Annotated in this window: 55 protein-coding genes and 3 pseudogenes (1 of these 58 running past the window's edge); 29 read left to right on the top strand and 29 right to left on the bottom strand. The window is 61.5% G+C overall.

Annotation, left to right across the window (positions count from 1 at the left end; genetic code table 11):
* Positions 1-700: 700 nt before the first annotated feature.
* Positions 701-934 carry an ATP-dependent DNA ligase gene (locus tag AC0J5Z_RS21845; protein WP_475036490.1) on the bottom strand — a complete coding sequence of 78 codons (234 nt, stop codon included), beginning with the start codon at positions 932-934 and terminating at the stop codon, positions 701-703.
* 310 nt (positions 935-1,244) lie between these two features.
* On the opposite strand from AC0J5Z_RS21845, the gene AC0J5Z_RS21840 reads away from it, so the two are divergent.
* The 7 genes from AC0J5Z_RS21840 (at position 1,245) to AC0J5Z_RS21810 (ending at position 8,575) form a co-directional block, all read left to right on the top strand.
* Positions 1,245-2,246, top strand: coding sequence for an SIS domain-containing protein (locus AC0J5Z_RS21840; protein ID WP_475036489.1), 1,002 nt, complete (start codon positions 1,245-1,247; stop codon positions 2,244-2,246).
* A gap of 81 nt (positions 2,247-2,327) precedes the next feature.
* Positions 2,328-3,206, top strand: a complete 879-nt coding sequence (locus AC0J5Z_RS21835; RefSeq protein ID WP_475036488.1) for a PfkB family carbohydrate kinase — start codon at positions 2,328-2,330, stop codon at positions 3,204-3,206.
* A 60-nt stretch (positions 3,207-3,266) separates the two neighbouring features.
* Positions 3,267-4,373, top strand: a complete 1,107-nt coding sequence (locus AC0J5Z_RS21830; protein WP_475036487.1) for a LacI family DNA-binding transcriptional regulator — start codon at positions 3,267-3,269, stop codon at positions 4,371-4,373.
* Positions 4,374-4,588: 215 nt separating this feature from the next.
* Positions 4,589-5,911: an ABC transporter substrate-binding protein gene (locus AC0J5Z_RS21825; RefSeq protein ID WP_475036486.1), complete on the top strand. Its 1,323-nt coding sequence runs from the start codon at positions 4,589-4,591 to the stop codon at positions 5,909-5,911.
* Between the two features lie 11 nt (positions 5,912-5,922).
* A complete protein-coding gene (locus AC0J5Z_RS21820; RefSeq protein WP_475036485.1) occupies positions 5,923-6,894 on the top strand; it encodes a carbohydrate ABC transporter permease in 972 nt (323 codons plus the stop codon).
* A complete protein-coding gene (locus tag AC0J5Z_RS21815) occupies positions 6,888-7,724 on the top strand; it encodes a carbohydrate ABC transporter permease (protein ID WP_475036484.1) in 837 nt (278 codons plus the stop codon). The genes AC0J5Z_RS21820 and AC0J5Z_RS21815 overlap by 7 nt, the downstream gene beginning before the upstream one ends.
* A 2-nt stretch (positions 7,725-7,726) precedes the next feature.
* Positions 7,727-8,575 carry a sugar phosphate isomerase/epimerase family protein gene (locus AC0J5Z_RS21810; RefSeq protein WP_475036483.1) on the top strand — a complete coding sequence of 283 codons (849 nt, stop codon included), beginning with the start codon at positions 7,727-7,729 and terminating at the stop codon, positions 8,573-8,575.
* Between the two features lie 100 nt (positions 8,576-8,675).
* On the opposite strand, the gene AC0J5Z_RS21805 is transcribed toward AC0J5Z_RS21810, so the two are convergent.
* Genes AC0J5Z_RS21805 through AC0J5Z_RS21795 form a run of 3 tightly spaced genes read right to left on the bottom strand, consistent with a single transcriptional unit; the run spans position 8,676 to position 11,904 of the window.
* Positions 8,676-10,043 (bottom strand): ABC transporter substrate-binding protein, encoded by a 1,368-nt coding sequence (locus AC0J5Z_RS21805; RefSeq protein WP_475036482.1) that lies wholly within the window; start codon positions 10,041-10,043, stop codon positions 8,676-8,678.
* Positions 10,044-10,102: 59 nt separating this feature from the next.
* Positions 10,103-10,984, bottom strand: a complete 882-nt coding sequence (locus AC0J5Z_RS21800) for a carbohydrate ABC transporter permease (protein ID WP_475036481.1) — start codon at positions 10,982-10,984, stop codon at positions 10,103-10,105.
* Complete coding sequence (locus tag AC0J5Z_RS21795) at positions 10,981-11,904, bottom strand: carbohydrate ABC transporter permease (RefSeq protein ID WP_475036480.1); 924 nt, start codon at positions 11,902-11,904, stop codon at positions 10,981-10,983. The genes AC0J5Z_RS21800 and AC0J5Z_RS21795 overlap by 4 nt, the downstream gene beginning before the upstream one ends.
* 545 nt (positions 11,905-12,449) lie before the next feature.
* On the opposite strand from AC0J5Z_RS21795, the gene AC0J5Z_RS21790 reads away from it, so the two are divergent.
* Positions 12,450-13,199: an MgtC/SapB family protein gene (locus AC0J5Z_RS21790; protein ID WP_475036479.1), complete on the top strand. Its 750-nt coding sequence runs from the start codon at positions 12,450-12,452 to the stop codon at positions 13,197-13,199.
* Positions 13,200-13,208: 9 nt separating this feature from the next.
* Positions 13,209-14,036, top strand: a complete 828-nt coding sequence (locus AC0J5Z_RS21785) for a glycerophosphodiester phosphodiesterase (protein ID WP_475036478.1) — start codon at positions 13,209-13,211, stop codon at positions 14,034-14,036.
* A 26-nt stretch (positions 14,037-14,062) separates the two neighbouring features.
* Here AC0J5Z_RS21785 and AC0J5Z_RS21780 read toward each other — a convergent pair whose 3' ends face one another.
* Both AC0J5Z_RS21780 and AC0J5Z_RS21775 read right to left on the bottom strand, forming a co-directional pair.
* Entirely contained in the window at positions 14,063-14,788 is a 726-nt protein-coding gene (locus AC0J5Z_RS21780) for a PKD domain-containing protein (RefSeq protein ID WP_475036477.1), read from the bottom strand.
* Between the two features lie 223 nt (positions 14,789-15,011).
* Positions 15,012-15,623, bottom strand: a complete 612-nt coding sequence (locus tag AC0J5Z_RS21775; RefSeq protein WP_475039832.1) for a DUF6318 family protein — start codon at positions 15,621-15,623, stop codon at positions 15,012-15,014.
* Positions 15,624-15,869: 246 nt separating this feature from the next.
* Between AC0J5Z_RS21775 and AC0J5Z_RS21770 the strand changes: the two genes are divergently transcribed.
* The 7 genes from AC0J5Z_RS21770 (at position 15,870) to AC0J5Z_RS21740 (ending at position 19,542) form a co-directional block, all read left to right on the top strand.
* Positions 15,870-16,388, top strand: a complete 519-nt coding sequence (locus tag AC0J5Z_RS21770; protein ID WP_475036476.1) for a hypothetical protein — start codon at positions 15,870-15,872, stop codon at positions 16,386-16,388.
* 89 nt (positions 16,389-16,477) lie between these two features.
* The gene (locus AC0J5Z_RS21765) at positions 16,478-16,924 is read left to right on the top strand and encodes an Asp23/Gls24 family envelope stress response protein (protein WP_475036475.1); all 447 of its coding nucleotides are present in this window, start codon (positions 16,478-16,480) and stop codon (positions 16,922-16,924) included.
* Complete coding sequence (locus tag AC0J5Z_RS21760) at positions 16,921-17,112, top strand: DUF2273 domain-containing protein (RefSeq protein WP_475036474.1); 192 nt, start codon at positions 16,921-16,923, stop codon at positions 17,110-17,112. The genes AC0J5Z_RS21765 and AC0J5Z_RS21760 overlap by 4 nt, the downstream gene beginning before the upstream one ends.
* Positions 17,109-17,489 (top strand): hypothetical protein, encoded by a 381-nt coding sequence (locus AC0J5Z_RS21755; protein ID WP_475036473.1) that lies wholly within the window; start codon positions 17,109-17,111, stop codon positions 17,487-17,489. Before AC0J5Z_RS21760 ends, AC0J5Z_RS21755 begins: the two co-directional genes overlap by 4 nt.
* Positions 17,486-18,133, top strand: coding sequence for a hypothetical protein (locus tag AC0J5Z_RS21750; RefSeq protein WP_475036472.1), 648 nt, complete (start codon positions 17,486-17,488; stop codon positions 18,131-18,133). The genes AC0J5Z_RS21755 and AC0J5Z_RS21750 overlap by 4 nt, the downstream gene beginning before the upstream one ends.
* Positions 18,130-18,741 carry a hypothetical protein gene (locus AC0J5Z_RS21745; RefSeq protein WP_475036471.1) on the top strand — a complete coding sequence of 204 codons (612 nt, stop codon included), beginning with the start codon at positions 18,130-18,132 and terminating at the stop codon, positions 18,739-18,741. Before AC0J5Z_RS21750 ends, AC0J5Z_RS21745 begins: the two co-directional genes overlap by 4 nt.
* Positions 18,742-18,885: 144 nt before the next feature.
* Positions 18,886-19,542 (top strand): DNA alkylation repair protein, encoded by a 657-nt coding sequence (locus AC0J5Z_RS21740; protein WP_475039830.1) that lies wholly within the window; start codon positions 18,886-18,888, stop codon positions 19,540-19,542.
* A gap of 5 nt (positions 19,543-19,547) precedes the next feature.
* On the opposite strand, the gene AC0J5Z_RS21735 is transcribed toward AC0J5Z_RS21740, so the two are convergent.
* The gene (locus AC0J5Z_RS21735) at positions 19,548-19,949 is read right to left on the bottom strand and encodes a helix-turn-helix domain-containing protein (RefSeq protein ID WP_475036470.1); all 402 of its coding nucleotides are present in this window, start codon (positions 19,947-19,949) and stop codon (positions 19,548-19,550) included.
* Positions 19,950-20,199: 250 nt separating this feature from the next.
* Between AC0J5Z_RS21735 and AC0J5Z_RS21730 the strand changes: the two genes are divergently transcribed.
* The 4 genes from AC0J5Z_RS21730 (at position 20,200) to AC0J5Z_RS21715 (ending at position 24,739) form a co-directional block, all read left to right on the top strand.
* A complete protein-coding gene (locus AC0J5Z_RS21730) occupies positions 20,200-21,546 on the top strand; it encodes an ABC transporter substrate-binding protein (protein ID WP_178993582.1) in 1,347 nt (448 codons plus the stop codon).
* Between the two features lie 96 nt (positions 21,547-21,642).
* Entirely contained in the window at positions 21,643-22,608 is a 966-nt protein-coding gene (locus tag AC0J5Z_RS21725; RefSeq protein ID WP_475036469.1) for a carbohydrate ABC transporter permease, read from the top strand.
* Entirely contained in the window at positions 22,605-23,570 is a 966-nt protein-coding gene (locus tag AC0J5Z_RS21720) for a carbohydrate ABC transporter permease (protein WP_475036468.1), read from the top strand. Before AC0J5Z_RS21725 ends, AC0J5Z_RS21720 begins: the two co-directional genes overlap by 4 nt.
* Positions 23,571-23,683: 113 nt before the next feature.
* The gene (locus tag AC0J5Z_RS21715; protein ID WP_475036467.1) at positions 23,684-24,739 is read left to right on the top strand and encodes a LacI family DNA-binding transcriptional regulator; all 1,056 of its coding nucleotides are present in this window, start codon (positions 23,684-23,686) and stop codon (positions 24,737-24,739) included.
* A gap of 12 nt (positions 24,740-24,751) precedes the next feature.
* Here AC0J5Z_RS21715 and AC0J5Z_RS21710 read toward each other — a convergent pair whose 3' ends face one another.
* Genes AC0J5Z_RS21710 through AC0J5Z_RS21690 form a run of 5 tightly spaced genes read right to left on the bottom strand, consistent with a single transcriptional unit; the run spans position 24,752 to position 28,949 of the window.
* Positions 24,752-25,639, bottom strand: a complete 888-nt coding sequence (locus AC0J5Z_RS21710; protein WP_475036466.1) for a DUF8083 family protein — start codon at positions 25,637-25,639, stop codon at positions 24,752-24,754.
* A gap of 32 nt (positions 25,640-25,671) precedes the next feature.
* A complete protein-coding gene (locus AC0J5Z_RS21705; RefSeq protein WP_475036465.1) occupies positions 25,672-26,478 on the bottom strand; it encodes an exodeoxyribonuclease III in 807 nt (268 codons plus the stop codon).
* Between the two features lie 49 nt (positions 26,479-26,527).
* A complete protein-coding gene (locus AC0J5Z_RS21700; protein WP_475036464.1) occupies positions 26,528-27,115 on the bottom strand; it encodes an HdeD family acid-resistance protein in 588 nt (195 codons plus the stop codon).
* A gap of 26 nt (positions 27,116-27,141) precedes the next feature.
* Positions 27,142-27,768: a response regulator gene (locus tag AC0J5Z_RS21695; RefSeq protein WP_475036463.1), complete on the bottom strand. Its 627-nt coding sequence runs from the start codon at positions 27,766-27,768 to the stop codon at positions 27,142-27,144.
* Positions 27,765-28,949 (bottom strand): sensor histidine kinase, encoded by a 1,185-nt coding sequence (locus tag AC0J5Z_RS21690; RefSeq protein WP_475036462.1) that lies wholly within the window; start codon positions 28,947-28,949, stop codon positions 27,765-27,767. The genes AC0J5Z_RS21695 and AC0J5Z_RS21690 overlap by 4 nt, the downstream gene beginning before the upstream one ends.
* Before the next feature lie 197 nt (positions 28,950-29,146).
* On the opposite strand from AC0J5Z_RS21690, the gene AC0J5Z_RS21685 reads away from it, so the two are divergent.
* A complete protein-coding gene (locus tag AC0J5Z_RS21685) occupies positions 29,147-29,722 on the top strand; it encodes a GlcG/HbpS family heme-binding protein (RefSeq protein WP_475036461.1) in 576 nt (191 codons plus the stop codon).
* 18 nt (positions 29,723-29,740) lie between these two features.
* Entirely contained in the window at positions 29,741-30,469 is a 729-nt protein-coding gene (locus AC0J5Z_RS21680; protein WP_475039828.1) for an ankyrin repeat domain-containing protein, read from the top strand.
* A gap of 66 nt (positions 30,470-30,535) precedes the next feature.
* Here the strand turns inward: AC0J5Z_RS21680 and AC0J5Z_RS21675 are convergent, their stop codons facing one another.
* From AC0J5Z_RS21675 to AC0J5Z_RS21665, 3 genes are read right to left on the bottom strand one after another with little or no spacing between them, the layout of a single operon-like run.
* On the bottom strand, positions 30,536-31,750 hold the full coding sequence (locus AC0J5Z_RS21675; protein ID WP_475036460.1) for an acetyl-CoA acetyltransferase: 1,215 nt from the start codon (positions 31,748-31,750) through the stop codon (positions 30,536-30,538).
* The gene (locus AC0J5Z_RS21670) at positions 31,747-32,433 is read right to left on the bottom strand and encodes a CoA transferase subunit B (protein WP_475036459.1); all 687 of its coding nucleotides are present in this window, start codon (positions 32,431-32,433) and stop codon (positions 31,747-31,749) included. Before AC0J5Z_RS21670 ends, AC0J5Z_RS21675 begins: the two co-directional genes overlap by 4 nt.
* 20 nt (positions 32,434-32,453) lie before the next feature.
* Positions 32,454-33,185, bottom strand: coding sequence for a CoA transferase subunit A (locus AC0J5Z_RS21665; RefSeq protein WP_475036458.1), 732 nt, complete (start codon positions 33,183-33,185; stop codon positions 32,454-32,456).
* Between the two features lie 180 nt (positions 33,186-33,365).
* Here AC0J5Z_RS21665 and AC0J5Z_RS21660 point away from each other — a divergent pair, with 180 nt between their 5' ends.
* A complete protein-coding gene (locus AC0J5Z_RS21660) occupies positions 33,366-34,127 on the top strand; it encodes an IclR family transcriptional regulator (RefSeq protein ID WP_475036457.1) in 762 nt (253 codons plus the stop codon).
* A gap of 57 nt (positions 34,128-34,184) precedes the next feature.
* On the opposite strand, the gene AC0J5Z_RS21655 is transcribed toward AC0J5Z_RS21660, so the two are convergent.
* A complete protein-coding gene (locus tag AC0J5Z_RS21655) occupies positions 34,185-34,766 on the bottom strand; it encodes an N-acetyltransferase family protein (RefSeq protein ID WP_475036456.1) in 582 nt (193 codons plus the stop codon).
* A gap of 202 nt (positions 34,767-34,968) precedes the next feature.
* On the opposite strand from AC0J5Z_RS21655, the gene AC0J5Z_RS21650 reads away from it, so the two are divergent.
* Positions 34,969-35,649 (top strand): fasciclin domain-containing protein, encoded by a 681-nt coding sequence (locus AC0J5Z_RS21650; RefSeq protein ID WP_475036455.1) that lies wholly within the window; start codon positions 34,969-34,971, stop codon positions 35,647-35,649.
* A gap of 94 nt (positions 35,650-35,743) precedes the next feature.
* Here the strand turns inward: AC0J5Z_RS21650 and AC0J5Z_RS21645 are convergent, their stop codons facing one another.
* The 11 genes and pseudogenes from AC0J5Z_RS21645 to purU all read right to left on the bottom strand — a co-directional run bounded on the left by AC0J5Z_RS21645 (position 35,744) and on the right by purU (position 49,791).
* Positions 35,744-35,938: a hypothetical protein gene (locus AC0J5Z_RS21645; protein WP_475036454.1), complete on the bottom strand. Its 195-nt coding sequence runs from the start codon at positions 35,936-35,938 to the stop codon at positions 35,744-35,746.
* A gap of 43 nt (positions 35,939-35,981) precedes the next feature.
* Complete coding sequence (locus AC0J5Z_RS21640) at positions 35,982-38,003, bottom strand: BCCT family transporter (protein ID WP_475036453.1); 2,022 nt, start codon at positions 38,001-38,003, stop codon at positions 35,982-35,984.
* 383 nt (positions 38,004-38,386) lie between these two features.
* The gene (locus AC0J5Z_RS21635) at positions 38,387-39,193 is read right to left on the bottom strand and encodes an IclR family transcriptional regulator (RefSeq protein ID WP_475039823.1); all 807 of its coding nucleotides are present in this window, start codon (positions 39,191-39,193) and stop codon (positions 38,387-38,389) included.
* 127 nt (positions 39,194-39,320) lie between these two features.
* Positions 39,321-39,724, bottom strand: a pseudogene (locus tag AC0J5Z_RS21630) (formate dehydrogenase accessory sulfurtransferase FdhD); the annotation flags it as partial.
* Positions 39,712-40,992 (bottom strand): annotated as a pseudogene (locus tag AC0J5Z_RS21625) (molybdopterin molybdotransferase MoeA). The pseudogenes AC0J5Z_RS21625 and AC0J5Z_RS21630, both read right to left, overlap by 13 nt.
* Before the next feature lie 124 nt (positions 40,993-41,116).
* Positions 41,117-42,334, bottom strand: coding sequence for a formaldehyde dehydrogenase, glutathione-independent (fdhA, locus tag AC0J5Z_RS21620; protein WP_026005570.1), 1,218 nt, complete (start codon positions 42,332-42,334; stop codon positions 41,117-41,119).
* A gap of 148 nt (positions 42,335-42,482) precedes the next feature.
* On the bottom strand, positions 42,483-44,801 hold the full coding sequence (locus AC0J5Z_RS21615; protein WP_475036452.1) for an FdhF/YdeP family oxidoreductase: 2,319 nt from the start codon (positions 44,799-44,801) through the stop codon (positions 42,483-42,485).
* A 10-nt stretch (positions 44,802-44,811) separates the two neighbouring features.
* Positions 44,812-45,696 (bottom strand): bifunctional 5,10-methylenetetrahydrofolate dehydrogenase/5,10-methenyltetrahydrofolate cyclohydrolase, encoded by an 885-nt coding sequence (locus AC0J5Z_RS21610; protein WP_475036451.1) that lies wholly within the window; start codon positions 45,694-45,696, stop codon positions 44,812-44,814.
* A complete protein-coding gene (locus AC0J5Z_RS21605) occupies positions 45,693-46,319 on the bottom strand; it encodes a cyclodeaminase/cyclohydrolase family protein (protein ID WP_475036450.1) in 627 nt (208 codons plus the stop codon). Before AC0J5Z_RS21605 ends, AC0J5Z_RS21610 begins: the two co-directional genes overlap by 4 nt.
* A gap of 7 nt (positions 46,320-46,326) precedes the next feature.
* Positions 46,327-48,819 (bottom strand): GcvT family protein, encoded by a 2,493-nt coding sequence (locus AC0J5Z_RS21600; protein WP_475036449.1) that lies wholly within the window; start codon positions 48,817-48,819, stop codon positions 46,327-46,329.
* 57 nt (positions 48,820-48,876) lie between these two features.
* On the bottom strand, positions 48,877-49,791 hold the full coding sequence (gene purU / locus AC0J5Z_RS21595) for a formyltetrahydrofolate deformylase (RefSeq protein WP_475036448.1): 915 nt from the start codon (positions 49,789-49,791) through the stop codon (positions 48,877-48,879).
* Positions 49,792-49,910: 119 nt separating this feature from the next.
* Here purU and AC0J5Z_RS21590 point away from each other — a divergent pair, with 119 nt between their 5' ends.
* The 3 genes and pseudogenes from AC0J5Z_RS21590 (at position 49,911) to AC0J5Z_RS21580 (ending at position 51,361) form a co-directional block, all read left to right on the top strand.
* Positions 49,911-50,591, top strand: coding sequence for a GntR family transcriptional regulator (locus AC0J5Z_RS21590; RefSeq protein ID WP_475036447.1), 681 nt, complete (start codon positions 49,911-49,913; stop codon positions 50,589-50,591).
* Between the two features lie 67 nt (positions 50,592-50,658).
* Positions 50,659-51,132, top strand: a pseudogene (locus AC0J5Z_RS21585) (beta/alpha barrel domain-containing protein); the annotation flags it as partial.
* A 4-nt stretch (positions 51,133-51,136) separates the two neighbouring features.
* Positions 51,137-51,361 carry a hypothetical protein gene (locus AC0J5Z_RS21580; protein WP_475036446.1) on the top strand — a complete coding sequence of 75 codons (225 nt, stop codon included), beginning with the start codon at positions 51,137-51,139 and terminating at the stop codon, positions 51,359-51,361.
* Between the two features lie 135 nt (positions 51,362-51,496).
* Here AC0J5Z_RS21580 and AC0J5Z_RS21575 read toward each other — a convergent pair whose 3' ends face one another.
* Positions 51,497-52,429 (bottom strand): LysR family transcriptional regulator, encoded by a 933-nt coding sequence (locus AC0J5Z_RS21575; RefSeq protein WP_475036445.1) that lies wholly within the window; start codon positions 52,427-52,429, stop codon positions 51,497-51,499.
* A gap of 162 nt (positions 52,430-52,591) precedes the next feature.
* Here AC0J5Z_RS21575 and AC0J5Z_RS21570 point away from each other — a divergent pair, with 162 nt between their 5' ends.
* Positions 52,592-53,893, top strand: coding sequence for an aromatic ring-hydroxylating oxygenase subunit alpha (locus tag AC0J5Z_RS21570; RefSeq protein WP_475036444.1), 1,302 nt, complete (start codon positions 52,592-52,594; stop codon positions 53,891-53,893).
* On the top strand, positions 53,890-55,299 hold the full coding sequence (locus AC0J5Z_RS21565; protein ID WP_475036443.1) for a ferredoxin reductase: 1,410 nt from the start codon (positions 53,890-53,892) through the stop codon (positions 55,297-55,299). The genes AC0J5Z_RS21570 and AC0J5Z_RS21565 overlap by 4 nt, the downstream gene beginning before the upstream one ends.
* 5 nt (positions 55,300-55,304) lie before the next feature.
* On the opposite strand, the gene AC0J5Z_RS21560 is transcribed toward AC0J5Z_RS21565, so the two are convergent.
* Positions 55,305-55,320, bottom strand: the 3' end of a protein-coding gene (locus tag AC0J5Z_RS21560) for a helix-turn-helix transcriptional regulator (protein WP_475036442.1). The gene runs 1,259 nt beyond the window's last position; only the last 16 of its 1,275 coding nucleotides appear in the window; its start codon lies beyond the right edge, outside the window; the stop codon is at positions 55,305-55,307.

Below are 55,320 nucleotides of genomic sequence, written 5' to 3'. Positions count from 1 at the left end.
CAGTGCTCAACAGTCCTGCCCGGATACCCCAATTTGAGTTGAGCTAACACTCGGCAAAACTCCGGGGGCGCCGCAGGCTGTTGCGTTAAGTGCAACATTGAGGCGCCGCACCATCTGTGCTTTACACGGTATGGATTCCGTATCACTGCCGACGACAGAAATCCCGAGATCTAGGGCTTATTGAGAGGTGACGAGACCTTATCCGGATTCAACTCCGGACGGACCCGCACGTAGCCGACGCCATGTCTGAAAAAATTTGCCGGTCCACGCGACGGCGGCCGATATTTCAACCACGATGGGCTCCACCAGCGTCAGGTGAACCGGGCCTCTGTCTTTGCTAAATCTGTTCAGCGACGTTTCGTTGATCTCTTCCGGCCACGGTGCCCGGGCCGTGCCGGGCGGAGCTGGCTGCCCAGCTCACGCCCTACCCGCGTCGAAAGGACCGTGGAGCGGCCCACGATCCGCAGCTGCCCCTCGACCGGCAAGCCGGCGATGATCACCTGTGGCTGCGATATTGGTCCTATCACGGCCGCGCAGACCGCATCCAAAGTGGTTTTTGTCTTCAACTTCAACCAGGAGCGCAGCCCTGCCGGATAGGGCTCCGAACCGCTCTTAAAGAGCAGCCCTTCCACCCCGGAGGCGGGCAGATCCTTCAATCAGGTCTTGGCCAGTTCCATGTCGGTGGTGGTGGGGGAGAGGTTCAACGGAGCGGCCCAGCCCCGGGCCAGTTCCTCGAGCAGCTGCCGCGGCCCGTGAACGGGACCCCCCGAATGTCCTGCCGGGCAACAGCCAGCACGTCAAAGGCCACGAAGGATGCCGGCAGATCGTGGATCAGCGCCGACAGAGTCGCTCTGGAGCTGACCATGCGCCGCTGCAACGCCTCGAGGTCCAACCGGTCCCCGTTCCATACGACTGCCTCACCGTCGAGGACCACGCCGGGCGGGACCTGGGCCCGTACAGCTGCGCACAGCTGACGCCGCAGATTGTCCGCACCCGCCTGATAAGCGACCGCAACAATGCCCCGAGCTGATGAACCAGCCCAGAAGGGATCCCGCGGGCAGGATGACCTCGCTGGGGCGCCTTAACGCTTCAGTGCGCCAAGGCCACTTTCTTTCTCCCGAACAAACCACCCCAGCCCAACCTATTGACGCCCCCGATTCCCCATGACACCATGATGATCACATGTTGATACCGGTATCAACATGTTCCAACAGTCTCAGGTCGTCTTATTGAAAGGACCATCCGTGCTTGGCTTCAAAGAAGAGGAATTCCTCACGCAGACCCGCAGCGCACTGGCGTTGCAGGGGCAGATCGAATCGGTGGTTGACTCCATCCAGCAGCGGGAGCTGACCAACCTGTTCCTCATTGGCGCTGGCGGAACCTATGCCGCGATGCTGCCCTACGAGCACTTCATCAGGTCCCGCTCCACCCTGCCTGTCCGTGCGTCCATCGGCAAGGAGCTCATGCTCACGGACGACCCCACGTTCGGCCCCGGCTCCGTGGCCGTCTTTGCCTCCGTTTCGGGCACCACGGAAGACGTTATCGAGGCCATCGAGTTTGCCAAGGCCAAGGGTGCCTACACCGTTGGGTTTACAGGATTCGGGGATAGCCCCTTCGCCAAGGCCCTCGATGTCGCACTGGTGACCGAGCCTAAAACCTGGCCCTTTGATATCCCGATGATTCTCTTGAGCACCCGCCTCCTTGACGCGAGGGGCGAATTTGAAGGGTACGAGGAACTGGCTGCTGAAATGCAGACCGTTCCCGAGAGCTTGGTCGGCGTCGCCCGTCAAGCAGAATCCGTGGCGGAAGCGTTCGCCGAGAAGAACAAGGACGCTGACTACCATTTCCTTGTCGGCACCGGCAACCTGTGGGGCCTCACCTACCTCTATTCCATGTGCATCCTGGAAGAGATGCAGTGGCTCCGCACAACCCGCGTGCACGGTGCAGAGTTCTTCCACGGCTCACTGGAACTCATCGAAGAAGACACCAGCCTCATGCTGCTCCTGGGCGAGGACGAGACCCGCCCGCTGATGGACCGTGTGGCCAAGTTCGCCGAGAACTACAACAAGAACACCACCTTGCTGGACAGCAAGGACTACGAACTCCCGGGGGTTAGCCCACGATTCCGTGCCCTTCTTGCCCCGCTGATTCTGGACACGGTTCTTGACCGTTTCAGCAAGCACCTCGAACGCGTCCGCAACCACTCCCTGGACCTGCGCCGTTACTACCGGGTGGTCGAATACTGACCAACACGTCGCCCGCAAAGGCATAAGGCCGCGCTGCGGGCCCGGCTCTGCCCGGGCCCGCAGATTCGAGACAGGAAGAGCATGAAAGTAATCGGGTTCGGGGACAACATCGTGGACCGTTTTCTCGACCGCAAAGTGATGTACCCGGGGGGAAACTGCGTCAACGTCGCGGTCTTTGCCCGCCGGCTGGGCGTTGAGTCTGCCTACCTCGGCGTCTTTGGCTCGGATCCGCTGGGCGCTTTTGTCCGCGATGCCATTGATGCGGAGGGTGTTGACACCAGTCAGTGCATCATCCGCGATGGCCTCAACGGGGTCACTGAAATCAAGGTGGTGGACGGCGACCGGATCTTCCTGGGCTGGAACGAAGGAGGCGTCACCACGAGCGATCCCTTCGTGCTGCAGGATGAACACCTGAAGTACCTGGCCTCAGCCAATCTGGTGCATTCGAGCGTCTACTCTGCGTCCGAGCCCCAGTTGCCTGCCGTTCGAAGCACAGGGACGCTGCTTAGTTTTGATTACTCGTCCGAGCCGGAGCGTCGAGCAGACTCCTATCTGATGCAGACGGCGCCTTACGTGGACCTGGCGCTTTTGTCGTGCGGAAACATGACCGTTGCCGCCGTCGAAAATGACCTCAGGCGAGTCCATGCGGCGGGCGTTTCGCTTGTGGTGGGGACGCGCGGTCAGTCAGGCGCAATCATGTACGACGGCGAACGCTTCCTCACGCAGGCAGCGGCACCTACGGACCCGCTGCGGTTCGCGGACACGATGGGTTGCGGCGATGCCTTCCTGGCGGGACTCGTGGTCAGTCTGCTTGGCTCAGGCTGGAGCCGGACGTACCGGCCGCCGTCGGACGCTTTGCAGAAAGCCCTGGCCCGAGGGGCCGAGTCGGCCGCGGCCCAGTGTTATGTGGAGGGCGCCTTTGGTTACGGCAGGGCAGTCGAGGTAGCTACTAGGATCTGATGCAGAGACAAATCAACGGACGGAACCGCAAACACGGATTCCACAACTGAAGGGGGCCGGATGGCGACGGATCATCAGAACCACCCGGCTGCCCCCACCATCACCGAAGTAGCAGCAGCTGCCGGAGTGGGGAGGGCCACGGTTGCCCGAACCCTGGGGAACTATGGATCGGTCAGTGAAGCCACACGGGCCAAGGTGATGCGGGCCGCCGAGAAATTGGGATACCAACCGAACACTCTGGCTCGAAGCATGACCACAGGGGTCACCAAAACCCTTGGAATTGTGCTGGCGGACGTGGCCAACCCGTTCTTCTCGGGGGTGCTCAAGGGCATCTCGGAAACCGCGAAAACGGCCGGCTACGATGCCATCATCCTGAGCACGGACGAGAAGCTTGAGCTGGAGCGCGATGCCATCGCTGTCTTGCTGGCAAAGCAAGTGGATGGCCTCGTTGTGGCCTCCGCGGCCGGCCGGAGCGACGACGTCTCGCATCTGTCCAACGCCATTGATCGCGGAACTCCTGTAGTGCTTATCGACCGATTGGTGGACAAGCTGGAGACGGATTCGGTGGTCATCGACAACAGGGAAGCTGCGCGATCGGCCGTAGCCTCGCTCATTCACAATGGTCATCGGCGCATAGCGTTCGCGTGGGGGCCGGTGACCCTGAGCCCGGCGACGGACTTGAAACAAATGCACAGCATCCTGGATGAGGCCCTCTGGAGTGATGGTGAACGGCTGAGGGGTTACCTCGATGCGCTCGAAGAGGCGGGGATCCCTTTTGACACTGCCCTCATCACCCACGTTCTCAAGAATGAGGGCCAGGCGACGCGGGCTGTTAGTGGAATGCTGGCTCTTGCGGATCCGCCAACTGCCATCTTCACCACCGAGACTGAGGCCACGGTTGGGGCGCTCCATTCCTTGCGGGCCAAAAACCTGCGTCTGCTGAAGGATGTCTCCCTGATCGGGTTCGACGACAGTCCCTGGGCTGCCGTCATGGAACCGCCGCTGACGATGATCCAGCAACCCATGCGCCAGATGGGGGCCGTCGCTTCCCAGCAGCTCATTGCGAGGATCGACGGCGATACGTCTGCCCCGAAGAAGCATGTCCTGCCCTCCCTACTCGTCGCCCGCTCGTCGGACGGCCCTGTGCGCGCTGCCCGCGGCGAATAGAAATTCCCTCGTGTAATTTCCTCTAGCTCTCTTCCCCGCTGCCTCAAATCATGATTCACTGTGGTACCGGTATCACATGTTCCACCTCCCCAAATCCCATCTCAGGAGTTACCCCTTCAGCCCGTCTCCGTGAAGCACATCCCAACGGCGGGCATGTCTTCCCACTCCCATAGAGGAGCCCCGGCTGATCGGCCCTTCGACCGAAAGAAGAAATGATGCGTAAAAGCACCCAATCACTGATGGCATTGCTGGCCGGCGCCGCTTTGGCGCTTACCGGCTGTTCCGACGGCGGTAGCCAGCCGGCTGCTGTCCTGGATCCCAACGCTGAGCCACAGTACACAGGAACCCTCAGCATCCTCACGAAGTTTGGCGGAGACCCACTGGAACCGTACTTTGAGGATCTGGCTGCAGAGTACAAGAAGCTGCACCCGGAAGTGTCCTTCGATCTCATCCAGGAGACGGACCAGAGCATCAAAGACAAGACCAAGACGCTGACTGCGTCCCAGGCCATGCCTGACATCTACTTCACCTGGGCTGGCAGCTGGGCCAACAACTTCATTGATGGAGGATTAGCGGCAGATCTGACCCCGGTTATTGCCCCCGGCACCGAGTGGGGAAACAAGTTCGGCGAATCCGCACTGAAGGCATTTGCCAAAGACGGCAAGTACTTCGCAGTGCCGCTCTACAACAACGGCAAGTTCATGGGTTACAACCAGCGGATCTTCAACGAACTCGGCCTCACACCGCCGTCCACCTTCGACGAACTCATCTCATCGTGCTCCGTGCTCAAGGGGGCCGGCTACGAGCCGATCTCGTTCGGAAACAAGGACGGTTGGCCGGGACTCCACTACCTGCAGCAACTTTTCGCCTACGAGGTGCCGGCCGAGACGTTGCAAGCCGACTTCAGCCCGGAAACGGCCAAGCTCGAGGACAAGGGCTACCTCAAGGCCATGGAACAGTTCACCACTTTGGTCAATGAGTGCACCGGTAGCGGCAAGGACTCCAACGGAGTTCTCTACACTACGGCGCAGCAGGCCTTGGCCGAGGGGAAGTCAGGGATGTACTACCAGGAGATCCTTGAATTCGACTCCACCGCATCTGCCGATTCAAAGCTCAAGCATGATGGACTTGGCATCTTCAAGCTTCCGGCGGCAACAGACGCCAAGGGCGATCCGAAAGCCATTGAAGGTTCCCCCGAGGGCTACATCATCAATGCGCGTTCAAAGAACGCGGCACTTGCAGCTGATTTCATGAAGTTCGCCACCAACAGCCAGAATGCTGCGAAACTCTCTGCTCCACCGTACGGGCAGCCGAGCGCGGTCAAAGGCGCTGTTTCCACGGAGAACTCCTCAGGGCCTGTCATCGAGGGGATCAAGCAAGTAAATGAAGCATCCGCGGCGATAACCTGGTTGGACTCCGTAACTGTTCCCGCTGTTGCGGATGCCTGGCTCGCCGGCGGGGAGGCCTTGGTGGCCGGAACGCAGACCCCTGATCAGGTTCTTGCCTCCGTCCGAGCTGCTTCCAGTGCAGCAAAGTAGCAGGCAACGCCATGACCGTATCCGATACTGCCTGGAAGCCTGCGGCTCCACCTCCGGCACCTGTCTCCACTAGGACACCGAAAGGCCGGACAGCCAAATCCGCCCGAACACGTCGCTGGCGCAACGTTGTGTGGGTGCTGCCGGCGGTCCTGCTGTTAGGCGCCTTCGCCTACCTGCCCTTGGTGCAAAACCTTGGCTTCAGTTTCCTCAAATGGGATATCTACAGTGGCCGACAAACCTTTGTGGGGGCGGATAACTACGTCCGCATGTTCAATGACCCCATCTTCTGGAAGTCACTCCTTAACAACACGCTCTACGCGATCATCTCCATCGCATTCCAGGTATTCGGGGCGATGATCCTCGCTGCGATGATCGAGGGACTACGAAGCCAACGATGGAGGGGAATCCTGCGGGCCATCTACTTTGTACCCTCCGCGATCTCACTGACAGTCGCTGGTCTCTTGTTCTACTTCATCTACGAACCCGAGATGGGCATCCTGAACGCAGCCTTGGACTTCCTGGGCCTCGGAAACTTCACTCAGGCATGGCTGGGCCAGGAAAACACGGCGATCTTTGCCATTATCGCAATGAGTCAGTGGCAAGGCTTCGGGTACTGCACACTTCTCTTTTCGGTGGCGCTCCAGCGGATTCCCTCCGAACTGTATGGAGCAGCGTCCATCGACGGCGTGGGCCCCTTCCAACGATTCTTTTCGATTTCTTTGCCGCTTGTCAGGGAAATGACCGGTCTCATGATGATTGTCACGGTGTCCGGAGCCTTCCAAGTGTTCAACGAGGTCATGGTGATGACCAGCGGAGGGCCGAACAACTCCAGCCAGGTCCTCGGCACCTGGCTCTACAGAAGCGGGTTCGTCCGCAACGATTTTGGCTACGCGGCCGCCGTCGCCACTGCTGTCTTCATCATCACCCTGGTCCTGGCCGTCATTCAGCTACGTATCTCCAAGAAAAGGAGGGTCCAATGGTGACGCGCTCAGCTGTACTGCTGGTACTCGGACGGGTCCTGATCAAAGCGTTCCTGGTTGCCCTCGCCGTCGTCGTTATTTATCCCTTGGTGTGGATGATGCTGAACGGCGTGAAGTCCAACTCCGAGCTGTTCTCCAATCCCTTCGCCCTGCCTGTTGCGTGGAAGTGGGATAACTACGTCACTGCATGGAATCGGGGAGTGGGTGACTATCTGACGACCAGCATTTTGGTCACGGTTGCTTCCACCGTTGCGACTGTATTTATCAGTGCCTGGGCAGCCTATGGACTGACCAGGGTGAACATCCCCTTCAACAGGGTGGTGCTCGTTCTCATCCTTGGCGGCCTCATGCTTGCTCCCACGGTTGCCCTGATTCCGCTGGTCAAGATGTTCCAAAGCTTGGGCCTGTACAACAACCTCTGGGCGTTGCTGATTCTGTACACGGCGTTCCGTGTTCCGTTCACAACGTTCCTTATCCGGGCTTACATGATGGACTTGCCTGCCGAGGTAGATGAGGCGGCATCCGTGGACGGAGCTTCCAAGGCCCGGGCGTTCTGGCAGGTCATTCTGCCCATGTGTAAGCCGATCTTGGTTTCGACGGTCCTCCTGAACATCCTGTTTACGTGGAACGAATACTTGTTCGCCATGGTGTTCACCAGCGGAGGAGCGTTGCAAACCCTGCCCGTTGGGCTGACCAACCTCATGTCAAAGCACGGTACGGACTACCCCGTGGTGTTCGCGGGCATGGCAATCGCGGCAATTCCAGTGATTGTGCTCTTCTTTGCCGGGCAGCGGTACTTTATTCGTGGTCTCGCCGATGGAGTTGGTAAGTAGACATGAGCGTACTGGGCATGGATCAGGTCAGTGGTTCAAACTTCGCCTACCAGCACCACACGCTTGAGCGCTGCCTCGATGACATGGCCGAACTGGGAAGGAACACAGTGGAGCTGTGGGGTATCGCCCCGCACCTTCACATTCCCCAAGCTGATTCAGCGCATCTGCGAAAAGTGCGGGGACTGCTGCTGGAGCGGGAGCTCGCCGTCGCCTGCCTTACCCCGGAGCAGGTTGCCTATCCCGTCAACATCGCCTCGGGGGAGCAGTGGCTCAGAAATCAAAGCGTGCAGTACTTCTTACGTGCGGCGGAGGTGTGCACTGAGCTGGAATCTCCGCTTTTGTTCCTGACTGCGGGACGAGGCTACGAGGACGAACCAGGTGAGGGCGCTTGGGTACGGTCCGTTGAAGGCCTCCAAACCATCACTCAGCGGGCCGCCGAACTGGGGGTGGCGTGCGTCCTTGAGCCCCTTCAACGTGTCGAGTCGAACCTCGTCACTGACGTCGGCTCACTCCGTTCGATGCTCGACGACGTCGGTTCCTCAACTTTGGGGGTGGTGATTGACACTGTTGCCGTGGCAGCAGCGGAAGAAAACATCAGCGACTACGCCAACGCTTTCGGCGAGGACATCCGACACGTTCACCTGGTTGACGGCGCTCCCACCGGACACCTGGCTTGGGGCGACGGTTTCCTGGACCTCAACGAGATTCTGCGCGAACTAAGTCAGTTGAACTACAGGGGAGCCCTGACGTTTGAACTCTTTGGTGACGGCTCCTACTCGCTGGAGCCCCGCGCTGCCGTAGCGCGATGCATCGATGCTGTTGAGGCTAGCTTGGCGCAGCTGGTGGCTTAGCTGGTTCCCGTGCCGGGGTAGCCCAGGGGTGGGGGTCCTTCCGCCAGGCTCGCGTCGCACACCCTGTGGGCGGCGACGCGAGCGGTACGCCACGGAGATGCTAGGCCTTTAGTTTAGGTTTCACATCTTTGTTGTAGATGCCTTCCAAGGTTCCTCTGAGCTCGGTCAGCGTCGATTTCACATCGGCTTTTTCGTTCATGATTTTGGTAGCAGCCTTGGCTAGCTCTTGGTCTCCGCCGGGGAGGAACGTCCGTGCGAAGTCCTGGGTTCTGGTTACCTTGAGCTGGTCCACGACGGTCTTGAACTCCGGTGTCTGTGCAACAATCGACGAAATGTCTGCTGCTTCAGCCACCGGAAGATACCCGGTAGCTGCGGACAAGGCCGTTGTGCTTTGTGCGTTGGTCATAAAGGTCACAAATTTGGTGGCTGCCAGCTGACGTTCCGGTGAAGTCTTGCTGGCGACCACCAAGCCTGAGCCTCCGGTTGGGCAAACTTGCGTACTCGCGGCGGAGCCTCCCGGCAAGAATCCGACGCCGATCCTCATGTTTGCTTCCTTCGCTGCCTTCAAGGTGGCGGCCAGGTCTGCGGACGAGCTGATGGTGGCACTTACGGCCCCTGCCTGCAGATCGGTGATGGCGTTTTTGGACGAGACTCCCGCCCAGCCGTGTTTCACGATGGAATCCTGCACCCACAGCATAGCAGCGACGGACGCCTCTGAATCCGCCGTAATGTCCCATTCCTTTGACCAGCTGCCGCCTTGCCCCCAGAGAACGTTCTGCAAGGTCCACCCGGCATAACCCGCAATCGCCGGGTACTGATAGGCATTCTGGTATCCGGAGCTCGACGAGTTTGCCACCTTGATTCCGGGCGCCCACTCGGCAAATTCCTCCCAGGTTGCAGGTGCGCGTTCAGGCACTCCGGCAGCTTTGAAGTGTGCCTTGTTGAAGTAGAACAACGGTGTGGAGCGGGCGTACGGGACGGCCCATTGCTGACTAGCATGCTTGTAATCGCCGATCAGGCCGGGGCTGTAGTCGGAAGTGCTCGCGCCGACCGCTTTCAGGAGATCGTCGATTGGCAGGATGGCGCCTGAGACGGCGTATCGGAACCACCACACGTCAGAAGCGACAACGACGTCCGGTACTTCACTGCCTGCCTGGGCGGTTTGGAACTTTTGCGCCACTTCCTCGTAATTTGAGCCGCCCGTGATGAGGTTGACCGTGATGCCCGGGTTTGCTGCTTGGAAGGCTTCAATCAGCTTCTGTTCCGTGTCCCGTGATTTTCCTGGGTGGCTGGACATAAAGCTGATACTTGAGGCCGGCTTCACCTTGGACCATTCGTCCGGGGAGAGCGTCTTGAGCGCCGTGCCGGCACCGTCGGTGGAGGGTCCGGCGCACGCTGCCATAGCGGCGGCGCCAAGAGTGGCTCCGGCCAAACCGAGGAAGTGCTTTCGGGTAAGTGATATCGACATGGAAAAGCTGCCTTTCTAGTGGTCGAAATGCATTGAGCAGAACTTCGATGTGTTGGGCTTCAGCCTGTAACTGAGCCTTGAGTGAGGCCGGAGACGATGTATCGCTGCAACGTAGCAAAGATGAGCAGAATCGGCAGGAGGACGATCACGGCGCCGGCCATGAGCATGCCCCAGTTCTGCGTGCTGCCATCGCTATTGACCAATTGCGTCAGCCCGACGGGAAGGGTCATCATGTCCGGATGGTCCGTGACAATCAGTGGCCAGATGTATTCGTTCCATTCGGAAACGATGGTTACCAACGCAACGGTCGCGATGCTTGGCACTGACACCGGCACAACAATTTTCCAGAGCTTTCGCCAATGTCCGGCACCATCGATCTCCGCCGACTCCAAAATTGCCGGAGGCAGGGTGAGGAAGTGCTGGCGCAGAAGGAAGGTGCCGAACGCAGTTCCCAAGCCCGGAAGAATGATCCCCCAATAGGTATTCAGCCCTCCCATTCCAGCTATCAACACGTAGTTGGGAAGGACGGAAACCTGCGGTGGGACCATCAGTGCCACCAGGATCAGCAGGAAGATGACCCTTTTGAACGGGAACCGGACAAAGACCAGTGCGTAGGCCGTAAAAACGGCCAGGATGCATTTGATCGTGGATCCAATAACGGTCACGATGACGCTGTTGAGGAAGAACCGGGCGAACGGCACGGTGGACGCTGCGTCCGCATAATTCTGCAGGTTCGGGTCTTTCGGGAGCAACGTCAGGTTTGTTGTGACTATTTCCCCTGGTGCCTTCAGTGAAGACAACATCATCCACAGGAGAGGGAGGAAGACTACGAGCGTTGCCAGGAGGAGTGGAACGTAGCCTCCGGCGATCGTTTTGCTCAGGCTCTGCCAGGAGAGTGGGCGTTCGCGATTGGGAGAAGCTTCAGTGGTGTCAGTGCTCATGAGTAGTGAACCTTTCGCTCCACAAAGCGCAACTGCACGGCTGTCATGATGAGTAGGCCGACGAATAACACAACAGAAATAGCTGCCGAGTATCCCGCCCTGTTGTAGGAGCCGAACGCTTGAAGGTAGGAATCAAAGATCAAAGTGCTGGTCCCGTTGCCTGACGGCGTCATGATCCGAATGATGTCGAACGCCTGCAGGGAGCTGAGTAGTGAGGTGATCAGGAGGAAGAACGTGGTGGGGGACAGCAAGGGAACCACAATCGACAAGAAGCGCCGGACATTGCTGGCCCCGTCCAGGGAAGCGGCTTCCATGAGCTGGGTGGGAATGGATTGCAGGCCCGCCAGGTACACCACAGCGCAATAGCCGAGGTTCTTCCAGACGTAAACGATGATGACCATTACAAGCGCAAGCTTCGGATCATTCACCCACTGAGGACTTGCCTGCCCCACGCCGCGAAGGATCCAGGAAAGGACGCCGTACGTCGGATCGAAGATAAACAGCCATACCAGGCCGACACCGACGCCTGAAAGGACGTAGGGCGCGAAGACCACGGCCCGTGCAAATGTCCTGCCCTTCAGTCTCTGGTTGAGGGCCAGCGCCACTAGAAGTCCCAGGATCATCGCGCCGCCAACGGTTGTGATGGTAAATACGGCGGTCACGCCCAAGACGCTTGAAGCATCCGGGGAGGTGAAGAACTCCACGTAGTTGCCTACACCCACGGCGGTGGCGCTGGCGGCCCCGAGGGTCCAGTCCAGGGTGGAGTAGTAGATGTTCGTGATGAGCGGACGGTAAGTGAATAGAAGGATGAGCAGGACATTGGGTGCCGCAAATGCGGCAAAGACCCAGGCATCCCTGCGCGTTCTTCGATTCCAGCGTCGGCTCTTGATGCCGGCTATCGGCGGTCTGTTGACCGACACCTGGCTTTCTTGCGCTCCGCGGCTTTCCGTGTGAACTCGTTTATGCATTCCACCCGGCGCCGTAGAGGCGGCGGCCGGTGCGCCATTTGTGTTTGATCTGCCCATAAGGAACCCTCACGTTGACCCCCTCGTCATCGCTGTCCGGGCGATTTAGCACTTGCTGAAAAGCATCTGTTTCATATTTGACCTGACAACCTAACCTCAGGCCATTCATCAACCTACACACTTACGGGTGCTATCACAAGGCTCATTTTTGGAATTGTGGATCTCGCTGTTTTCGCCGCCACTACGGGGTTTCTGCGCTCATGGGAGCCCGTAAAATATCATGTATTTACATTCTGACAAAGCATTGTTTGAGATCTGCACAAACGTGCAGGGCCATTGACTGCAGCGTCCGCCCGTTGGAAGCATTGGCCGCAGAACCGGTTCACGCCGCGTTCCACTATTGAGCTGCTTCTGCCTGGGACATCCGCTATCGGACTGGGTCTTCCACCTGGACTACAGAAGAGGGGGGACCAACCGAATAAGAGGAACAGGAGCATGAAGTGATCTTCAGTGCTGATACACAGTGGTGGCATATGTGCTTGGCCTTGGCCGTGGCGCTCGTATTGTCCACCGCCATTGGGTTTGAACGTCAGAGCAAGAACAAATCGGCGGGTATGCGAACACACGCCATGGTGGGTTTGGGTGCCGCGCTGTTCATGGTGGTCAGCAAATATGGGTTCAGTGATGTGCTGACGGTGGACCTGGTGAGGTTGGATCCCTCCCGCCTGGCCGCCCAGGTAGTGTCCGGCATAGGGTTCATCGGGGCTGGGCTTGTATTCGTGAGGCGGAATCAGGTGCGGGGCCTCACCACGGCCGCTTCCGTCTGGGTGACTGCGGCCGTCGGCACTGCTGCCGGAGCAGGCTTGGTGTGGCCCGCGGTGTTCGTTACCGCAGCCCATTTCATCATTGTCTACGTCTACCCTGTGGTGACCCGGAAACTTCGCTTCGGCTTTCCGAACCAGTGGTTGCTGAGAGTTACCTATGTGGATGGCGTAGGCGCGCTGAGGGACGTTCTCCATACATGTACCGAGCAAGGATTCCGCGTCCAAGGCTTCGCGACGATGCGGGGTTCGGGAGAGTCCAAGGGCGTGATGGACCGGCTTTTGCAAGGCACTGAAACCGCTGTGGTGGCTGACCTCATTGAAATAGAACTGGAAATTGAAGGAACCATGGCTGCATCGGACATCGTGGCCAAGCTCTCCCAACTCTCCACTGTTACTGAAGCTTCCGTCGTTGATGAAGCCGAGTAGGGAGCGCAAATGATCGAGATTCAAGGACATCGGGGCGTATTGGCCGATCGTCATGGCAATACCTTGGCGAGCTTCGTCGAGGCGCTCCGTCTTGGCGTGGACGCCATTGAAGTAGACGTCTGGCTCACTTCTGATGGCCAGCTTGCGCTGCGCCACGATGCGGTTATCGATGATAGGGACATCAGGCTTGAGACGCTTCGTGAAGCCAAGGTAGAGAAGCACCCTGCAACGACAACCGACGTCGATATCGAAACTCGTGCGCCATCTCTTTCGGAAACCTTGGCCCTTCTGCGTTTTGCCAGTGCCACCAGCGTCGTTTTGGATATCGAGGTCAAGACCGAGGGGGCAGTCTGGGACGAGTACGGTCATGGGATCGTAACTGCACTGTCGAAAGTCTTGAAGGCTCATCAAGATGAGCAGGCTTTGCGGGTCCGCAGCTTTGATCCCCAAATCATCAGGGCAATGTCCGGCATATTGCCGGGAGTCCCCTTGGTCGCGCTCAGCAGGGCAACCCCGTCCCGATCAGTGGGTCTCTATCCGTCAACGGCTCAAGACCTGGTGGGTGCGGCCTTGGCAACCGGAGCCTCCGCTGTTGCGCCGGCCCTTGAAATTCTCGACGCCGGTTTGGTCGCCATAGCGCATGCCGCTGGACTGAAGGTATTCCCGTGGACCTTGGAGACGAACGAAGAGATCAGTGCCGCAGCCGATCTTGATGTGGATGGAATCTGCGTGAACGATGTCGCCTTGGCCCGGCAGGTCTTGAGTGGGCTGGGCAAGCCGCTTCCGCCGGCCCGCCCGATATTGCTGCCTCTGCTGCACACTGCTTCCATGGCCTGACCCTCGGGAAGGCGCTGCGCGCAAGCTCACAGCTTTTCCCCTCCGGGGCAGCCCCAGGAGTTGGGGTTTTCCTGGCAGGTGTCGGCGACGAGTGCTTTTTCTGTTTTCCAGACTTGGATGGTCTTTGCCGGTGCGGTGATGTCCAGGGTTCCGTTGATGGGTAGGGGTGGTCCGTTGTTGACGGAGTAGGTGCCGGTGAAGCTTGTTGTGAGGCTTGCTTGGTAGTTGCCGGTGTCTGTGTAGATGTGGCTGGTGCGCGTCTCGTTGCTGAGCCATTCGGGTTCGGGGATGGAGTAACCGGCGGCGGATGTGGGGCCGAGGGTTGTGCCGTCTCCGAAGGTGTAGGTGTAGTTGGCGGGTGTGGCTGTCAGGTGGACGGCTTGTCCGAGGATGGTGACGTCGAAGGCTTGTTCGCCGGCGGTTGCGTAGAAGTTGGTTGGTCCGCCTTTGAGGGTGTGGGGGAATGGCTGGGCTTCGAGGCTTCCCGGGTTCACGGGGAGTTGGCGGAAGTCGTTCAGGATCCGCGCGGCGATGTTAGCGAGGACGTTCTCCGGCTCGGGATCGTAAAGGCAGGTGGGTCCGCTGACTGGGATCCAGTCTGTCCAACCGGGGTTGGTGATCGCCTTTGGTGCCTCCTTCCAGATCACGGGGGTGCCTTGTTCGCCTGCCGGTGTGGTGGCAGGGCATTCGAGGGCGTCGCAGCCCGGGTCTTTGGTGTCGGGTCCGTCGGCACGGCAGTGGGTATCGGCCATGTACTGATTGGGATCGTCGGAGGCAGGTCCCGAAATCCAACCGGCACCAACCGGAACGGCTTCGCCCTTTATCGGGTCGAACTTCCAAATGATGCCCGCATCAATGGTTCCTTCTTCTTCATTGCTAGTTCCCCATGATGATGAGCCGCCCGGTCCATCGGAAGCTGTCGCGGGAAGGGCAGGGGAAAATAGGGCGATACAGGCAAACACGGCTAGGACTCGGTTAGCGGATGACACCGATCTCCACCACCTTCCAGGAGGTCTGGAAACGCGCGACGAACACGAAGGCACTATTGGTCGCGGCACTTGCCGGGCGCCCTTCCGTACCGTCCGAGTTGTAGTAGGTAATCGAGTCTTGAATCAACTGGACTTTTGCCAGATGAGACAAGTCGTCGGCCTGCCAGTCGAGCTCCATCGTAGGTACTGTGATTCGTCCTCCAGCCATCCAACGACCGTTGATGTAACTGTCGGTCGTTCCATCGAGCAGCTTGCCGCACGCCGTGCATTCGGGAGAGTTGAGTTCGGAGAGGTTTGTAATATCGCCTGTTTCGTTGGCGTAGTTCTTAACCGCATAGTAAAACCCAATGAACGCCTCCAGCCCTTCCTTTGAATTCTCCTTCGCCAGCTCGGGCATCACGGGAACGGGCACGTTCTGTGCCTTGCCGTGTGCATCAGCGGGCTTGTACGCGGCGGGCGCCGACGGAGACGGAGTGGCCGGGCTCCCTGAGGGAACAACCGGCGACGAACCGCCTGAGGTGGGCGACGCCGTCGTCGAGACTGTTTGGGAGGCTGGGCTGCTGGGTGTGGCGCCGCCCTGGCAGCCGCTCAAAAGCATCGCAAGAGCGAGAGCCCAAACCGCATGCCGCGCGCGAACAAAAGGCGAAGACGTGAACGAGTGGCGTGGCATGACAGGCTCCCCAGCAGCTGCTTTGGTGATGTGTCGGCCAGTCTAGGTCGGGTGAACAAGGGCGTCCCAGTCACGAATTCCTGCTTGTGGATAACCCGCCTATGGTCTCCGCTTGGTCCCCGGCGTATTCTTGCCTCGCCGGCTTGTCATCGCACGCATCTTATTGGGGGAAACATGGTCACGATCGAACGCCCAAGCCTGTCCATATCCGGGCGCCTGCTATCTGCAGCCTTGCTCATCGTCATGCTGACTCTCAGCGCCTGCTCTTTCCCGACGACTGTTGCGCAGTCCACGCCCAGTGCGGCGTCGTCGTCGGAGGCGCCCGCCGCGGATGTGGGCGCAAGCGCGGACCCCAATGCAAGCGCGAACCCCAACGCAACCGCGGGAACCGGAGGTGTCTACGGCGAGTTCGGATCGATGTCCGAGGCCTGTCTTTCGGTAAGTGCCACGATGTTGAGCGTCACCATCCTGCCGTTGGCGGCAATGGCTGGAGGCAAGCCCGAGGACATCGAGAAGGCCAAGCAGGAGCTGTCCCAAATGCAGGGCAAGGTGCCGGAAGAACTCAAGCCCGCTTTCGAGAAACTTCGGGCCTTCACCGAGGCCGCCGGCTCGGACTTCAGCAAATACGGCGACGGGCAGTTTGAAGAACTTATGAAGCCCATCCAGGACTGGACCGAGAAGAACTGCAAGTAGCCGCCGCGCGCGCTCCCTTCTCTCCAATGCTTCTCCCAAAGCGTCGGAGCTAGACGCTAGGGTGGTACTCAAGAGAAGGGGAGTGCTCCATGGAAGACCAGAACGTGCAGCTTGATCCCGTACCCGGGGGCGAAATCCCCGGTACCGGACGCACCATCATCTCCGAGGCGGCCGTCGCCAAAGTAGCGGGCATCGCTGCCCGCACAGTGCCCGGCGTCTACTCCTTGGGCTCGGCTCCGTCCCGTGCGTTAGGGGCGATTCGCGACGCCGTCGGCAGCTCGGACCATGCAACAGGCGTCCGCGCCGAGGTCGGGGAAACCCAAGTGGCGGTGGACATCACGTTGGTTGCTCTTTACGGTCATCCCCTGCACGGCGTCGCCAACCAGGTCCGGGCCGCGGTATACCGCGCCGTAGAGGAGCTCGTTGGACTTCAGGTAATTGAGGTCAATATCGAGATCACCGATGTCTTCATCGCACCACCGGCCAAACCCGCGGGAAGCAAGACAATCGTCGTGGAAAGGGAGGCACTCCAATGAGCATGACCGTGGTGGGTATCGCTATCGGCGCTTTCGTTGCTTTCATGTCTTTATCGTTCGGGCTATGGGGTTTCCTGATCGCCCTGCTTTTCATGGGCATCGGCGCGCTGCTTGGCCGCGCGGCTGAGGGCAAGCTGGATCTCCGCAGTGTGCTGGACGCCATTACGGGCCGGCGCTCTTCGTCATGAGCGTGGCTGAGGCTGTGGAGTACACCACCAGCCTGGCCGGCCATAACCGGATCAGTACCCAGGCATTGACATCGTTGGCTCGGGCCGCAGCAGCGGAGGCGCTCGGCGTTGAGGCCCATGACATCCGAGCTGATTGGGCGGACGACGACGGACTGTTGGCTTTGTCCATCGTGGCACCTATCAGCGTCCCGGCTTTGACCGAGGTGTTGCGTGATCCGCAGCGTGTCCAAGGATTTGGAGGGTCCATCTGGGATCGTGCCGTGGCGGCCAAGGCTTTTGTTCTTGAAACGGTGACGCGGCTTAGCGGCTCCCAACTCAGCAGGGTGGATGTCAGGATCAGTGGAGCGCATGTCACTGAGGGAGGCCGCGTCCAGTGACCCAGGATCAGGAAACACAACAATTGAAGTCAATGGACCCGAACGCGGGAGCCAGCCCGGTTGCCGGGGAAGACCCCGAGATGAGCCGTATCCTGCGCCGTGAGACGCATTCTTCCCGCGCTGGAGCGTCCGTTATTGCGGCCGTCCTGGTCATTGTTCTGTGTGTCTACGCACTCCTCGAAGCAGGTGTCCGCGCCATCGGGCAGCCACCCTGGCTCATTGATCCCACTACGGCAGCGGAGCGCATCATCACTCTCCCGGAAGGCATCTCACCACTGTTGCTCGGTGCGAGCGGTGCCGTCATCGCCATGGTCGGACTTTCCTTCCTCCTCCACGCTGTTCTGCCTGGCAGGCGCGCCCGTCACCTACTCCGGGACCCACGCACCGCCGTCGTGGTTGATGACGAAGTCCTGGCCTCTGCGCTGGCACGTCGTGCACGAACTGCCGCTAACGTCACCCAGGAACAGGTCATGGTGGTTGTCTCGCGACAATTGGTTGTGGTGAACGTACGGCCAACCTCGGGCAGCCGGGTCAGCGAAGAGGCAGTGCTGACGGCTGTGCAGGCCGAACTCGAGGAAATGTCGCTAGTGCCGATGCCTGCTGTCAGGGTGAACCTGGCATCCTCGGGGGTGATCGGAGCATGAACGGAACACCGCGTGCCCTCAACCGCGTGCTGCTCTTCATCATCGGCGTGAAACTGCTGGCCGTCGGGCTGCTTCTCCTGCTGTTGGCCACCGTCCCGGCAGTGGCCACGTGGTGGCATGGTTGGTCTGCTTCTGTGTGGGCGGGCGCTGAAAATGCCTTCAGGCAAACGCACCTCCCAGGACGTGAAGAAAGCTGGCTGTGGATCGTCGCAGGCCTGATCCTGATGGCCATCATCATTGCCATGATCGCTTGGTTATCGCAGCAAGGCAAAGGCCGGGCCAACTTTCTGGTGGCCAGCGACGACGACAGCGACGTGGACGGTGAAGTCCGGATCGGCGGGGGCGTCGCTGAACAGGTGCTACGGGCCGCCTTGTCTGAACGGACGGACCTCGCTGGTGCATCCGTGGCGACCCTTGAGGTGAAGGGCAGGCCGGGTCTGCGAATCCGCATCCAACCGAGGCAAGGAGTGGCGCCCCACATCCTCGCGGCGGAAGTGTCCCAGCTTGTTGAAGCGTTGGACCTTGTGATCGGACAAAAGACCCCGGTGCTGGTGCACATGGTTTCCGGTGCCCGATCCAGGTTCACTAAAGCCGAACGGGTCCGCTGACTCTTTCAAGACCAAGGAGCTGGGGTCGAAGATGCTCAAGAGCGGGATATAGCTTTCATCGCCTCTGTCCTTGGTTAGTAACCTGAGTCCCGTACCCGAAGAACAGGAGACGTAGTGGCTGGAGCAACGGCGCTTGAGACAACGATGGCCGGGCTCATGGCGGAACTGGCCGCACTTGAAGAACCCCGGGCTCGTGAAGTGAATGAGAAACACGGCGATGACCATGGGATAAACCTCAGCAAACTGCGTGCCGTCGCGAAGAGGCTGAAAACTCAGCAGGAGCTCTCACGTGAGCTCTGGGACACGGGTGACACCGCCGCCAAGTTGCTGTCACTCCTGATCTGCCGTCCCAAGGCCTTCGAAAGGGCTGAGCTGGACAGGATGTTGCGCGAAGCACGGACTCCCAAAGTGCATGACTGGCTGGTCAATTACGTAGTGAAGAAAAGCCCGCACTCCGAGGATCTGCGGGTGGCGTGGTTCTCCGACCCGGATCCCGTAGTGGCAAGCGCCGGCTGGGCGCTGACCTCCGAACGAGTCGTCAAGAAGCCCGAAGGCCTGGACCTGGTGCAACTGCTCGACATCATTGAGGCCCACATGAAGGGCGCTCAGGATCGCCTTCAGTGGGCCATGAACCACTGCTTGGCCCAGATTGGGATTGAATTCCCGGAGCACCGGGTCAGGGCCTTGGACATCGGTGAGCGCTTGGAGGTCCTCAAGGACTATCCCACACCGCCTAACTGCACGTCGCCGTTCGCTCCCAGTTGGATCAATGAGATGGTGCGGCGTCAGTCAGTGAAATAGGCTCATCAGCCCCTGTTGCGGTGCATCATCCGGTACGTGAGTTCTGCGAGGAGTTCTTCGTCGGAGAGATGCGAGGCCCTGGCTATCGGAGCCGCAGGAACGGTAACGCGGGGAGGCCCCTGCCGTGATTCGTCTCCCGAGCGCATGTCGTCAGGGGTGATCATTTCCGGGGCGAAGGTGGACTTTCCTTTCAGGACCTCGGAAACCGACCCGGCCCGCCAACCCAGCGCATGCTCAAGCTTGCGCTGATTGATTTCCTGGGTACGTCGCGTGCCTGACTCCAGTGTGCGGACCGTCTTGATGGCGGTGCCAGCCTGCTTGGCCAACTGAACCTGGCTCAGCCCTTGTGCCAGGCGTTCTTCTTTGATCAAGCGGCCGATGGTTTGCAGTGCTTCAAGTTCGTCCACGCTTCCCACTTTTCCATAGGCAACACTGGGTAAACAAATCGAGTGCCGGCTCCACGCGGAGAGCGCCGTATCCGGAACTGCCCTGCCCGAGGTGCGCCACGGACGGCGTAGCGAAATAAGCAGGCTGCTTGGTATCAATGCGATTACGTTACGTGTAAGCGCTTGCATTCCTGCCGGAAAGATGGCTAGTGTGAGCGTCACCACATCAATTGCGCCGCCGAATCTTTGTACTCAGCGAGGAGTCTTTAGCATGAAGAAAACCAAGTACCTGCTACCGGTCGCAGCCGCCGGTGTTCTGGCACTTACCCTTTCCGCCTGTAGCGGAGATGGTGGCGGCGGGGGATCCACCGCCGGGTCGGACGATTGCTCCGCCTACGAAAGCTATGGCAAGCATGACGGCAAGACCGTCTCCGTCTACTCGACCATCGTCGATATTGAAGCAACCAACCTCGAGGAATCCTGGAAGCAGTTTGAAGACTGCACGGGCATCACCGTCAAGTACGAGGGCAGCAAGGAATTCGAAACTCAGATTGGCGTGCGTGCCCAGTCCGGCACCGCCCCTGATGTGGCGATCTTCCCGCAGCCCGGCCTTCTTGCCACCCAGGCACGGGCAGGCTACTTGAAACCCGCTCCGAAGACCGTCTCTGATCTTGTGGATAAGAACTGGTCTCCGGACTGGAAGAAGTACGGAACGGTGGACGGCACGTACTACGCCGCTCCGATGCTTGCGAACGTCAAGGGCTTTGTTTGGTACGCGCCCAAGACCTTCAAGGACAAGGGCTGGGAAGTTCCCAAGACATGGGACGAAATGATCGAACTGTCCAAGAAGATCGCCGCGGATGACCCGAACATGAAGCCCTGGTGCGCCGGTTTCGAATCCGGTGAGGCAACTGGCTGGCCTGGCACTGACTGGATCGAGGACGTGGTCCTGCGCGCCCATGGCCCCGAGGTTTACGACCAGTGGGTGGCTCACCAGATCCCGTTCAACGACCCCAAGATCGTTGACTCCTTCAACAAGGCCGGCGACATCCTGCTCAACCCGGACATGGTCAACGGTGGCTTCGGTGACGTCCGCACCATCCTGAGCACTGGTTTCGCACAGGCTGGCCAGCCGGTCCTGGATGGCACTTGCGCCATGCACCACCAGGCTAACTTCCAGGCCGCCAACTGGCCTGCAGGAACCAACGTTGCTGAGGATGGCGACGTATGGGCATTCATCACCCCGCCGATTGACGAAAGCAAGGGCAAGGCAGTCACCGGTGGCGGCGAGATGGTAGGCGCATACAAGGACACCGCTGAAGTTCAGTCGTTCCTGGCTTACCTGGCCAGCGCCGACTTTGCCAACAACCGCGTGAAGCTTGGCGGCGTAGTCAGTGCCAACAAGGGCCTGGACCCCAACAACGCACAGTCGAACCTCGACAAGCTGACCGTCCAGATCCTTCAGGACCCTGAGACCGTCTTCCGTTTCGATGGCTCTGACCTGATGCCGAGTGCAGTTGGTTCCAACTCCTTCTGGAAGGGCATCGTGCAGTGGATCAACGGCACGTCCTCACAGGATGTTGCCAACAGCATCGAATCAAGCTGGCCTAAGAGCTAAATCCCAAAGCACTGCCTCCCCTGGCTGGTCTTCCCAGCCGGGGAGGCAGTGCTTTTCCCGGAACTTAGTGATTCACTCACGCCCCGGAGGTTGGGTATGGAATTTATTGGAGAAAAACTCCTACAAGTAGTGATAGCCCTGGCGATATTCGCAGCGGTTATCGGCCTCATCATGCTGCTGGTGGACAGAGCACCTAAATCGGTCAAGGACAAAGTAACCGTTGCGGGCTTCCTTGCCCCCGCGGCCATCCTGATGCTGGTGGGCCTGGTCTATCCGGCCATCCGCACGTCGATGTTGGCTTTCACGGATGCCAGTGGAAATGGCAACGGTCTTGACAACTTTGTATGGATGTTCACGCAGCCTGAGGCTCTGACCACGCTGCGGAACACCGTTATTTGGACCGTCCTGGTTCCCCTGCTGTCCACAGGCTTTGGACTCGCCTACGCAGTATTCATTGACAAGGCCCGCGGCGAAAAGGTACTTAAGTCGCTCGTCTTTATGCCAATGGCCATCTCCTTTGTGGGAGCCGGCATCATCTGGAAGCTCGTCTACGACTACCGCGGTCCGAACATCGAACAAACCGGTGTGATTAACTTCTTCCTCGTCGCCTTGGGGATGGAACCCAAGCAGTTCCTCCTCGACGCACCGGGAAACACCATGTTCCTCATCATTGTGATGGTCTGGATCCAGACTGGCTTCGCAATGGTGATACTGTCGGCAGCCATCAAGGGAGTACCGGTGGAACTTACCGAGGCAGCCCGACTGGATGGCGCTAACGCGTGGCAGCAGTTCCGTAACGTCACTATCCCGGGTATCCGTGGAGCTCTGGTGGTTGTGCTGACCACCATTACGATCGCCACCCTGAAGGTGTTCGACATCGTGAGAACCATGACCGCCGGAAACTACGACACCTCGGTGGTTGCCAACGAAATGTACACTCAGGCCTTCCGGGCCGGTGAGCCGGGACGCGGTGCGGCTTTGGCCTTGGTTCTGTTCCTGATGGTGCTGCCCATCGTTGTGTACAACGCACGAGTCCTTCGTAAGCAAAGGGAGATCCATTGACAGCCACGCCAGCCCCGAAAGAGGCCTCGAAGGGCGCCACCCGGCAGCGTCCTGGATCCGATCCCACCGAGGATGCCCAGCCGATGATGCGGCGGGTGAAGACCAAGCTCACGTCCAAGTGGGCAACAGCGGCAGCGATCATTATCGCCGTCGTGTGGTCCGTCCCGACGTTCGGTCTCTTTGTTACCTCATTCCGTCCCGCCGCCAAGCAGGTTGGCCCCCGCTCCGACGGTTGGTGGAATGCGTTCACTGACTGGCAGTTCACGTTCAAGAACTATACGGACGTCCTGGTCCCGGCGGGCTCGCAATCTGCCAACCTCTCCCAGTACTTCGTCAACTCCATAGCGATCGTCATCCCGGTCACCGTCTTCGTGCTGGTACTGGCATCCATGGCTGCCTATGTTTTCGCCTGGGGTAAGTTCAAGGGCCGCGACGCACTCTTCATCTTCGTCTTCGCCCTTCAGATCATCCCGCTCCAGATGGCGCTGATTCCGCTCCTGCAGTTCTTTACGCAGACCCTGCAGCTCCCCGCGGGCTCCTACGCGCAGTTGTGGATCGCCCACACCATGTTCGGCCTTCCGCTGGGCATCTTCCTGCTGCACAACTTCATCTCGGAAATCCCTGGTGAAGTCATCGAGGCGGCAAGGGTGGACGGTGCCGGACACAGCACCATCTTCTGGCGGATCATTCTGCCGCTCTCCGTCCCGGCATTGGCATCGCTGGCCATCTTCCAGTTCCTCTGGGTCTGGAATGACCTGCTGGTGGCACTGGTGTTCTCCGGTGGTACGGCTGACGTGGCTCCGATTACGCAGCGTTTGGCGGAACTCTCCGGTACCCGTGGCGCCAGGGACTACCTGAACCCGGCGGCTGCATTCGTCTCCATCATCATCCCGCTCCTGGTGTTCTTCGGATTGCAGCGCTACTTCGTGCGCGGCCTGCTGTCCGGCGGCCTCAAGGGCTAGGAACTGCAGCCTCGGTTACGCAGCGCATTACGTCGCTGCGTAACCGAGGGCTGCAAACCACAAGTCCACAATTAAGGTGAAGGCGGAGCAACGGCGGCCGGAGAGGGGAGCCTGTGTCAAAAACAACGGGTAGGTCCCAACGAGGTGGCCATGCGGGCGTCAGCATCGAGGACGTCGCCGCTGCTGCCGGAGTTTCCACTGCGACAGTCTCACGGGCAGTGCGGGGACTGCCCCGGGTGTCGCCGGCAACTCGTGAAAAGATCCTCGAAGTCGCCAGTTCCTTAGGGTACGTGGCGTCGTCGTCGGCCTCGGGTCTGGCGACAGGCCGTACGCGCACCATCGGCGTGCTGGCCCCTTTCGTCAGCCGGTGGTTCTTCTCCAAGGCCATCGAAGGCGCGGATCGGGAACTGCATTCACGCAAGTACAACCTTTCCCTGTTCAACCTGGGCGGCCACGGCAGCAACCGTGAGCGGCTTTTCAGTTCCACCATGGTCTACAAGCAGATCGACGCCCTGCTGGTGCTGTGCATGTCTTTGACCGAGGAAGAGCTGGAACACCTCCATAAGATCGATATCCCACTGGTTGTGGTGGGTGGCCACGTGGAGGATTGCGCGTACATAGGCATCAATGATTACGACGCCGCGTCCACCGCCGTGCGGCATCTGCTGGACTTGGGCCACAAAGACATCGCCCTGCTCCATGGCGACGACGAAACGGACCTGAACTTCGACGTGCCCCGTGTGCGTATCCGTGCCTTCCAGGAAGTCATGACCGATGCCGGCCTGGAAGTCCGCCCCGAATGGGACCAATGGGGGGATTTCACGGTGGCCAGCGGGCAGCAGGCCTTCAATCGTCTCTGGAGTCAGCCCGGCCGCAAGCCAACGGCCATTTTCTGCTCCTCGGACGAGATGGCTATGGGCGTCATTTTCGAAGCGGGACGCCACGGCGTCAGGGTGCCGCAGGACCTCTCGGTGATCGGGATCGACGATCACGATTTCTCGTCATCGATCGGCCTGACCACTGTGGGCCAGCGACCCGACAACCAGGCGGAGAGGGCCACCAAGATGCTGTTGGATGAATTGGACGGCAACCCGGAAGCAGTGCATTCAGAGGTGGCCCCCCACAAGCTGATTGTGCGCGAGACAACGGCCCCGCCGACACCAAGCTAGGAACACGCCAGGCTAGGAAGCGCGGGCCAACTGCCGGATGGGGATCCACCGCGAGGCGAGCCGGCGGTAGGCAGCAGCCGCGCCGGTCATGTCGCCTTCGGCCAGGCACTCGATGCCCAGGCGAACATCCATGGGGGACTCGTCCGGGTATACCTTGTCCGCTACGGCACCATAATCCAGCTCCACCATGGACTGGACGTGGAAAAGTTCCAGCCATTCCGTGAGCTGTGTCAGGTCATCCAGCATGTCCAAATCCGGCGCAGCCAACGCCAAATGGGCCACGGCGAACCGCGCTCGGTCCAGCGCCTCAGTCAGGGGCGTCCAGACCCGCACGGTGAGAATGCGCCCCTCGGATTCCACCACATCCTTGCGGTCCGACTCGTTGAAGAGAGAGAACCAACTGAACGGGATTCCCCATGTTGAGGCACGGGTATGCACGCGCTTGGCGTCTTCCCCGGCGTTGATGCGATCGATCCGAACTTGGTGCTTGTCCCGTTGCGACACCGGGATAAGAAGATCGGCCAGGGGACTATGCACGCCGTCCATGAGCGCATTGGCCGCCAAGCCAGCCCGGATCACCAATTGGCTGGGGCAGTAAAGCAGCCGTCCGGCGTCGTTATCTTCTTTGTCCGATGCCGCAGCGTGCCGTCCAGTGGGCACGCGCGTCATGCGCACCAGATCCGTGCGGCCGGTGGGGAAAGGATCGCCGCCGGAGCGCGTGATACGTCCCAGCGAGGCTTGGAGCTCCGCATTTTCGACGGCGGCCCGGGAACCGATCTTGCCGCCCTCCGCCACGAGTTGGCGCTGCTGTTCGGGCGGGAAAGCCTCAAGGGGCTCGTAAATGCGCAGTGACGAAGAGAACGGCAGACCTGCCTGGCCCCGATACAGGTTTCCAGTCATGTCAGCCGCCCCTTTCGTCAGTGAACCTGTACTTAACCTGCGAGCTCCACGATGACGGGAGCGTGGTCCGAAGCGCCCTTGCCCTTGCGCTCTTCGCGGTCGATGGAGGCGCCGGTGACCCGCGATGCCAGTGCGGGGGAGGCGAGGCAGAAGTCGATGCGCATGCCTTCCTTCTTGGGGAAGCGCAACTGCGTGTAGTCCCAGTAGGTGTAAACGCCGGGGCCCGGAGTGTAGGGACGGACGACGTCGGTGAACCCGGCGGCTTCGAAGGCATGGAAGGCGGCGCGCTCGGGTTCGCTGACGTGGGTGTAATTGTTGTTGCGGAAGAGCTCGATGTCCCACACATCGTCGTCGAACGGGGCGATGTTCCAGTCACCCATGAGTGCGATCTGGGCGGTCGGATCGGACTTCACCCATTCGGCTGCGTGGCCTTGCAGGACGTCAAGCCATTTGATCTTGTACGGCATGTGTTCGTCGTCCAGTGAGCGGCCGTTGGGAACGTAGAGGCTCCAGATGCGGATGCCGCCGCAGGTGGCTGCGATGGCCCGGGCTTCCTGCGCGGGATCCTTGCCTGCCTTGCCGAACGTCGGCTGGTCCAGGAAGGTGCGCTGCACGTCTTCCAAGCCCACCCGGGACGCGATGGCAACACCGTTCCACTGGTTCACGCCAAAGTGCGCAACCTCGTAACCCATGCGCTCGAAGAGCTCCCACGGGAAGTTCTCGTCCTTGCACTTGGTCTCCTGGATGGCCAGGACATCGCAGTCACTGCGCTCAAGCCAAGCTTCAACGCGGTCGGCACGGGCGCGGAGGGAGTTCACATTCCAGGTTGCTATCTTCACAGCCACTAACTTACCGAACTTGGCGCTGAGCGCATCCCCTGACGGCTTTTTACCCGGTGGACTCCCAAGGTCGGCGGGCGAAAAGCGGCGGTGAAGTAGCCAGCTTACGGAGCCCGATGCCCGACGCGATCAGCAGCAACCCTGTCACGATCGCGAATGCTGCCAACATTCCCACGAGGCCCAGGATGCCAAGTCCCGGGTTGACCAGGACCACAATCCCGAACACGGTAGTGATCAGGCCGGTCAAGAACCAGATGCCCCAACTCCGGAGGAAGCTCCTCGCGGCAAGCGACAGGATGATTTGGGAGAGTCCCAGGACAAGGGCCCACAATCCGATGAGGACACCGATTGCTGCTGCCATAATTCCCGGCAAGGCAATTGCCACAATGCCGGCTGCGATGGAGACGAAGCCACCCACTACGGTCCAGCGGGAACGGCCGGCCGGGTCGTAGAAATAATGCGCCACGCTGATGATGCCGTCGATGATGGCGAAGAATCCGAACATGACAACCACCACGAACGCAGTAGCACTTGGCAGCAGAAGGATTAAGAGGCCAAAAACAATGGCGAGGACTCCCCGGACCAGCAAGGCAGTTCCCGGGGTTTTGAACATTTTGCGATCCGCTACGTCCGACATACGGTCAGCGTAGCCAACCCCGTGTCCTACCGCATCCCCTCGCGCCGGATAGCGGTGGCAATTGCTGCGGCCCGCGTCTCCACGCCCAGTTTGGCGTAGATGTGGGCGAGGTGGGTTTTGACGGTGGCCTCGGAAATGAACAGGCGTTTCCCAAGATCCCGGTTGCTGAGGCCCTCGGTCAGTAGGCTGAGCAGCTCGGCTTCGCGAGGGGTGAGGATCTCGTCAGGATTCCGCAGTTGTTGGAAGAGGCGCGACGCCACCGGCGCACTCATCACGCTCTTCCCCTGCACCGCGCCTCGAACTGCTGCAAAGATCTCTTCCGGCGCGGCGTCCTTGAGCAAATAACCCATGGCTCCGGCGTCCACAGCCCGGACGATGTCGGCGTCGGAATCGTAGGTGGTGAACACGATGACGGCCTGCTTTGGATTGCGCTCCCGCAACTGCTTGATGGCTTCGATGCCATCCATTCCGGCGCCCATGGCGAGGTCCATGAGGACTACCGCGGGCGAGTGGTGGGCGGCCGCTTCCAGTGCTTCCTCGCCAGAGGCTGCTTCCCCGACGACGGCGATATCGGCCTGGGTGCCCAATAGCGCCTTGAGTCCGCTCCGGACTACGGTGTGGTCATCCACGAGTAGCACGGAGATCGTGTTCACGGGGCCTCCTTCAGAGCGATTTCCTGATGAGCGGGCGGTGTTAGAGGCAATTGCGCCGCAATGATGGTGCCCTCACCCGGCGTGCTCTCCACTGACAATTCTCCGCCCAACTGTTCCACGCGTTGCCGCATGGCCCGCAGTCCGTATCCTCCGTTTGCCGACGGCGGAGGTACCGCTGAGGGATCAAAGCCGCGACCGTCGTCGAACACGTCCAAGGTGACCGCGTCCGGCAGGTACCCGAGTGTCACGCTGGCGTGGTTTGCGCTGGCATGGAGTTTGATGTTGGCCACGGCGCTCTGTGTGACGCGGAGCAGGGCATGCCGGACCTCGGCAGGAAGGGGGTGGGGGTCGCCAGTGACCCGGATGCTGACGGTCTCAAAGTACTGCCGTGCGGCGTGTTCCAAGGCCTCCGGGAGCGGGCCTGTCTCAAGGCCGGGAGCGGAGAGTTCGTGCACCAAGCTGCGGGTGTCGGCGAGATTCCGTCTCAGCAAGTCTGTTGCTTTGCGAACGTCTTGGTGGGCGGTTTCGGCGGGCCAGGAGCGCTGGGCGGCCTCGAGGAGGAGCAGGCCGCTGGCCAAGCCTTGGGTGACGGTGTCGTGGATTTCACGTGAAACGCGCTCGCGTTCGACGGCGATTCCGGCTTCACGTTGCTTGGTGGCGAGTTGCTCCTGGTCGCGCTCGATCTTGTCGTAGATCAGGGTGAGCAGGGCACCAGCAGCGAGAGGGCCGAGCAGCATGGCGATGTCCGTCCAGCCGCTCATCCGGAAGAGCCCGACGGCGGTGGCGCACGCCGTCGCCCCTCCGGCCACGTAACCGGCCCATCCGCGGAAGGCCGTGCGCGTAAGGAAGAAGATGGCGAAGGAACACCACGCGAAGCTCGGGGCGACCACCACCAACGCGGCCCAGGCTGCCACCAGGGCGACCATCCACGGGATCCACAGCTGTTGCTTGCGCTGGCCGGGTTGTTGCCGGTGAGCCAACACGGCCGTGACCGCATATAGCGCACACACCGCAGCGGCCAGGGCCACGGTCCACAGATTGTCCGCGGGGGAGTGTCGCATGACGTACCTGACCGCAGAGGCCACCATCAGTACGGCGAAGCCCAGGTGCACCACGGCGTCAATGCGGCCATCAAGCCTGTTGCTGGTCCCGTTGCTGGGGCGTGGACGTGCAGTTGGCATGGGTGGTTCCCGTTCCCGGTTTTCGGTGGAAAGGCGTTCTTTCCATGCTAGAGCCCGCCCAGGCACTGGTCTCTCCACCTTTTGGCTGAAACCGGTGGCGGAAAGGCTGAGCCGGGGCGCGGCGCCCGGCCGATGTGGCTTCGGGCGGTCCGCGGAAGCATGGATGTGTACCCGCTGCTAACAACCAGGAGAACACCGTGAAGAAGTCCAACAAGATGATTGCCGCCGCCGCTGCCGGAGCACTGTTGCTCACCGGCGGTGTCACTGCAGTGGCCAACGCCGTGGCACCCGCAGCCGCGCCAGCTGCCGCAGCAGTGAAAGTTGCCGCAGATGTTCAGCCTGCACCGGAGAACGTCGTTGCGCAGAACCGCATTTCCGTGGGTGCCTCGAGCAAGGCCGTCAATGCCGCGCTCGCCAAGTGCCAGGCCGACAAGCTGCCGTTCGTGACCGTTGCCTTGGTGGACCGCTTCGGCACCGTCCAGGCACTCCTCCGTGGTGACAACGCCGCCGAGCACACCATCGAAGCGGCCAAGCAGAAGGCCTACACGGCAGCAGCTTTCGGTGCTCCGACCAGTGAGCTGGCCAAGCGCGTCAACGGTAACGGCCCGTCCATCGCCGACCTTCCCGGCACCTTGTTCCTGCCCGGCGGCGTTCCGCTGAAGGTCAACGGCGTTTCAGTGGCCGGCATCGGAGTTGGCGGCGCACCCGACGGCGCTCTGGACGAGGCCTGCGCTACCGCTGGTGCTGATGCCTTGGCCGCGGCTGCGAAGTAGCCTCGACATATGAGTTCCATGAAGGCGCGCGGCCTGGCGGCGGGTTCAGTGATCGGTGCAAGCATACTGATCGCCGGGCTCGTGGCCGGCTGCGCGCCCTCGTCGCCTCTGCCGGCAAGCACAGGCTCGACGGCGGCCGCCCCGCCTTCCAGCCCGACGCCGGCTCAAGCAGTTCCCACCGAAGCCGAGCCATCGAGCGCGAGTCCCGGCCCGGCGTCGTCGGCTGCTGTGCCACCCAAACTGTCACCGGAGGCTCAAATCGAAACCGACCGACTCCTGATCCTCGCCGCAAAGGCCAACGACGTTGCGAAGGTCCGTGAACTGATCGCGGCGGGCGGGAACGTCAATGCGAAGGACGACATCCAGGACTCCGCGTTCCTCTATGCCGGAGCTGAAGGCTTCAACGAGGTCCTTCAGCTGACGTTGGCTGCAGGAGCGGATGTTCGCAGCACCAATCGGTACGGCGGCACCGCGCTGATCCCTGCGAGCGAGCATGGGCACACGGAAACTGTTCGGATCCTGATCGCAGCGGGTGTGCCCGTGGACCACGTCAACAACCTGGGCTGGACCGCCATGCAGGAAGCCATCTTGCTCAACAGTGGCGGCCCAAAGCAACAGGACGTGGTCCGGCAACTCCTCGCGGCAGGAGCCAACCCCGACATCCGCGATCCAGAAGGCCGAACCGCCCTGCAAAATGCAGAGCGGCTCGGGTTTACGGAGATCGCGGCGCTGATCCGGAACCGCTGACCCAACTGAGTCGCATTTGTGCGCGTTTTGAGCGGTCAAAACGCGCAGTGCTGCTACTTACTTGGGTTAGACAGCTTCCAGCACGCTCACGTAGTTGGCGATGCCCACGCCGCCCATGTTCTGGACCGCGCCCCGGCGGGCCTTGGGTAACTGCATGTCGCCTGCGGTCCCGCTGAGCTGCATCGCGGCGATGACGTGCTGCGACACCCCAGTGGCACCCACCGGGTGGCCCTTGGCCTTCAGCCCGCCGGAGACGTTCACGGGCAGCTTGCCGTCCTTATAGACCCATCCTTCCGTAATGGCGCGGCTTCCTTCGCCGCGGGGAGTCAGGCCCATGGCTTCGTACATGATGAGCTCGGCGATGGTGAAGCAGTCGTGCACCTCGGCGAAGTCCAAGCCCTCAATACCGACGCCTGCCATGCCCAGCGCCCGCTCCCACGACGACCTGGTGGCTGCGAATTCGGTGGGATCGCGCTTCTCCGCGGGGAAGAAGTCGTTGGCGTGGCCAAACCCGGCGAGGCGCACGGGCGCGGTTGCGCCTCCGGTGGCCGACGTGGAAAGCACGACGGCGGCAGCACCGTCCGAGACCGGCGAACAGTCGGTGCGGCGCAAGGGTTCGGCCACCATGGGGTTCTTTTCGGAAATGGTCCGGCAGAACTCCTCGCCGAAGTCCCGGTGCATCTGGGCATACGGGTTGTCCATGCCGTTGCGGTGGTTCTTGGCGGCGATGGAACCGAGGACATCACCGAGGCCACCGGGGTACTTGTCGGCGTCGATGCTTGCCCCGTAGCGCTTCCCGTAGTGTTTGGCGACCTCCGCGAACAGCCCAGTGAACCCCGTGGAAGAGGCTTTTCCTGCCATCTCGTACGAAGCGCCGAGCAAGGCCGCCCCCACAACGTCGGCTCCGGCGTCGGTCATCTTCTCCGCGCCGATCACCAGGACATTCCGGGCGGTCCCGGCGAGCACTGCCTTGACGCCCTGCTGGAACGCCGCCGAGCCGGAAGCGCAGGCGTTCTCTGTGCGCGTCGCGGGAACGTTGGCCAAGTCCGCCGACAACTGAAGTGCCAGCGACGACGTGAACCCCAGAGGCTGCATGCCCGAGTTGAACTGGCCGAGGTAGATTTCGTCAATGTCCTTCGGGTCCAGCCCGGAGTTACTGATTGCTTCGCCGGCAACCTGGACAATCAGCGACTCCAAGGTGTCATCAGACAGTTTGCCGAACTTGCTGTGCCCCCACCCTGTGAGCAGGATGTCCTTGCCGAATTGGTCCTTCAGGCTCATGCGTTTACTCCTTCAAATGTGTGTTCAACAGAGGCGAGCGCCACGGTGAACTCTGCCTCGGTCTTGCTGCGGATCTCTTCCACCGTGACGCCAGGGGCGAGGCGGGTCAGCAGCAGCCGCGTGCCGCCGTCGTGCTCTTCTTCGATGTCGAAAACGGCGAGGTCCGTGATGATCCGGTCAACGCACTTGAGTCCCGTGAGCGGGAGCGTGCATTCGGTGACGATCTTGGCCGAACCGTCCTTGGCGTTGTGCTCGGTGAGGACCACCACCCGCGGTGTCCCGGCCACCAAGTCCATGGCTCCGCCCATCCCTTTGACCATCTTGCCGGGGATGGTCCAGTTGGCCAGGTCCCCCGAGCCGGACACCTGCATGGCACCCAGGATGGCCACCTTCACGTGCCCGCCGCGGATCATGCCGAACGACGTAGCGGAGTCGAAGATGCTGCCGCCGGGGGTGATGGTGACGGTCTGCTTGCCGGCGTTAATAAGGTCGGCGTCTTCATCGCCCTCGTACGGGAACGGGCCCATGCCGAGCAGGCCGTTCTCGCTCTGGAGGACCACCCGGACGCCGTCGGGCAGGTTGTTGGCCACCAGCGTGGGGATGCCGATGCCGAGGTTGACGTAATCGCCGTCGTTTAGTTCTTCGGCCGCGATGGCGGCCATTTGGTCTCGTGTCCATGCCATGGTGATGTGCTCCTTCGCGTTTAGACCGTCAGTGCTTCAGCGCGCCGCGCTTCAGGGCGGGGGCGGACCGTGCGCTGTTCGATGTCCTTGGCCCGGCTGGTTGCCTGCACCAGCCTCTGGACGTAGACGCCCGGTGTGACGATGTGGTTGGGGTCCAGCTCGCCCGGCTGCGCGATGACCTCAGCCTCGGCAATGGTCACTGCACCTGCTGTGGCAACCACCGGGTTGAAGTTCCGCGCGGTGTAGCGGTAGATCAGGTTGCCGTCGGTATCAGCGGTGTGGGCGTGAACCAGGGCGACGTCGGCGGTGATGGCGCGCTCGCGGACGTATGTCACGCCGTCGAACTCTTCCAGGGGCTTGCCTTCGGCAACCAGGGTTCCGACGCCGGTCCGGGTGTAGAAGGCGGGGATGCCGGCGCCGCCGGCGCGGAGACGTTCGGCCAGCGTGCCCTGCGGCGTGAACTCGACCTCGAGCTGCCCGGCGAGGTATTGCTCAGCGAAGAGCTTGTTCTCGCCGACATAGGAGGCGATGACCTTCCGTACCTGCCCGGCTTCGATCAGGACGCCAAGGCCTTTGCCGTCCACTCCCATGTTGTTGGAAACGATGGTGAGGTCCTTCGCGCCCGACTCGCGGACGGCGTCGATCAGGTCAGCGGGGATTCCGCTGAGGCCAAAACCTCCGACGGCGATGGTCAGGCCGTCTGCCATCAGGTCATGAAGCGCTTGGCCTGCGCTGGCGTGAATCTTGGCCATGCTTGACTCCTCTTTGAGCGTGGTTGGATGGTATCCACTTTGTGGACTGTCTGCCTCTGTGTTGGAGCCTATGGTTCTCGCGGACCGCGGTCAATGGCACGGGCTGTTGGCGGCTCACGGTGTGGACGCTACCCTTGAAGGTGTCCATATTGTGGATAAAATCTACTGAAGGGTGCTGTAGTGGTTCAAGGAGCACAAGTGGTGGGCCGGATTGCCCTGTTGCTTCGGCTGGTGGGACGCAAACCCGAGGGCACCTCATTGGCGGGCTTGGTGCGCGAGTCCGGGCTGACCCGGCCAACCGTGCACCGACTGCTGACGTCCTTGGCCGCCGAGGGTTTGCTGGAACACGACTCGGCCTCCGGAAAGTGGGTGCTGGGCCCGGAGATCTTCCTGCTGGGATCCGTAGCTGCTGCGCGTTTCCCCATGGAGGACATAGCCCGGCCGTCGCTACGCAGGTTGGCTGCAGAAACTGGTGAGAGCGCCTTCTTCTCCATCCGCCGTGGAAACGAAACCGTGTGCGTTCTGCGGGAAGAGGGCTCGTTCCCGGTGAGGTCCTTCGTGCTGCACGAGGGCGTGCGGTTCCCGTTGGGCGTGGCATCTGCCGGAACAGCCATCATGGCTTTCCTGCCTCCCCAGGAACAGGAATCGTTGCTGGGGGACTGGCCTGCGCATGCCGGGGAGTTTGCCGTGGGCCACCCTGCTGACGTGGTGAGGGGAAACCTGGAACAGACGCGGTTGGCTGGCTACTCGATCAATCCCGGGTTGATCCTGGAAGGCAGTTGGGGCATGGGAGCGGCAGTGTTTGACCAGCAGGGCCGGCCTGCGTGGGCGCTGTCCTTGACGGGAATTGAACCCCGGTTCCGTCCGGACCGCCAGGAATTCCTGGGCAAGCTGTTGCTTGAGGAAGCCCACCGGATGACAGCGCGGTTGCAAGGGTCCTGACCCAAGTAGGTAGCATTTGTGCGCGTTTAGACGGCTCAAAACGCGCACAAATGCGACCTAGTTGGGGGAGCGGAGGTCCAGCCGCATCAGCACCCTCGGGAAGCCGTTGAGAACGGAGGTGGTTTCAGCGACCTTCTTGAATCCGGCCTTCTCGAACAGCCTGCGGGTGCCAACGTACGCCATGGTCAGATCGACCTTGCCGCCTTTGTTGTCCACCGGATAACCCTCAACAGCGGGCGCGCCATGGCTCTTTGCGAAGTCAATCGCCCCGCGCAGTAACTCGTGCGAAATGCCCTTGCCGCGATGTCCGGGACGCACCCGAATACACCAGACCGACCATACGTTCGTGTCGTCCACATGGGGGATTTTGCGGTTCTTCGCGAAACTGGTGTCCGCGCGGGGGTGCACGGCTGCCCACCCAACTACTTCGTCGCCGTCGTACGCCAAAACACCCGGGGGAGGGTCCTCGGCCACCAGCTTCTTCACGAACCTGCCGCGCTCTTCGCCCTGCAACTCGAGGTTCAGCGTGGACGGGATGCGGTAGCTCAAGCACCAGCACACATTGGCATCGGGACGTTTGGGCCCCACCACGGCCTTCACGTCATCGAACACCGTCGCGGGCCGAACTTCGATTGCCATGCCGCCCATCCTGTCACTGGGTTACACCCCGCCGCAGCAATCCCGGATAAAAAACTTTTTCAATCCGCACCCATCCACCCCGCCCCACCCTCCGAATAGCTGGTGAGACACAAACCGCCGGTGAGGCAAAAGCAGCACCAGTAGCCCGTGTCCCACCACCCAATGGACCCAACGCCCTGGTTCCAAAAACAAGGAGAATGACATGTTGTCCACAAAGCGCCCCGCCCTCGCCTTCGTTGGCCTCACTGCAGCCGCCCTTCTCGGTCTCACTGCCTGTGGTGGTTCCAGCACCTCCAGCACACCGGCTGCTTCATCTGCCGCTCCGGAAACCTCCATGGCGGCACCGTCGCCGTCGGCCTCCGCCATGAGCAGCGCCGCCATGGATCCGGCCGCTAACCTTGTGGGCCCCGGCTGCGCCGGTTACGCCGCACAGGTTCCGGACGGTGCCGGTTCGGTAATGGGCATGGCCCAGGACCCGGTAGCCGTAGCAGCATCGAACAACCCGCTGCTCAAGACCCTGACCGCCGCCGTTTCCGGTCAGCTCAACCCCAAGGTGGACCTGGTTTCTACCCTGAACGGCAGCGAATTCACGGTGTTCGCACCGGTTGACGATGCCTTCGCCAAGATCGACCCCGCAACAATCGAGACGCTCAAGACGGACGATGCCCTGCTGAGCAAAATTCTCACCTACCACGTAGTCCCCGGTCAGCTGACCCCGGACCAGATCGTCGGCACCCACAAGACTGTCCAGGGTGGCGAAGTGACGGTTGCCGGCACCAAGGATGCCCTCACGGTTGACGGAGCTTCCAACGTGATCTGCGGTGGCGTCCAGACCGCCAACGCCACGGTTTACCTGATCGATTCAGTGCTGATGCCCAAATAGGCCATAGGGCTTTAGAGACACCACACAGAAGACACACAACAAAGCAGGCGCCGGAATCCGGCGCCTGCTTTGTTGTGTTGCGGAGTGTTTCCGATTAGCGGCTGAAGTCACTGTCGACGTAGGAACCGATCTTGCTGTGTTCCGATCCGCAGGGGCAATGGTCAAGCTCAATGCGGACTGTCACGGGCTTGGATGCATCCAAGGTGAGGGTCACGTCCTCGCTTGCCTGGTTGTCGAGACTGGCCTGGGTGTTGAGACGGAGGGTGCCGTTGGGAGAGGTGTTGGGCATGGTGGACCTTACTGATGTGTGAATGGGGTTAGCCAAAGCTGGGTTACTTGTGGTCGGAGTCCTGTGGGGGCTTGCCGACGAGGGGGATGGTTCCCGTAGGTGTTCCCCCGGAGCAATCGGACTCCGTGCATTTCTCGGCGCACTCGTGCTTGGTGACGAGGTCGAACTGAACGCCGCCGTGTTGTTCCACCCCGGTGCGGATGGCTCGCTCCACCACGGAAGTGGCCAAGCGCTTGTGCAATTGCAGTGGGTCGCGGCGGAGGTCCTTGACCAGCGCGAAACAGAGCAACAGCATAACGATCACGAATGGCAGAGCTGCCACGATGGTCACTCTTTGCAGGCCCGACAAGGCCTCCGATGGCTTATCACCGCCGGCCAGCAGCATGACCGCTGCCACTGCTCCGGTGAGGCTTCCCCAGAAGATCACCACTCCTCGACGCGGGTGCTCGGCACCGTTTGAGCTCAGGGATCCCATGACGATGGAGGCGGCATCGGCACCGGTGACGAAGAAGATCGCCACCAGCACCATGGCCAGGACTATGACGGCTGCCGTCAGCCAACCGGGCATTCCCAGGTTCTTTACCAAGTCGAAGAGGGCGCCATCGAAGTTGATGGAAGGTGCGCCGTCCACCATGGTGACGAGCCCCGGAGTGCCGGCCTTGTCTGCCTCCTGCTGGACGTGGAAGGCGGCACCGCCGAAGATGCCGAACCAGATGACGCTGACAACGCTGGGCACCAGCAGAACGCCGGTGACGAATTGGCGGATGGTGCGACCGCGGCTGATGCGGGCGATGAACATCCCGACGAAGGGCGTCCAGGAGATCCACCAAGCCCAGTAGAAGATGGTCCAGCTGGTCATCCAGCTACGCAGGGACTCGTCTCCCACAGCTTCGGTCCGTGATGACATTTCGGCAAGGTCCCTGGCGTAGTCACCCACGGCGGAAGGGATCAGGTTCAGGATGAACAGGGTAGGCCCGGCCACGAACACGATCAGGGCGAGAACAACAGCCAGGACCATATTGATGTTGGAGAGCCACTGAATGCCGCGGCTGATGCCAGACACGGCAGATGCCACGAAGCAGAAGGTCAGGATCGCGACAATGACCACGAGCACGGGAGTGCCGATCTCACCCAGCCAACCATTCGAAGTCATGCCGCTGCCGATCTGGAGGGCGCCAAGGCCCAGTGAGGCGGCAGTTCCAAAGAGCGTGGCGAAGATGGCCAGGATGTTGATGAACTTCCCGAGCGGGCCTTCCACCATGCGGATGCCAAAAAGGGAGGTGAAGGCTGCGGAGACCAGTTGCTTGCGGCCCAAACGGTAAGTGCCGTAGGCCATGGCGATGCCGACTACTGCGTACATGGCCCAGGGGTGCAGTGTCCAGTGGAAGATCGATGTAGCCATGGCAGTCTGGATTGCTGCTGGCGTGCGGCCGTCCACTGTTCCCGGCGGCGGCGAGATGTAGTGGTACAGGGGTTCAGCCACACCGTAGAACATGAGCCCAATGCCCATGCCGGCGGCGAACATCATGGCCACCCAGGAGATGGTACGGAACTCGGGCTTCTCGCCGTCCTTGCCCAGCGGGATGTTGCCGAACTTGCCGAGGGCAAGCCACAGGACGAAGACGACGAACAACGAGGCGAGGACCATGAAGAGCCAGCCGGTGTACTCCATGACCCAGTTCAGGGCGCCTTTGGAGGTATCGGAGAGGCTGTCCCGTCCGACAAATCCCCAGACCACGAAGGCGACGGCGATGGCGCCCGTGATCCCGAAGGTGACTTTGTCGAGGGTAAGTTTGCGGTTCCGGCGGGCCGAAACGGCCTGCTCGGTCTTGGCGTGGCGCAGCTCTTCCATGATCTGTTCGTATTCTCCAGAATCGGGAAGGGTCTCTGCGCCTCCGTCCTCAGCGTCGAGGGCTGCCAAGTTGGTGTCATCGGGGGAGACCGTGATGATTTCCTCAGGGTTCTCCGCTTGGGTGGGGCTGGCTGCTGCCGGGTTACCTGCCAAACGATCGTCGGCAGGTAACTCCTCTGGTGTTAAGGGTTTTGTGTCACTGTTTATAGCCATGAGCGGGTCCTTTGCTCGGCGAGTCATGGGTTTGCGTTTATACATGGCCCTGATAAGTGAGGCCGAAGGGGAGGTTGGGGGCTTCCCTGCTGCCCGTGTTGCTGTCCCCGGTCGTCGCTTCATGAGCGTAGACGGGCAGTTCCATGGTGCACCTCATAGGTCGGACGGATTGGTTGAACGCTGGGCTCGTGGGGCCCGAAGGGCGTTCCGCATGAATCAACAACATTCGCGCTAAGCAACAGAGTGCGCCCCGTCACACTCAAAGTCAAGGCTTTTCCGCACTTTGACGGCAAGTTGATATATCAATTGGCCTTGAGGGTCACAGCTGCCCTTTGCGGTTGCTGTTGCCCTTGGGGCTGGTGGAATTGCCGGGACTGCTGTGCCTAGCGGCGCCTGTAACCCATCCGGGCGCTGATGGTCAGCCCCGCCTCGCGGAGGCCGTCGATAAGCCCCGGCTGGTCCTCGGGCAAGAAGCGGAACGCCGGGCCGGAGATACTCACCGCGGCAATGACACTTCCCGAATGGTTGAAGATGGGCACGGCAATGGCGGTGAGGCCGATTTCGAACTCTTCATGGACTGTGGCGTACCCGTTGCGGGCCACGTCCAGCAGCTGTTTTTCCAGCTCCCCGCGGTTGGTCACGGTGAGTGGCGTTCGCGCGGGCAGGCCCACTGCCTTGAGGACTTGGCTTCGTTCGTCGGCGGTCAGCGCGGCAAGAAGGACTTTGCCGCTGGATGTGGCATGCAGTGGAGTCAGGCTGCCTACCCAGTCGTAGGTGGCCAGCGTTGAAGGTCCCATCGCCTGGTCCACGTTGACGGCATAGTTTGACCGCAGCACAGCCAAGTTGACGGTTTCCTTATATTCGGCCGCAAGCGACTCCAGGACTTGTCGCGCCTCGTGCACCACACTCAGCCTGCCGGGAATCGAAGACGCCAGACGGAGGATCCCGAAGCCCAGCTGGTACTTGCCGCGTTCACTGTTCTGCCGGACGATGTCACGGTTGACCAAGGACCCCACCAACCTGGACACGGTGGACTTATGGATGCCCATTTCTTCGGCGATGTCACTCACTCCGGCATCGCCGTCACGGGCCAGGATTTCCAGGATCTGAAGCGCACGGTCAACGGATTGGACGCCGCCGCCTTGGGCGTCTACGTCCTTGTCGATGTCCGGGTTGTTGCGTGCGGCCATGGTGCCTCGTGTCATTGTCCAGGCAGGCCGCCCTGAGCCGGTAGCCCTGTTCGGCCTGCACCCTCGTCTTTCCTCATCCTAGACGGAGTTTGCACGGACCCTTTCGCGCCATGGGACTCACGTGATTCAGCAAATCCTGCCGAAGGGCCCAGCCCACCACTTTGTCCACGGCATTGTGGCGGCCGACGTCTTCCCGCAGGCACAGCAGCTCCGGGATGGAACCATCCACCTTGAAGAGCCCTGCAGCATGAACCCCTCCGGTTCTGTCGAAGACGGCCTGCGCTTCCCGGAGGCGCTCCGGGAGCTCGGCGAGGACATCCACTGGAACCTGTAGCCGGTCCAAGGATGGATCGAAGTGGATGGGTCTGCACCCCGTCCTCATGGTCACGGCAAAGGAGGTGCCTCCAATCCTGATTTCCAAGGGTTCTTCGGCGGCCAGAACATCCTCCTTGAACCGCACGGAATTTTCGCTGTCTGTTGTGCGTCCAAGCGGAAACGATGGATTTTCCTGCGCTGGGTCATGCGTGCCATCCGGCGTACCCTCCTGGTTGGTCCGGGGAACTGATGGGTGCTGTCCACGGCAGCGGCAGGACGGGAACGGGCGCGCCGGCTGCGACGCCTTCAGGAGGAACTGCCATGTATCCGTCTGCCCAAGCAAGCCGGCGCATCATCCCCGGACCCGTGTGGGCGTCAGGGAACGCGAGACCGTGGATAAAGGTGCAGGGTATGAGCCGTGTCCGCTTGGGGTCCGGCTCGATGTCGGCCCCGGACGTCATCAGACCGGCGCCACGGAGAGGCCTGTTTCCCAGGGCCGCCAACAAGGGTTCGCCAAGGGTCATGAGCGCCAACATGGCGGCCAACGGATTGCCCGGAAGCCCGATGACGAAACGGCCATCAGGAAGTTCCGCCAGCATGGCTGGATGCCCTGGCCGCATCGCGATCCCGTCCAAGAGGAGCCGGCCTCCGAGTGTCACGATGGCATCGCGGAAGTGGTCTGTCCCGGATTTGCCTGTCCCGCCGGTGGTGATCGTCACCTCGGGTGGTGAGCCCTCAGGGACGCGGCCCAGCGCAGCCATCCACTCTTCAGACGAGTCGCCTATCCTGAGCTGGCCGCCGGGCTCCCCGCCCAATAGCGAAATGACGGCATCAAGCTGTGGGCCGAACGCGTCGCGGACCTGTCCTGGTGCAGGCTGACCTGAGGTGACCACTTCCGAACCGGTAAGTACGACGGCGACCCTCGGCTTGCGCTGTACCTGAACGTGATCGTGTCCGGCCACAGCAGCGAGGGCGAGGTGTGCAGGATTGAGGACCGTTCCGGCGGGTATGAGGACTTCTCCCGCCAAGGCTTCCTCACCGGCTGGACGAATATGCCGCCCAGGGAGTGTCTCGCCCGGCTTCGCGTCGTGCCTGAGTGAGAGGTGCCCGTCCCCGTAGACGTGGCCGCTTTCCTTGCGCAGGACTGCCGTGGCACCGTCGGGCACGAGTCCGCCCGTGGCGATGACGCTGGCTTCGCCCGGTGCCAGCGGCAGCCCCGTCGTCGTCATTTTTCATGGTCCGCTGCCGCTGAAGGCCCAACCGTCCATGGCTGACGACGCATAGTGAGGGAGGTCCCGGTGGGCGGTGACGGGGCTGGTCAGGGTGCGCCCCATAGCTTCGCGAAGGGTCATTGTCGAGGACGGCAACGGGCCGGCACAGTGGTAAGCCAGTTGTCGAGCTTCGGCCCAGGTGGGTGGGTGCCGCGGTTCGCCGCTCACCATGAACCCTGCGTGAGCGTCGGTGAAGGTTGCTTGTGCAAGCATGAATGTCCGCTTCCTGAGGTGGTGCTGCTGGTGTGACGCAGATACCGGGGACTGCCCGGCCTTCCCGTAATTCTTGCCGCGCAGTCCCCGGTATCCGTGTGGTGCGTGCTGTGCCCGACGTGAATTAAGCCTTCACGTAGCCGTTGGGGTTCAACACGAACTTTGTTGCCGCTCCGGCGTCGAATTCGGCGTAGCCGCGCGGTGCGTCCTCGAGCGGGATGGCCTGGGCGTTGACTGCCTTGGCGATCTGGACCTTGTCATGGAGGATGGCCATCATCAGCTGCCGGTTGTACTTCATGACGGGGCATTGGCCGGTGGTGAAGGACAAGGACTTCGCCCAGCCGGTACCAAGGGACAGCGAGAGTGAGCCGTGCTTGGCGGCATCGTCGATTCCACCCGGATCGCCCGTGACGTAGAGCCCGGGAATGCCCAGGGATCCGCCGGCGGCAGTGATGTCCATGAGGGAGTTCAACACAGTGGCAGGAGCTTCGTGTGAGGCATCCTTACCGTGGCCGCGGGCTTCGAAGCCCACCGCGTCCACGCCGCAATCCACCTCCGGAACGCCAAGGATTTGTGCGATCTGCTCTTTCGGATCGCCGTTGGAAACGTTGACTGTTTCGCAACCGAAGGAGCGCGCTTGCGCCAGGCGGTCCTCGTTCATGTCGCCCACAATCACGACGGCGGCGCCAAGCAGCTGTGCGCCCACGGCGGCAGCAAGGCCCACGGGCCCGGCGCCTGCGACGTAAACCGTGGACCCCACGCCCACGCCGGCAGTGACTGCGCCATGGAAGCCGGTGGGGAAGATGTCCGAGAGCATGGTCAAGTCCATGATCTTCTCCAGGGCTTGATCGCGGTCCGGGAAGCGGAGCAGGTTCCAGTCGGCGTAGGGGACCAGCACGAACTCTGCTTGTCCGCCGACCCAGCCTCCCATGTCCACGTAGCCGTAGGCGCTGCCTGGGCGGTCAGGGTTGACGTTGAGACAGATGCCGGTCTTTTGCTCCTTGCAGTTCCGGCAACGGCCGCAGGAAATGTTGAAGGGGACCGACACGATGTCGCCCACTTTGATGAACTCGACGTCGGGCCCCACCTCCACCACTTCGCCGGTGATTTCGTGGCCGAGGACCAAGTCCTGCGGAGCTGTGGTGCGGCCACGGACCATGTGTTGGTCCGAACCACAAATGTTGGTGGTAACAGTACGGAGGATCGCGCCATGCGGCACCTTCCGTCCGACGTTTGCCGGGTTGACGCCCGGTCCGTCCTTGAGCTCAAACGTTGGGTAGTCAGTGTCGATGATTTCGACGACACCGGGTTCCTTGTAGGCGACTGCTCTGTTTCCTGACATGGTCACTCCCTATTCTTTGGCTGTTGCTGAAACGTGCTGCCCAATGATCCGAAAGCGGTGCTTCGATGAGGAAATACCTCCCCAGGTTTCAGGCCACCGAAGCACCATTCACGGACCATCGGACATGTGGACAAACTCTTTTGTGGATTCAGGCCTTTTCCAGCCGGATGATCACGGACTTTGAGGTGGGCGTTCCGCTGGTATCGGCCACGGAATCCAAGGGGACCAGAACGTTGGTTTCCGGGTAGTACGCGGCGGCGCACCCCTTCGGCGTCGAATAGGAGACGATGCGGAAGTTCTCGGCCCGTCTGTCTGTTCCTTGGAATTCGGAGATCAGATGGACCATGTCTCCGTCGGCAAAACCCAGCTCGGTGATGTCGTCGGCGTTGATGAGCACCACGCGTCGGCCACCATGGATGCCGCGGTAGCGATCGTCCTTGCCGTAGATGGTGGTGTTGTACTGGTCGTGTGAGCGCAGGGTTTGCAGGACCAATCGCCCGGGCGGGATCTTAATGAACTCCAGTTCGTTGCCCGTGAAGTGTGCTTTTCCTGATGCGGTGTCGAACTTCCTGGCATCGCGCGGCGGATGTGGCAAGACAAACCCGCCCGGATGCTGGATCCGCGCTTCGAAGTCCTCAAAGCCGTCAAAGACGGACTCGATGTGCGTACGAATAAGCGAGTAGTCGTCCCTCATGGCCAACCACGAAGCCTGAGGGGTGTTGGGCAGGCGACGGTGGCCGTCCTTGAACAACCTGTCCGCAAGGTTGCACACAATTGCTACTTCGGAGTGGAGGTGTTCACTTGCGGGCTTGAGCCGTCCCCGTGATGCGTGGACGGCGCTCATCGAATCTTCCACGGTGACCCGCTGGTCGCCGGTCCGCTGGGTATCCTTCTCGGTGCGTCCCAGGGTAGGCAGGATCAGCGCCCGGCCGCCTGTGGACAGGTGCGAGTGGTTCAGTTTCGTGGAAATTTGAACGGTCAACCGGGTGTTGGCCAGGGCTTGCTCGGTGACGTCTGAATCGGGGGCGGCCCGGACGAAGTTGCCACCCATGCCCATGAAGAAACGGACTTTCCCGTCCCGCATGGCGCGGATGGCTGCCACGGTGTCATAGCCGTGCTCCCGGGGAGACCGGAACTCGAATTCCTGGTCCAGCCGGTCGTGGAAGGTCTCCGGCATCTTTTCGAAGATGCCCATGGTGCGGTCGCCCTGGACGTTCGAATGGCCGCGTACAGGGCAAACCCCGGCGCCGGGCTTTCCAATGTTGCCCTGAAGCAGCAGGACGTTCACTACGTCGCGGAGGGTGGGTACGGAATGCTTGTGTTGGGTCAGTCCCATGGCCCAGCACACGATGGTGGCGCTGGAGGCGAGCAGCCGCTCACCTGTCGAATGAATTTGTTCCACAGTGAGGCCCGTTGCCTCCACGATGTCTTCCCACTCCACCTTCTCCAGGTAGCGCAGGTAGTCGTCGATGCCCACCGTGTGGTTGTCGATGAACTGGTGGTCAAGCACCGTTTGCAGGCCCGGGGTGTTCCGTCCGGCAGCTTCGGCCTCAAGCAGATATTTGCCCAGGCCCTGGAAGAGGGCCTGATCGCCGCCGGCGCGGATCTGCAGGAAGTCGTCCGTCAGTTGGGTCCCTTGGATCATTCCAGCTACGTGCTGAGGGTTTTCGAAGTGCAGGAGCCCGGCTTCAGGGAGCGGGTTAACGGACACGATGACCGCGCCGTTCTTCTTCGCCTTTTCCAGTGCACTGAGCATGCGTGGGTGGTTGGTACCGGGATTCTGCCCGGCCACGAAGATCAGCGATGCCGTCTCCAGGTCCGTCAGGCTGACAGAACCCTTGCCGATGCCGATGGTTTCCACCAACGCGGAGCCGGAGGATTCGTGGCACATGTTGGAGCAGTCCGGGAGGTTGTTGGTGCCCAGGCCGCGAACCAGCAGCTGGTACACGAACGCTGCTTCATTGGAGGTCCTGCCGGAGGTGTAGAAGACCGCTTCATTGGGGTGTTCCAGGCTCCGTAGCTCCTCGGCCATGAGGTCATAGGCTTCCTCCCAGTCAATTGCCCTGTAGTGGGTAGCGCCTTCATCGAGGAACATCGGGTGGGTGAGCCGGCCTTGCTGGCCCAGCCAGAAGTCATCGCGTGTCTTGAGTTCGGCAACGGAGTGCTGGGCGAAGAATTCCGGCGTGACGCGGCGGCGGGTAGCTTCCTCAGCCACCGCTTTGGCGCCGTTCTCGCAGAACTCTGCCGCGTTGCGCTTTTCGTGCTCGGGCCAGGCGCAACCCATGCAGTCGAACCCGTCCAGCTGATTCACTGCCAGCAGGGTCTGAACGCTGCGCAGCGGTCCCATCTGTTCCAGCGAAATTTTCAAGGCGTTGGCAACAGCGGGGATGCCCACGGCCTTGGTCTTGGGTTTGGTGACGGTCAGCTTTGACTCGTCGATGTTCTCGCGAGGAGCTTTGGAATGCATGGAAAACCCTTCAGATCCGGGAAGTGGAAGCAGTGACCAACGTGGTTCTGGACTGCTGCCGGGCCGCTTCCACGGTGTGCAGCAGCAAGAGCGCGGTGGTCACTGACCCGACGCCGCCTGGAACCGGACTCAGGCCGGCCGCGACGCCGGTGACGCTGGCTTCGTCAACGTCACCCACCAGGGAACCGTCGGGCAGGACGTTCGTCCCGACGTCGATCACTACCGTCTCCGGGGACAGGTGACTGCCCTTCAACAGTCCGGTTCGCCCGGCGGCAACAACCACGACGTCGGCTGGCTGGGTATAGCGTTCCAGCGGTCCTGATTTGGAATGGCAGATGGTGACGGTCGCGTCCCTTTCGAGGAGGAGCAGGGACAGCGGCTTGCCCACCACGGCGGAACGCCCGACGACGGCCACGTTCCGCCCGGCGACTGGAATCTGGAAGTGGTCCAGCAGCTCCACCACGGCCTGGGCAGTAGCGGGTGCGAAGGCGGGCTGCCCCACAGCCAAGCGGCCGAGGCTGAGGGGATTGGCGCCGTCGATGTCCTTTTCGGGAGCGACGAGGCCCACCAGCCGGTCAGCGCCAACGGTCGCTGGCAGGGGAGTCTGGAGGATGATGCCGTGGACGGACGGCTCCTCGCTGAGGTCCCCCAGGACGCTGGCCAGCACTTGTTCGGTGGCGTCGTGGCCAAGATCGACAATCCTGCAACCAATACCAGCTCGTCCGGCAGCACGCTCGATGGATCGGACATACCAGTGCGTCGATTCGTCGTCCGTTGCAACAACAACAGCCAAGACCGGACGGATGCCCTCGTCATCCAGGAGGGCGGTCTCCTCATGGGCCCGCTGCTGGATAAGGGCAGCGAGCGGCTTGCCGGACAGCACTGCAGTGGTCATGAGAGGATCCTTTCGCGGACGCGCTTCACCAAGGAGTCGGCCGCCAGAACCACTTTGTCTTCAATGCCGTTCGTCTGTTCCGCCAAACGGGAGCGGGCTTCGCCGTGCTTGATGGCGACAACATTGATGTCGATGTTGACCCGGGCCGTGGTGGCAGCTGCCCGGGCTGCATCGGCGGCAGCGGCGACGTCGCTGATGACGTTGGGATTGGCCACATCAAAGAGTTCCGTCGCAAGGTCCACCACTTCGCCGGCAACCTTGATGAGCTGCGCAGGAGTCTGGGCGGCCTGGACCAGGGCGTCCTGGATGGCAGCAGTTCTTATTGCCTTGAGTTCGTCGGTGTCCGAGGGGAGCTTGTAGGAGTCGATGACGGACTGGAAGGCGTGCTCGTCGGCGTCCGCGAGACGTAATGCCTCGACGATCAGGTGGTCGGCGGCGCTGGTGATCCGGGTGACCAGCGCTGCATGCTCCTCATATTTGGCGCCGGTGGTGTATCTCGCCACCATGGCCACCAAGGCAGCACCTTGGGCGGCATGCAAGGCCGCGGCCGCGCCTCCACCGGGGGTGGGCTGACGTGAGGCGAGCCTGGAGAGGTAATCGCTGATGGTTTCTGAACTGATCATGGGAGTGCTAGCCCCGGAGCCGGCTCATGGTGGGGTCGTACAGCGGATCTTCCGTAACGGTGGCTTGGATGCGGCGTCCGAAGTACTCGATTTCCACGGAGTCTCCGAGGGACACTGCCGCGGGCAGGTAGGCATAGGCAATAGGCTTGCGGACCGAGTAACCGTAGGCCGCGCTGGTAACGTAGCCCACCGCCTGGTCCTTGTAGAACACCGGTTCCTTGCCCAGCACCAGGCTCCTGCCGTCGTCGACGGTCAAGCAGCGCAAGCGGCGGGCCGAGCTTTCCTCACTGCGCCCTTCCAAGGCGGCTTTGCCGACGAAGTTCTCCTTGGTCATCTTCACGGCGAAGCCAAGGCCGGCCTCATAGGGGTCGTGCTCAGTGGTCATGTCCGAACCCCAGGAACGGTAGCCCTTTTCGAGTCGCAGCGAGCTGAAGGCGGCACGGCCCGCGGCGATGACGCCGAACGGCTGGCCGGCCTTCCACAAGGCGTCCCAGAGGCGCTGCCCGTTGTCGGCGCTGGTGTAGAGCTCCCAGCCCAGTTCGCCCACGTAGGAGAGCCGCATCGCGGTGACAGTGACTCCTCCGATGGTGACCTTCTTCGCGCGGAAGTACTTTAGGCCGTCGTTTGTGAAGTCGTCGCTGCTCACCGTGCTGATGAGGTCACGGGCGAGGGGACCCCACAAACCGATGCAGCAGGTGCCACCAGTGGTGTCGCCGACCTGGACCCAGTCTCCGGCGCCTCCATTTTCGGTCTGGTGCCGGGCCGCGCGCTCGAAGTAGGCGGTGTCCATGTTGCCGTTGGCGCCAAGCTGAAAAGTGTCTTCACTCAGGCGGGCCACGGTGATGTCGCTTCGTACGCCACCGGCTTCATCCAGGAGCAGCGTGTAGGTCACGGCGCCGGGCTTCTTGGCAAGGTCGCCTGTGGTCAGTTCCTGCAGCAACTTCAGGGCTCCCGGGCCGGAAACTTCGAGGCGCTTCAGCGGCGTCATGTCGTACATCGCCACTGCTGTGCGGGTCTTCCAGGCCTCGGCCGCGGCGATAGGCGAGCTGAACATTCCGGACCAGGCGTCGCGGGCCGGGGGCTGCCAGTCGTCCGGCATTTCCTTGAGGAGTTCAGCGTTGGCTTCGAACCAGTAGGGGCGCTCCCAGCCGGCACCTTCCAGGAAGTAGCCGCCCAACTGCTTGTGGCGAGCGTGGAAAGGGCTCACGCGGAGGTTACGGGGAGAAAGCTTGGGCTGGAGCGGGTGCATCACATCGTAGATCTCCACGAAGTTCTGCTGGGAGGTTTCGCTGACGTATTCGGGGGTCAGTTGGACCTCTTCGAAGCGGTGGATGTCGCAGTCACCGAGGTCAATTTGCGACTTTCCTTCGATCAGGAGCTCGGCCACGGCACGGGCGATGCCGGCGGAGTGAGTGACCCACACGGCCTCGGCAACGAAGAAGCCGTCCACTTCCTTGGACTCGCCCACCAGGGAGCCACCATCCGGGGTGAAGGAGAAGATGCCGTTGAAGCCATCCTCGATTTCGCTTTCCCGCAGTGCCGGCAGGATCTGCTTGGTTGCTTCCCACGCGGGAAGGAAGTCTTCCAGCGTGAAGTCCAGGCGCGAGGGCATGTTGTGTTCGGTGATGCTGCTGGGCTCGTAGCTTCCGAGTTCATCGAGACCCACGGGCATGGGCCGGTGGGCGTAGGAGCCAATGCCGTAACGGTCGCCGTGCTCGCGGTAGTACAGGTCCTGGTCCTGGTGGCGCAGGATCGGCAACTGGGCGCCGTTGGGAAGTTCGTTCTTGCCCTTTTGGGCGGGAACCGGCGTCGTCTTTACATACTGGTGCGCCAGCGGGAGGAGCGGAACGGACATCCCGATCAACTCGCCCACCTTGGCGCCCCAGAAGCCGGCGCAGGAAACCACGATGTCCGCGGGGATCACGCCGTCGGCGGTCTCGACGCCGGTCACGCGGCGGTTTGACTGCTCGATTCCAGTCACCTCGGTGTTGCCGATGTACTTCACGCCGGCGGCTTCAGTGCGCTTGATGAGCAACTGCACGGCGCGGGCTGCAAGCGCCAGGCCATCGGTGGGGACGTGGAGGCCACCCAGGATGTCTTCCTCATTGATCAGGGGGTAGAGCTCCTTGCATTCTTCGCGGGACAGGATCTTGCCGTCGATGCCCCACGACTGTGCGTAGCCGAGCTTGCGCTTCAGGTCAGCCAGGCGGGTCTCGGTAGTGGCAACTTCAAGGCCGCCCACCTGGTTGAAGCAGCTTTGGCCGTCCTCCGTGAGGGACAGGAGCTTTTCCACTGTGTACTTGGCGAACAGTGCCATGGACTTTGAGGGGTTGGTCTGGAAAACAAGGCCTGGTGCGTGGGACGTGGAGCCACCGGGCATGTTCAGGGGTCCTTGGTCCAGGACGGTGATGTTGTTCCAACCGCGGGTGACCAGTTCGTCGGCGAGGTTGGTGCCAACAATCCCAGCTCCGATGATGACAATGCGAGGCGTGGATGCCATGGGGGTTCTCCTGCTGAAGTTTATAGGGGTGAGTCTGCTGGTGTTCTGGTGCTTGGTTTAGCGGAAAACCACGGTGCTGGTCTGGTCCAGCAGCACGCGGTGTTCGCAGTGCCACCTGACAGCGCGGGACAATGCCAAGGCTTCTGCGTCCTGGCCCACGGTTGAGAGTGTGGTGGGACCGTAGCTGTGATCGACACGGATGACTTCCTGCTCGATGATCGGTCCCTCGTCCAAGTCCGCGGTGACGTAGTGGGCAGTGGCACCCACCAGTTTCACGCCGCGGTCATAGGCCTGGTGGTAGGGGCGGGCGCCCTTGAATCCGGGCAGGAAGGAGTGGTGGATGTTGATGGCGCGTCCTTCGAGGGCACGGCACAGGTCGTCCGAAAGTACCTGCATGTAGCGCGCCAGCACTACGAGGTCTACGTTGTACTCTTCCACCAGGTCCAGGAGCCGCTGCTCAGCGTCCCTCTTGGTATCCGGGGTGACGGGAATGTAAACGAAGGGCAGGCCAGCGGCTTCAGCCATGGCACGGTGGGTTTCATGGTTGGATGCAACCACCACGAGGTCACCGCCGAGGCTGCCGCCCCGCCAGCGGAAGATGAGGTCATTGAGGCAGTGCCCGAACTTGGACACCATTACCAGGACCCGCTTCTTGGTTTGGTCGTGGAAGCTGAACTTCATCTCGAAGCGGTCAGCAATCGCGCTGAACTCCTCTTCGAGCCGCTCCGGTGAGTAGGACAGCGGGCCGGAGAAAGCCGTCCGCAGGTGCAGCGTCTGGCGGAGGCCGTCGTCGAACTGCTGGTGCTCTTCGATGTTGAAACCGCGCTCGAAAAGGAAGGTTGTGACTGCCTGGACAATTCCGGCGCGTTCGACGCACGACAATGTGAGTACGAACTTCTGTGCTTGCTCTTCTTTGAGCATTTCGGGCTTCGGCAGGGTGCTTACCGGTGAGTCTGTCGCCACGAGGGTCATGTCTCCTCCTTAAGATATATTCCTGGGTCCTGTACTGATATATTAGGATTGGATTCAGCGTATACTGGCGTTCAGGGCAGGTCAATAGATTTTTTGGTTGTGAAGAAAGGGATGGCGCTGTGGCTTTTGGAACTCTGGCAGTCACCGGCGAGGCGGCGAAGAAATCCTTGGCTGACGTCGCGTATGAACGCCTCCGGGATCGCTTGCTGATGTTGGACATCAAGCCTGGCGACCTCCTCAATGATGACCAGCTCGCCCGGGACCTGGAGGTCGGCCGAACGCCAGTGCGTGAAGCATTGAAGCGCCTGGAGTTGGACCGGCTCGTCATTACTTATCCGAGGCGGGGAACGTTTGCCACCCGCGTGGAAGTAACTGACCTGGCCTTTATATCGGAGATCCGGGCGCAGCTGGAACCCCTGGCTGCCGCGAGGGCTGCACGCGTTGCCTCGGCAGCCACCAAAGAACACCTCCGCGAGGTAATGCGCGCAGTGGAGGACTTTGACGTCAGTGCAGCCTCAGTGGTTGAAACCCTGCGACTTGACGCCAGCGTTCACCAGGGCATCTATGCGGCGGCCGCGAACCCGCACCTTGAAGACATTCTGATCCGGTATGACAATCTGGCTACCCGCATCTGGTGCATGGTCTTGGACCGGTTGCCTGATCTGGGGCACCATGTGCGCGAGCACCTCGACCTGCTGAGGGCCGTCATTGATGGTGATGAGGATCAGGCTGCCGAGTTGGCCCGAGTCCATGTCAGTGGCTTCGAACACGCTGTGCGCCAGGCGCTTTTCGCCGCCTAGGTAGCGCCGATATCCCGTGACGACAAGACCCCACCATTTTGAACACCTCCCATTGACTGGCGGCAGTCGCATCAACGAGGGCGCGGCGATGATCCGTTCCAAGGGCGAAGCCGGCACCGGCGATGTTTCCAACGCCACCGGGCACATGCGCCAGATCCGTTCCGAGATCGCCAAGCTCGCAGCCCTTCCCGAGGACGAGCTGTACGTCGCGGCCAAGGAACTGCAGGCCCCGTACGAACTGGTCAAGGAAGTAGCCGCCACCGGCAAGCTCCCCGTGGTGCTGTTCACCGCCGGTGGCATCGCTACCCCGGCTGATGCTGCGATGATGATGCAGCTCGGCGCCGACGGCGTGTTCGTTGGTTCGGGGATCTTCAAGTCCGGCAACCCCGCAGAGCGCGCCGCCGCCGTCGTGAACGCAACCGCTTACTATGCCGATCCTGACGTGATCGCCAAGGTCTCCCGTGGGCTCGGTGAAGCCATGGTCGGCATCAGCGTCGACGACATCCCGCAGCCCCACCGCCTCGCAGAACGCGGCTGGTAAGGGCATGACCGATCTTGCTCTCGTCAAAACCGTTCACGGCCGCGGCCTCCGGAAGGACTGGGCTCAGCTGACCGGCCACACGGTGGAGGTGTGGTTGATGGGGGACCATGTTCTCACCGGTGTGGTCGAGCAGGCTTCCGACGACGACTCCGTGCTGTGGATCGCCGCGGAGGGACTCTCTACGAGGAAACTGTTCGATAAGTCGACGGGGTACCAGATTTGGGCGTGAGCGGCTCTCAGCCAGACCTCGGGGTCCAGCGAGCCCTCGCTGACGCGCATATGCGTGCGGGCCACGCATGCGGACCGTCGATGCCCGGATGCGGGTGTCGTGATTGAAAAAGCGTGGCCGCCACCGATTGGAGTGTCAGCGGTCGTCTTCGGGGCGGGCCGTGAGGATTCGGTGGGCGCTCTCCTGAAGGATGCCGAGTGACTCCTGAATCAGGGGCGATGCGATGCTGCCCCTGCGCGCCGCGGCCACGATGCGGCGCGCAGGCTTCCCTTTGCCGGTGATGCGTAGTCGAACCACATTCTCGGCGTTATGCAGGGGTGCCAGTCGCGGCAAAAGGCCTACCCCCAGCCCCGCACCCACGAAAGCAATCTGGGTTTCCCATTCCACGGCCTCATGGGCAATGCGCGGTGTTACCCCCACGGCCGTGAACGCCGCTGTGAAGAGGGCGTGATAGGTGGACCCGGCGGATTCGGTGATCCATGGTTCAGACGCGAGCTCTTCGAGCGTCACCGTTTCCCGTGATGCCAACGGATGGTCGGCGGGAATGATCACGTCCAGGGGATCGTCGAGCAGAACGGTCTGTTCGAAGCGCGGATCGTCTTCAACATAGGTGTCGGACTGCATGGCAACGATGACTGCAAGGTCGATCCGCTCGGCGACCAACAAGTCGAAGCAGCGGGCCGGGTTGGCCTCGAGTACCTGTACCTCCAGCAGGGGACGTGTGGAGCGCAAAGTAGCGGCTAGTGGAGCGAGCAACTGCGCGGCCGCCGTCGAGAATCCGCCGAGGCCGAAACGGGACTGCACCTGGTCTCCGGCCTCCATGGCCGCCGCGCGCAGACGCTCCCATTCGGCAATGAGGGCGTCCGAGCCTGACACGAGAAAGCGGCCCGTGGCGGTCAGCCGAACGCCCCGGCCGTCCTTGGTGAGCAGCTGCATTCCGAGCATGCGCTGGAGCTCCCGCAGTTGCGCGGAGACGGCGGAGGGGGAATAACCAGTGAGCTCCGCGGTCGCGCCAATGGTGCCGCACCGGGCAAACACCCGAAGTGTGATGAGCCTCGCATCAATCATGCACCTATTGTGCACGGTTATCTTCTAAATCTTGCGCTTTTGTTGCGGTTCAATCATCCCTAATCTCATGACTAGAAGGATTTCGACAACGCCGCTCGCACCCCACGCAGCCGTGGTCCCCACGAAACGCACACTTACCCCACGCCTCCCGGGAGGAAACACATGTCTGCTCCAGTCTTGCCCCTCAACTCACGCGGAAAACTCGCTTCATCTTTGCATGCAGAGCAGCTGGCGGAGATCAGCGGACTGTTCGAGTTCCGGCGCAAGGGATATTCCCTCGATGCGCCTTTCTACACCGATGCCACGATCTTCAAGATCGACATGGAAGCCATTTTTGGCCAGCACTGGATCTTCGCAGCCAGCATCGCCGAACTGCCGGAGCCGGGCGACTACGTCACCGTCGACTATGGTCCCTACTCCCTGATAGTGCTGCGCAATGACGACGGCGGCGTGAACGTCCTGCACAACGTCTGCCGCCACCGCGGCGCCCGTGTCCTGACCGAGTCCGCCGGGTCAACAGGCAACCTGGTCTGCGGCTACCACTCCTGGACCTACTCCCCGGAGGGCAACCTGATCCACGCCTCCGCACCAGGGGAGACGAAGTTCGATAAGGGCTGCTTCGGCCTCAAGCGCGCCCACAGCCGCGTCGTTGCCGGACTGATCTTCGTCTGCATTGCGGACGAACCGCCCACAGACTTTGACGAGACCTCCAAGATCTTCGAGCCGTACCTCGCGCCGCACGATCTTTCCAAGACGAAAATCGCCTACCAACAGAACATCGTTGAAGAGGGCAACTGGAAGCTCGTCATGGAGAACAACCGTGAGTGCTACCACTGTGACGGCCACCCGGAGCTCGCTTGTTCCCTCTTCCCGACCTGGGGCCTGACGGAGGGCCTGATCCCGGCCCACCTTGAAGAAGTGTGGGACCGTAACAAGGAAGCACAGGCATCGCTCGAGGAGCGTTGCCGCCGCTATGGCCTTCCTTACGAGGTAGTGGAAGAGCTCGACACCCGCATTGCCGGAATCCGCATCTCACGGGAATCGCTCGACGGCGACGGTGAATCATTCTCGCCCGATGGGCGCAGGCTCTCCAAGAAGCTGCTCGGCGATTTGCGGGACTTCCGCCTTGGCCGTTGCTCGATGCACCTGCAGCCCAATAGCTGGTTCCACTTCCAGAGCGACCACGTCATCACGTTCGGCGTCTTCCCCATCAACGAACACCAGTCCCTGGTCCGTACTACGTGGCTGGTAGCCGACGACGCCGTGGAAGGCGTCGATTACGACCTGGAAAAGCTCACCTACACCTGGAAGCAGACAAATCTGCAGGACAAGGCGTTCGTCGAGCTGTGCCAGACGGGCGCCGGCAGCCCCGCCTACGAACCCGGCCCGTACATGAAGAGCGAGTACCAGGTGGAGGCATTCATCAACTGGTACGTGCAGCGCGTCCAGGAGCACTTGGCATGACGGAACTCCTCACTGAGACGATAGTCCAGGAGCCACATCGCATTCGCGGTCTTGAGATGCCGTGGAACAGAGTGATGGGCAGCACTGAGGGGCCCGCCAGCGCTGCGCGCGCGTTGGGTCCCTGGCATCCGCAGGAGTTCATGGCCGAATGTGTCGAGATTGTTCCCGAGGTGGGCGGCATGATGACCTTCGTCTTCCGTCGCTCCGACGGTGCGCCCCTGGCGTTCCGGGCAGGCCAATACGTGAACGTTGCCTTCCCCGTGAACGGCGAGGACCAGGATCCGGTGGATCGCAGCTACTCACTGTCCAGCGCGCCCACCAAACCGTGGACCTTCGACATCACCGTCAAACGCGATGCCACGGGCCTGGTCTCACCGTGGGTACATGAGAACATCAAGCCGGGTACCGTCCTGGACATGCTCGGCCCTGTAGGGGCATTCCACCTGCCTGACGCCGACCGTCGGGCCCGTTATCTCCTGCTGGCCGCCGGTGCAGGCATCACTCCCATCATGTCCATGGTGCGGACCATTCACTCCCTGCCCGGACAGGCCGATGTAGTGGTGCTTTACCACGGGGCAGAGGCCGGAGGCTTTGCCTTCAACAAGGAGCTCGCCTACATCGCGTCCGTTGACTCGCGGATCAAGGTCTTCTACTCCCTGGGTGACCGCAGCAAGCCCGAGGGCTGGGAAGGCCTGAGTGGAAGGCTGACGGCGGCCATGCTGGAGGAGGTTGCCCCCGACGCCAACGGCCGGCAGGTATATGCCTGTGGACCCGAGGGCTACCTGAACACCGCAACCGAGCTCCTGGGCAACGTGGGCGTGGACGATACTTCCATCCACATGGAATTCTTCACGGGAGATCGGCAGACGATCCTTGAGTACCAGGCGGAGCTCGCGCTCGCAGTGGACATTGCCGAGGAAATTGCCGAGGAAATCGCGGATTCCGCTGAGGACTACTACGAAAGCCAGCCAACAGCGTTCGGGCTCTACGAGCCCGGCTACGACGCGGAGGGGCCCCTGAAGGCTTCAGGGTTGCCGCTGGAAACTGTCGACCCGGACGCGCCCGAAGCGTCCGACGACGGTTCGGATGCGGGAGCGAAGGCCAATGTGCCTGATGCATCGAGCTTTGAAACAGTGGGAACGGGAAGCCTCACCCTGTCCTTCATGCGCACGGGCATCAATGTGCGCATCGACCCCACCGAGCACATCCTCGGTCCGGCCCAGCGTGCCGGGGTCAGGATCGGCGCGAACTGCAAAGAGGGCATGTGCGGCTCCTGCAAGGTGGTCAAGCTTTCGGGGGAAGTGGAGATGAACCACCAAGGCGGGATTCGCGCCCGGGAGATCGATGCAGGTAAGTTCCTGCCCTGCTGCTCCACTGCAAAGACCGATATGGTGATCGACGCCTAGTACGACTACCGGAGTCCCGCA

This window comes from Paenarthrobacter sp. TRD_SC_7, from assembly GCF_056156245.1.
Note: the sequence above shows the minus strand (reverse complement) of the source record. Positions and strands in the feature narration are given on the sequence as shown.

Bases quoted from the DNA above. Each gene is read 5' to 3' on its own strand.
- AC0J5Z_RS21835 (WP_475036488.1), top strand. From the start codon at position 2,328: ATGAAAGTAATCGGGTTCGGGGACAACATCGTGGACCGTTTTCTCGAC.
- AC0J5Z_RS21830 (WP_475036487.1), top strand. From the start codon at position 3,267: ATGGCGACGGATCATCAGAACCACCCGGCTGCCCCCACCATCACCGAA.
- AC0J5Z_RS21825 (WP_475036486.1), top strand. From the start codon at position 4,589: ATGCGTAAAAGCACCCAATCACTGATGGCATTGCTGGCCGGCGCCGCT.
- AC0J5Z_RS21820 (WP_475036485.1), top strand. From the start codon at position 5,923: ATGACCGTATCCGATACTGCCTGGAAGCCTGCGGCTCCACCTCCGGCA.
- AC0J5Z_RS21815 (WP_475036484.1), top strand. From the start codon at position 6,888: ATGGTGACGCGCTCAGCTGTACTGCTGGTACTCGGACGGGTCCTGATC.
- AC0J5Z_RS21810 (WP_475036483.1), top strand. From the start codon at position 7,727: ATGAGCGTACTGGGCATGGATCAGGTCAGTGGTTCAAACTTCGCCTAC.
- AC0J5Z_RS21805 (WP_475036482.1), bottom strand. From the start codon at position 10,043: ATGTCGATATCACTTACCCGAAAGCACTTCCTCGGTTTGGCCGGAGCC.
- AC0J5Z_RS21800 (WP_475036481.1), bottom strand. From the start codon at position 10,984: ATGAGCACTGACACCACTGAAGCTTCTCCCAATCGCGAACGCCCACTC.
- AC0J5Z_RS21785 (WP_475036478.1), top strand. From the start codon at position 13,209: ATGATCGAGATTCAAGGACATCGGGGCGTATTGGCCGATCGTCATGGC.
- AC0J5Z_RS21780 (WP_475036477.1), bottom strand. From the start codon at position 14,788: ATGGCCGATACCCACTGCCGTGCCGACGGACCCGACACCAAAGACCCG.
- AC0J5Z_RS21775 (WP_475039832.1), bottom strand. From the start codon at position 15,623: ATGCTTTTGAGCGGCTGCCAGGGCGGCGCCACACCCAGCAGCCCAGCC.
- AC0J5Z_RS21770 (WP_475036476.1), top strand. From the start codon at position 15,870: ATGGTCACGATCGAACGCCCAAGCCTGTCCATATCCGGGCGCCTGCTA.
- AC0J5Z_RS21765 (WP_475036475.1), top strand. From the start codon at position 16,478: ATGGAAGACCAGAACGTGCAGCTTGATCCCGTACCCGGGGGCGAAATC.
- AC0J5Z_RS21760 (WP_475036474.1), top strand. From the start codon at position 16,921: ATGAGCATGACCGTGGTGGGTATCGCTATCGGCGCTTTCGTTGCTTTC.
- AC0J5Z_RS21755 (WP_475036473.1), top strand. From the start codon at position 17,109: ATGAGCGTGGCTGAGGCTGTGGAGTACACCACCAGCCTGGCCGGCCAT.
- AC0J5Z_RS21745 (WP_475036471.1), top strand. From the start codon at position 18,130: ATGAACGGAACACCGCGTGCCCTCAACCGCGTGCTGCTCTTCATCATC.
- AC0J5Z_RS21740 (WP_475039830.1), top strand. From the start codon at position 18,886: ATGGCCGGGCTCATGGCGGAACTGGCCGCACTTGAAGAACCCCGGGCT.
- AC0J5Z_RS21730 (WP_178993582.1), top strand. From the start codon at position 20,200: ATGAAGAAAACCAAGTACCTGCTACCGGTCGCAGCCGCCGGTGTTCTG.
- AC0J5Z_RS21725 (WP_475036469.1), top strand. From the start codon at position 21,643: ATGGAATTTATTGGAGAAAAACTCCTACAAGTAGTGATAGCCCTGGCG.
- AC0J5Z_RS21710 (WP_475036466.1), bottom strand. From the start codon at position 25,639: ATGACTGGAAACCTGTATCGGGGCCAGGCAGGTCTGCCGTTCTCTTCG.
- AC0J5Z_RS21700 (WP_475036464.1), bottom strand. From the start codon at position 27,115: ATGTCGGACGTAGCGGATCGCAAAATGTTCAAAACCCCGGGAACTGCC.
- AC0J5Z_RS21690 (WP_475036462.1), bottom strand. From the start codon at position 28,949: ATGCCAACTGCACGTCCACGCCCCAGCAACGGGACCAGCAACAGGCTT.
- AC0J5Z_RS21680 (WP_475039828.1), top strand. From the start codon at position 29,741: ATGAAGGCGCGCGGCCTGGCGGCGGGTTCAGTGATCGGTGCAAGCATA.
- AC0J5Z_RS21675 (WP_475036460.1), bottom strand. From the start codon at position 31,750: ATGAGCCTGAAGGACCAATTCGGCAAGGACATCCTGCTCACAGGGTGG.
- AC0J5Z_RS21670 (WP_475036459.1), bottom strand. From the start codon at position 32,433: ATGGCATGGACACGAGACCAAATGGCCGCCATCGCGGCCGAAGAACTA.
- AC0J5Z_RS21665 (WP_475036458.1), bottom strand. From the start codon at position 33,185: ATGGCCAAGATTCACGCCAGCGCAGGCCAAGCGCTTCATGACCTGATG.
- AC0J5Z_RS21655 (WP_475036456.1), bottom strand. From the start codon at position 34,766: ATGGCAATCGAAGTTCGGCCCGCGACGGTGTTCGATGACGTGAAGGCC.
- AC0J5Z_RS21650 (WP_475036455.1), top strand. From the start codon at position 34,969: ATGTTGTCCACAAAGCGCCCCGCCCTCGCCTTCGTTGGCCTCACTGCA.
- AC0J5Z_RS21645 (WP_475036454.1), bottom strand. From the start codon at position 35,938: ATGCCCAACACCTCTCCCAACGGCACCCTCCGTCTCAACACCCAGGCC.
- AC0J5Z_RS21640 (WP_475036453.1), bottom strand. From the start codon at position 38,003: ATGGCTATAAACAGTGACACAAAACCCTTAACACCAGAGGAGTTACCT.
- AC0J5Z_RS21635 (WP_475039823.1), bottom strand. From the start codon at position 39,193: ATGGCCGCACGCAACAACCCGGACATCGACAAGGACGTAGACGCCCAA.
- fdhA (WP_026005570.1), bottom strand. From the start codon at position 42,334: ATGTCAGGAAACAGAGCAGTCGCCTACAAGGAACCCGGTGTCGTCGAA.
- AC0J5Z_RS21615 (WP_475036452.1), bottom strand. From the start codon at position 44,801: ATGCATTCCAAAGCTCCTCGCGAGAACATCGACGAGTCAAAGCTGACC.
- AC0J5Z_RS21610 (WP_475036451.1), bottom strand. From the start codon at position 45,696: ATGACCACTGCAGTGCTGTCCGGCAAGCCGCTCGCTGCCCTTATCCAG.
- AC0J5Z_RS21605 (WP_475036450.1), bottom strand. From the start codon at position 46,319: ATGATCAGTTCAGAAACCATCAGCGATTACCTCTCCAGGCTCGCCTCA.
- AC0J5Z_RS21600 (WP_475036449.1), bottom strand. From the start codon at position 48,819: ATGGCATCCACGCCTCGCATTGTCATCATCGGAGCTGGGATTGTTGGC.
- purU (WP_475036448.1), bottom strand. From the start codon at position 49,791: ATGACCCTCGTGGCGACAGACTCACCGGTAAGCACCCTGCCGAAGCCC.
- AC0J5Z_RS21580 (WP_475036446.1), top strand. From the start codon at position 51,137: ATGACCGATCTTGCTCTCGTCAAAACCGTTCACGGCCGCGGCCTCCGG.
- AC0J5Z_RS21575 (WP_475036445.1), bottom strand. From the start codon at position 52,429: ATGATTGATGCGAGGCTCATCACACTTCGGGTGTTTGCCCGGTGCGGC.
- AC0J5Z_RS21570 (WP_475036444.1), top strand. From the start codon at position 52,592: ATGTCTGCTCCAGTCTTGCCCCTCAACTCACGCGGAAAACTCGCTTCA.
- AC0J5Z_RS21565 (WP_475036443.1), top strand. From the start codon at position 53,890: ATGACGGAACTCCTCACTGAGACGATAGTCCAGGAGCCACATCGCATT.